59 protein-coding genes and 1 pseudogene (1 of these 60 only partly in view) are annotated in these 56,747 nt (G+C 41.2%); 32 read left to right on the forward strand and 28 right to left on the reverse strand.

The annotated features are described in order from the left end of the window. Positions 1 to 87 precede the first annotated feature (87 nt). A complete protein-coding gene (locus RMZ43_RS29450; RefSeq protein ID WP_322651075.1) occupies positions 88 to 1,413 on the reverse strand; it encodes a calcium-binding protein in 1,326 nt (441 codons plus the stop codon). Positions 1,414 to 2,015: 602 nt separating this feature from the next. Between RMZ43_RS29450 and RMZ43_RS29455 the strand changes: the two genes are divergently transcribed. The 6 genes from RMZ43_RS29455 (at position 2,016) to RMZ43_RS29480 (ending at position 9,255) form a co-directional block, all read left to right on the forward strand. Then, complete coding sequence (locus RMZ43_RS29455) at positions 2,016 to 3,602, forward strand: B12-binding domain-containing radical SAM protein (RefSeq protein ID WP_322652767.1); 1,587 nt, start codon at positions 2,016 to 2,018, stop codon at positions 3,600 to 3,602. A 32-nt stretch (positions 3,603 to 3,634) separates the two neighbouring features. After that, positions 3,635 to 3,895, forward strand: a complete 261-nt coding sequence (locus RMZ43_RS29460) for a hypothetical protein (protein WP_322652768.1) — start codon at positions 3,635 to 3,637, stop codon at positions 3,893 to 3,895. A 26-nt stretch (positions 3,896 to 3,921) separates the two neighbouring features. Beyond that, positions 3,922 to 4,965 (forward strand): DUF2891 domain-containing protein, encoded by a 1,044-nt coding sequence (locus tag RMZ43_RS29465; protein ID WP_322652769.1) that lies wholly within the window; start codon positions 3,922 to 3,924, stop codon positions 4,963 to 4,965. A gap of 401 nt (positions 4,966 to 5,366) precedes the next feature. Then, positions 5,367 to 6,410, forward strand: a complete 1,044-nt coding sequence (gap, locus tag RMZ43_RS29470; RefSeq protein WP_322651071.1) for a type I glyceraldehyde-3-phosphate dehydrogenase — start codon at positions 5,367 to 5,369, stop codon at positions 6,408 to 6,410. Positions 6,411 to 6,670: 260 nt separating this feature from the next. Further along, on the forward strand, positions 6,671 to 8,101 hold the full coding sequence (gene pyk / locus RMZ43_RS29475) for a pyruvate kinase (protein ID WP_322651070.1): 1,431 nt from the start codon (positions 6,671 to 6,673) through the stop codon (positions 8,099 to 8,101). A gap of 149 nt (positions 8,102 to 8,250) precedes the next feature. Then, positions 8,251 to 9,255: a transaldolase gene (locus RMZ43_RS29480; protein ID WP_322651069.1), complete on the forward strand. Its 1,005-nt coding sequence runs from the start codon at positions 8,251 to 8,253 to the stop codon at positions 9,253 to 9,255. 273 nt (positions 9,256 to 9,528) lie between these two features. On the opposite strand, the gene RMZ43_RS29485 is transcribed toward RMZ43_RS29480, so the two are convergent. The 3 genes from RMZ43_RS29485 to RMZ43_RS29495 all read right to left on the reverse strand — a co-directional run bounded on the left by RMZ43_RS29485 (position 9,529) and on the right by RMZ43_RS29495 (position 11,508). Further along, complete coding sequence (locus tag RMZ43_RS29485; protein WP_322651068.1) at positions 9,529 to 10,350, reverse strand: class I SAM-dependent methyltransferase; 822 nt, start codon at positions 10,348 to 10,350, stop codon at positions 9,529 to 9,531. 46 nt (positions 10,351 to 10,396) lie between these two features. Then, the gene (locus tag RMZ43_RS29490) at positions 10,397 to 11,035 is read right to left on the reverse strand and encodes an NmrA family NAD(P)-binding protein (RefSeq protein ID WP_322651067.1); all 639 of its coding nucleotides are present in this window, start codon (positions 11,033 to 11,035) and stop codon (positions 10,397 to 10,399) included. Positions 11,036 to 11,274: 239 nt separating this feature from the next. Further along, the gene (locus RMZ43_RS29495; protein WP_322651066.1) at positions 11,275 to 11,508 is read right to left on the reverse strand and encodes an EF-hand domain-containing protein; all 234 of its coding nucleotides are present in this window, start codon (positions 11,506 to 11,508) and stop codon (positions 11,275 to 11,277) included. Between the two features lie 463 nt (positions 11,509 to 11,971). On the opposite strand from RMZ43_RS29495, the gene RMZ43_RS29500 reads away from it, so the two are divergent. Then, positions 11,972 to 12,319: an ArsR/SmtB family transcription factor gene (locus tag RMZ43_RS29500; RefSeq protein ID WP_322651065.1), complete on the forward strand. Its 348-nt coding sequence runs from the start codon at positions 11,972 to 11,974 to the stop codon at positions 12,317 to 12,319. After that, entirely contained in the window at positions 12,306 to 12,803 is a 498-nt protein-coding gene (locus RMZ43_RS29505; RefSeq protein WP_322651064.1) for an SRPBCC domain-containing protein, read from the forward strand. Before RMZ43_RS29500 ends, RMZ43_RS29505 begins: the two co-directional genes overlap by 14 nt. A gap of 300 nt (positions 12,804 to 13,103) precedes the next feature. Here RMZ43_RS29505 and acnB read toward each other — a convergent pair whose 3' ends face one another. Beyond that, complete coding sequence (gene acnB / locus RMZ43_RS29510; protein WP_322652770.1) at positions 13,104 to 15,734, reverse strand: bifunctional aconitate hydratase 2/2-methylisocitrate dehydratase; 2,631 nt, start codon at positions 15,732 to 15,734, stop codon at positions 13,104 to 13,106. Between the two features lie 453 nt (positions 15,735 to 16,187). On the opposite strand from acnB, the gene RMZ43_RS29515 reads away from it, so the two are divergent. After that, positions 16,188 to 16,898 (forward strand): Uma2 family endonuclease, encoded by a 711-nt coding sequence (locus RMZ43_RS29515; RefSeq protein WP_322652771.1) that lies wholly within the window; start codon positions 16,188 to 16,190, stop codon positions 16,896 to 16,898. 109 nt (positions 16,899 to 17,007) lie between these two features. Here the strand turns inward: RMZ43_RS29515 and RMZ43_RS29520 are convergent. The 3 genes and pseudogenes from RMZ43_RS29520 to RMZ43_RS29530 all read right to left on the reverse strand — a co-directional run. Continuing rightward, positions 17,008 to 17,244, reverse strand: a pseudogene (locus tag RMZ43_RS29520) (DUF4351 domain-containing protein); the annotation flags it as partial. Between the two features lie 12 nt (positions 17,245 to 17,256). Then, entirely contained in the window at positions 17,257 to 18,153 is an 897-nt protein-coding gene (locus tag RMZ43_RS29525) for a DUF4351 domain-containing protein (RefSeq protein ID WP_322652772.1), read from the reverse strand. 226 nt (positions 18,154 to 18,379) lie between these two features. Further along, a complete protein-coding gene (locus tag RMZ43_RS29530) occupies positions 18,380 to 18,778 on the reverse strand; it encodes a hypothetical protein (protein WP_322652773.1) in 399 nt (132 codons plus the stop codon). A 681-nt stretch (positions 18,779 to 19,459) separates the two neighbouring features. Here RMZ43_RS29530 and RMZ43_RS29535 point away from each other — a divergent pair. The 4 genes from RMZ43_RS29535 to RMZ43_RS29550 all read left to right on the forward strand — a co-directional run bounded on the left by RMZ43_RS29535 (position 19,460) and on the right by RMZ43_RS29550 (position 20,861). After that, positions 19,460 to 19,798: a type II toxin-antitoxin system RelE/ParE family toxin gene (locus RMZ43_RS29535; RefSeq protein WP_322652774.1), complete on the forward strand. Its 339-nt coding sequence runs from the start codon at positions 19,460 to 19,462 to the stop codon at positions 19,796 to 19,798. After that, a complete protein-coding gene (locus RMZ43_RS29540; protein ID WP_322652814.1) occupies positions 19,791 to 20,084 on the forward strand; it encodes a DNA-binding protein in 294 nt (97 codons plus the stop codon). The genes RMZ43_RS29535 and RMZ43_RS29540 overlap by 8 nt, the downstream gene beginning before the upstream one ends. Before the next feature lie 142 nt (positions 20,085 to 20,226). Next, positions 20,227 to 20,520: a DUF433 domain-containing protein gene (locus RMZ43_RS29545; RefSeq protein ID WP_322652775.1), complete on the forward strand. Its 294-nt coding sequence runs from the start codon at positions 20,227 to 20,229 to the stop codon at positions 20,518 to 20,520. Beyond that, a complete protein-coding gene (locus RMZ43_RS29550) occupies positions 20,517 to 20,861 on the forward strand; it encodes a DUF5615 family PIN-like protein (RefSeq protein WP_322652776.1) in 345 nt (114 codons plus the stop codon). Before RMZ43_RS29545 ends, RMZ43_RS29550 begins: the two co-directional genes overlap by 4 nt. Before the next feature lie 99 nt (positions 20,862 to 20,960). Here RMZ43_RS29550 and RMZ43_RS29555 read toward each other — a convergent pair whose 3' ends face one another. Together RMZ43_RS29555 and RMZ43_RS29560 are read right to left on the reverse strand one after the other, a co-directional pair. Beyond that, on the reverse strand, positions 20,961 to 22,004 hold the full coding sequence (locus RMZ43_RS29555) for a GUN4 domain-containing protein (protein ID WP_322652777.1): 1,044 nt from the start codon (positions 22,002 to 22,004) through the stop codon (positions 20,961 to 20,963). Positions 22,005 to 22,007: 3 nt separating this feature from the next. Further along, on the reverse strand, positions 22,008 to 22,499 hold the full coding sequence (locus RMZ43_RS29560) for a hypothetical protein (RefSeq protein ID WP_322652815.1): 492 nt from the start codon (positions 22,497 to 22,499) through the stop codon (positions 22,008 to 22,010). A gap of 196 nt (positions 22,500 to 22,695) precedes the next feature. Here RMZ43_RS29560 and RMZ43_RS29565 point away from each other — a divergent pair, with 196 nt between their 5' ends. The 6 genes from RMZ43_RS29565 to RMZ43_RS29590 all read left to right on the forward strand — a co-directional run bounded on the left by RMZ43_RS29565 (position 22,696) and on the right by RMZ43_RS29590 (position 30,227). Beyond that, positions 22,696 to 23,013, forward strand: coding sequence for a 2Fe-2S iron-sulfur cluster-binding protein (locus RMZ43_RS29565; protein WP_322652778.1), 318 nt, complete (start codon positions 22,696 to 22,698; stop codon positions 23,011 to 23,013). 152 nt (positions 23,014 to 23,165) lie between these two features. Next, entirely contained in the window at positions 23,166 to 23,345 is a 180-nt protein-coding gene (locus tag RMZ43_RS29570; protein ID WP_292738060.1) for a hypothetical protein, read from the forward strand. A gap of 90 nt (positions 23,346 to 23,435) precedes the next feature. Continuing rightward, a complete protein-coding gene (locus RMZ43_RS29575; RefSeq protein ID WP_322652779.1) occupies positions 23,436 to 25,070 on the forward strand; it encodes a glycosyltransferase family 39 protein in 1,635 nt (544 codons plus the stop codon). Between the two features lie 21 nt (positions 25,071 to 25,091). Further along, the gene (locus RMZ43_RS29580) at positions 25,092 to 26,156 is read left to right on the forward strand and encodes a DUF3326 domain-containing protein (protein WP_322651054.1); all 1,065 of its coding nucleotides are present in this window, start codon (positions 25,092 to 25,094) and stop codon (positions 26,154 to 26,156) included. 81 nt (positions 26,157 to 26,237) lie between these two features. Further along, a complete protein-coding gene (locus RMZ43_RS29585) occupies positions 26,238 to 26,840 on the forward strand; it encodes a CPBP family intramembrane glutamic endopeptidase (protein WP_322651053.1) in 603 nt (200 codons plus the stop codon). Between the two features lie 804 nt (positions 26,841 to 27,644). Next, a complete protein-coding gene (locus RMZ43_RS29590; protein WP_322652780.1) occupies positions 27,645 to 30,227 on the forward strand; it encodes a GAF domain-containing protein in 2,583 nt (860 codons plus the stop codon). A 134-nt stretch (positions 30,228 to 30,361) separates the two neighbouring features. Here RMZ43_RS29590 and purN read toward each other — a convergent pair whose 3' ends face one another. Continuing rightward, positions 30,362 to 31,033, reverse strand: coding sequence for a phosphoribosylglycinamide formyltransferase (gene purN, locus RMZ43_RS29595; protein WP_322652781.1), 672 nt, complete (start codon positions 31,031 to 31,033; stop codon positions 30,362 to 30,364). A gap of 170 nt (positions 31,034 to 31,203) precedes the next feature. Here purN and RMZ43_RS29600 point away from each other — a divergent pair, with 170 nt between their 5' ends. Next, complete coding sequence (locus RMZ43_RS29600) at positions 31,204 to 33,492, forward strand: caspase, EACC1-associated type (protein WP_322652782.1); 2,289 nt, start codon at positions 31,204 to 31,206, stop codon at positions 33,490 to 33,492. 180 nt (positions 33,493 to 33,672) lie between these two features. Here the strand turns inward: RMZ43_RS29600 and RMZ43_RS29605 are convergent, their stop codons facing one another. The 4 genes from RMZ43_RS29605 to RMZ43_RS29620 all read right to left on the reverse strand — a co-directional run bounded on the left by RMZ43_RS29605 (position 33,673) and on the right by RMZ43_RS29620 (position 35,429). After that, positions 33,673 to 33,861, reverse strand: coding sequence for a hypothetical protein (locus RMZ43_RS29605; RefSeq protein WP_322652783.1), 189 nt, complete (start codon positions 33,859 to 33,861; stop codon positions 33,673 to 33,675). A gap of 71 nt (positions 33,862 to 33,932) precedes the next feature. Continuing rightward, positions 33,933 to 34,262, reverse strand: coding sequence for a helix-turn-helix domain-containing protein (locus tag RMZ43_RS29610; protein ID WP_322651048.1), 330 nt, complete (start codon positions 34,260 to 34,262; stop codon positions 33,933 to 33,935). Between the two features lie 173 nt (positions 34,263 to 34,435). Further along, positions 34,436 to 34,762, reverse strand: a complete 327-nt coding sequence (locus RMZ43_RS29615) for a type II toxin-antitoxin system RelE/ParE family toxin (RefSeq protein WP_322652784.1) — start codon at positions 34,760 to 34,762, stop codon at positions 34,436 to 34,438. A 352-nt stretch (positions 34,763 to 35,114) separates the two neighbouring features. After that, entirely contained in the window at positions 35,115 to 35,429 is a 315-nt protein-coding gene (locus RMZ43_RS29620; RefSeq protein ID WP_322652785.1) for a hypothetical protein, read from the reverse strand. A gap of 169 nt (positions 35,430 to 35,598) precedes the next feature. Here RMZ43_RS29620 and RMZ43_RS29625 point away from each other — a divergent pair, with 169 nt between their 5' ends. After that, positions 35,599 to 36,480 carry a carbohydrate ABC transporter permease gene (locus RMZ43_RS29625; protein ID WP_322652786.1) on the forward strand — a complete coding sequence of 294 codons (882 nt, stop codon included), beginning with the start codon at positions 35,599 to 35,601 and terminating at the stop codon, positions 36,478 to 36,480. A 133-nt stretch (positions 36,481 to 36,613) separates the two neighbouring features. On the opposite strand, the gene RMZ43_RS29630 is transcribed toward RMZ43_RS29625, so the two are convergent. Continuing rightward, a complete protein-coding gene (locus RMZ43_RS29630) occupies positions 36,614 to 37,183 on the reverse strand; it encodes a thermonuclease family protein (protein WP_322652787.1) in 570 nt (189 codons plus the stop codon). Between the two features lie 193 nt (positions 37,184 to 37,376). On the opposite strand from RMZ43_RS29630, the gene RMZ43_RS29635 reads away from it, so the two are divergent. Further along, a complete protein-coding gene (locus tag RMZ43_RS29635) occupies positions 37,377 to 38,123 on the forward strand; it encodes a ferritin-like domain-containing protein (RefSeq protein WP_322652788.1) in 747 nt (248 codons plus the stop codon). A gap of 86 nt (positions 38,124 to 38,209) precedes the next feature. Then, entirely contained in the window at positions 38,210 to 38,557 is a 348-nt protein-coding gene (locus tag RMZ43_RS29640; RefSeq protein ID WP_322652789.1) for a winged helix-turn-helix transcriptional regulator, read from the forward strand. Between the two features lie 219 nt (positions 38,558 to 38,776). Here the strand turns inward: RMZ43_RS29640 and RMZ43_RS29645 are convergent, their stop codons facing one another. The 5 genes from RMZ43_RS29645 to RMZ43_RS29665 all read right to left on the reverse strand — a co-directional run bounded on the left by RMZ43_RS29645 (position 38,777) and on the right by RMZ43_RS29665 (position 42,889). Continuing rightward, a complete protein-coding gene (locus RMZ43_RS29645; RefSeq protein ID WP_322652790.1) occupies positions 38,777 to 39,169 on the reverse strand; it encodes a salt stress protein, Slr1339 family in 393 nt (130 codons plus the stop codon). 27 nt (positions 39,170 to 39,196) lie between these two features. Then, complete coding sequence (locus RMZ43_RS29650) at positions 39,197 to 39,802, reverse strand: vWA domain-containing protein (protein ID WP_322652030.1); 606 nt, start codon at positions 39,800 to 39,802, stop codon at positions 39,197 to 39,199. 198 nt (positions 39,803 to 40,000) lie between these two features. Then, positions 40,001 to 40,606, reverse strand: coding sequence for a vWA domain-containing protein (locus RMZ43_RS29655; protein ID WP_322652791.1), 606 nt, complete (start codon positions 40,604 to 40,606; stop codon positions 40,001 to 40,003). A 504-nt stretch (positions 40,607 to 41,110) separates the two neighbouring features. Further along, complete coding sequence (gene obgE / locus RMZ43_RS29660) at positions 41,111 to 42,139, reverse strand: GTPase ObgE (protein ID WP_322652792.1); 1,029 nt, start codon at positions 42,137 to 42,139, stop codon at positions 41,111 to 41,113. A gap of 75 nt (positions 42,140 to 42,214) precedes the next feature. Next, positions 42,215 to 42,889: a Mo-dependent nitrogenase C-terminal domain-containing protein gene (locus tag RMZ43_RS29665; RefSeq protein WP_322652027.1), complete on the reverse strand. Its 675-nt coding sequence runs from the start codon at positions 42,887 to 42,889 to the stop codon at positions 42,215 to 42,217. Between the two features lie 511 nt (positions 42,890 to 43,400). Here RMZ43_RS29665 and RMZ43_RS29670 point away from each other — a divergent pair. The 4 genes from RMZ43_RS29670 (at position 43,401) to RMZ43_RS29685 (ending at position 47,323) form a co-directional block, all read left to right on the forward strand. Continuing rightward, positions 43,401 to 44,501 (forward strand): glutamate--cysteine ligase, encoded by a 1,101-nt coding sequence (locus RMZ43_RS29670; RefSeq protein ID WP_322652793.1) that lies wholly within the window; start codon positions 43,401 to 43,403, stop codon positions 44,499 to 44,501. A 618-nt stretch (positions 44,502 to 45,119) separates the two neighbouring features. Next, positions 45,120 to 45,470, forward strand: coding sequence for a hypothetical protein (locus RMZ43_RS29675; RefSeq protein WP_322652025.1), 351 nt, complete (start codon positions 45,120 to 45,122; stop codon positions 45,468 to 45,470). 386 nt (positions 45,471 to 45,856) lie between these two features. Continuing rightward, positions 45,857 to 46,396 carry a Dps family protein gene (locus RMZ43_RS29680; protein WP_322652024.1) on the forward strand — a complete coding sequence of 180 codons (540 nt, stop codon included), beginning with the start codon at positions 45,857 to 45,859 and terminating at the stop codon, positions 46,394 to 46,396. A gap of 159 nt (positions 46,397 to 46,555) precedes the next feature. After that, a complete protein-coding gene (locus tag RMZ43_RS29685; protein ID WP_322652023.1) occupies positions 46,556 to 47,323 on the forward strand; it encodes a ChaB family protein in 768 nt (255 codons plus the stop codon). A gap of 289 nt (positions 47,324 to 47,612) precedes the next feature. On the opposite strand, the gene RMZ43_RS29690 is transcribed toward RMZ43_RS29685, so the two are convergent. Together RMZ43_RS29690 and RMZ43_RS29695 are read right to left on the reverse strand one after the other, a co-directional pair. Further along, positions 47,613 to 48,008, reverse strand: coding sequence for a TIGR02588 family protein (locus RMZ43_RS29690; RefSeq protein WP_322652794.1), 396 nt, complete (start codon positions 48,006 to 48,008; stop codon positions 47,613 to 47,615). Further along, positions 48,005 to 48,892: a TIGR02587 family membrane protein gene (locus tag RMZ43_RS29695; RefSeq protein ID WP_322652021.1), complete on the reverse strand. Its 888-nt coding sequence runs from the start codon at positions 48,890 to 48,892 to the stop codon at positions 48,005 to 48,007. The genes RMZ43_RS29690 and RMZ43_RS29695 overlap by 4 nt, the downstream gene beginning before the upstream one ends. 293 nt (positions 48,893 to 49,185) lie before the next feature. Here RMZ43_RS29695 and RMZ43_RS29700 point away from each other — a divergent pair, with 293 nt between their 5' ends. After that, positions 49,186 to 49,368 (forward strand): CsbD family protein, encoded by a 183-nt coding sequence (locus RMZ43_RS29700; RefSeq protein ID WP_322652020.1) that lies wholly within the window; start codon positions 49,186 to 49,188, stop codon positions 49,366 to 49,368. Positions 49,369 to 49,538: 170 nt separating this feature from the next. Further along, the gene (locus RMZ43_RS29705) at positions 49,539 to 50,090 is read left to right on the forward strand and encodes a Uma2 family endonuclease (RefSeq protein ID WP_322652019.1); all 552 of its coding nucleotides are present in this window, start codon (positions 49,539 to 49,541) and stop codon (positions 50,088 to 50,090) included. A 285-nt stretch (positions 50,091 to 50,375) separates the two neighbouring features. On the opposite strand, the gene RMZ43_RS29710 is transcribed toward RMZ43_RS29705, so the two are convergent. Both RMZ43_RS29710 and RMZ43_RS29715 read right to left on the reverse strand, forming a co-directional pair. Further along, entirely contained in the window at positions 50,376 to 50,657 is a 282-nt protein-coding gene (locus tag RMZ43_RS29710) for a hypothetical protein (RefSeq protein WP_322652795.1), read from the reverse strand. A 24-nt stretch (positions 50,658 to 50,681) separates the two neighbouring features. Then, the gene (locus tag RMZ43_RS29715) at positions 50,682 to 50,834 is read right to left on the reverse strand and encodes a hypothetical protein (protein ID WP_322652796.1); all 153 of its coding nucleotides are present in this window, start codon (positions 50,832 to 50,834) and stop codon (positions 50,682 to 50,684) included. Positions 50,835 to 51,189: 355 nt separating this feature from the next. Between RMZ43_RS29715 and RMZ43_RS29720 the strand changes: the two genes are divergently transcribed. Further along, complete coding sequence (locus RMZ43_RS29720; protein WP_322652797.1) at positions 51,190 to 51,573, forward strand: hypothetical protein; 384 nt, start codon at positions 51,190 to 51,192, stop codon at positions 51,571 to 51,573. A 131-nt stretch (positions 51,574 to 51,704) separates the two neighbouring features. On the opposite strand, the gene mutL is transcribed toward RMZ43_RS29720, so the two are convergent. Then, the gene (gene mutL / locus RMZ43_RS29725) at positions 51,705 to 53,453 is read right to left on the reverse strand and encodes a DNA mismatch repair endonuclease MutL (RefSeq protein ID WP_322652798.1); all 1,749 of its coding nucleotides are present in this window, start codon (positions 53,451 to 53,453) and stop codon (positions 51,705 to 51,707) included. A gap of 255 nt (positions 53,454 to 53,708) precedes the next feature. Here mutL and RMZ43_RS29730 point away from each other — a divergent pair, with 255 nt between their 5' ends. Further along, positions 53,709 to 54,044, forward strand: a complete 336-nt coding sequence (locus RMZ43_RS29730) for a rhodanese-like domain-containing protein (protein WP_322652799.1) — start codon at positions 53,709 to 53,711, stop codon at positions 54,042 to 54,044. Positions 54,045 to 54,421: 377 nt separating this feature from the next. Here RMZ43_RS29730 and RMZ43_RS29735 read toward each other — a convergent pair whose 3' ends face one another. Then, entirely contained in the window at positions 54,422 to 55,471 is a 1,050-nt protein-coding gene (locus RMZ43_RS29735; protein ID WP_322652800.1) for an adenosine deaminase, read from the reverse strand. A gap of 350 nt (positions 55,472 to 55,821) precedes the next feature. Here RMZ43_RS29735 and RMZ43_RS29740 point away from each other — a divergent pair, with 350 nt between their 5' ends. After that, the gene (locus tag RMZ43_RS29740) at positions 55,822 to 56,031 is read left to right on the forward strand and encodes a hypothetical protein (protein ID WP_190890347.1); all 210 of its coding nucleotides are present in this window, start codon (positions 55,822 to 55,824) and stop codon (positions 56,029 to 56,031) included. A 319-nt stretch (positions 56,032 to 56,350) separates the two neighbouring features. Here RMZ43_RS29740 and RMZ43_RS29745 read toward each other — a convergent pair whose 3' ends face one another. After that, positions 56,351 to 56,747, reverse strand: the end of a protein-coding gene (locus RMZ43_RS29745) for a trypsin-like serine peptidase (protein WP_322652801.1). 530 nt of this gene lie beyond the right edge of the window; only the last 397 of its 927 coding nucleotides appear in the window; its start codon lies beyond the right edge, outside the window — the gene reads right to left on this strand; the stop codon is at positions 56,351 to 56,353.

A 56,747-nucleotide genomic window follows, 5' to 3' on the forward strand; every position in this document is an offset into this window, starting at 1 on the left:
ACGTTACTGTGTCTCCCTAGCCAACAGAAAAAGTAGTCTCCTTCAATCTGCTTTCTAATGTCAGTACCTCTTAAATTGATAAAGTTCTTATTTTGTAAAACCAACTCCTAGCGTATAGGAAAAATCAGGTTCAGAGTTTGTACCAAAGAAAGCTCCATTATTTTGAGGCAAGAAAGAATCTTTACTCACTGAAACTGAGTATACACCTGCACTCACTAAACCAGTGATTGATGACGAATTTTGACTAGTCACTAAAGTCCCATAGTTAAACAGTCCGATATTTGCCTTTCCCGATGTCGCTATGTCGATAGTGACGGTTCCTGAAGTTGGTAAATAAAATGTAAAAAAGTCAACATCGGGATTGCGACTCGATTCAACTGTTGCTAACTGGCCTGAAATATTAATTTTTGAGCCTGATGAGAAAGAACCTAAATTTTCAGCGTTTCCTAGTGTGTTGTTTGTAGCTTGTTCAGCATTTTCCCGCTCATAGAAAAGAAAGTCATCGCTACTAAGTCTGAGATTGTTTTTTCCCTGCACAATACCTATAAGTTCATTTACCTGTCCCGGTTGCTGTGAGAATATTCGTGTGTTGCTTCCAGCAACTTGCAGACGGTAGTCTTGTGGAGTTCCTTTGAGTTGAATTTTATCTTGGCTAGAGTCAAAGTCAGTAATAGTAGCAAAATCCGCAAAACCAGTATTCGTAGAGTTGTTATCGTCGTAGAAAATATTTGCAGCGTCCCCTAAGACAAATGTATCTGCGCCAGTCCCGCCAGTTAAACTATCAGTTTCCCCTACTCCAGGTGGAAGTAGACTACCAGGATAAACACCGATGAGAATATCGTTTCCAGCCCCCCCATTGAGTACGTCATTGCCGGGCCCGCCTTGTAGGCTATCATCGCCGTCCTCACCATTGAGGATATCATCGGCTAAATTACCATCTAGTGTGTCATCGCCCGCTCTTCCATTCAGCGTATTGTTAAAACCATTACCGTTGATAAAGTTGTTAAGACTGTTACCTGTACCGTTGATGGCGTTACTTGAGAATTGCAGTATTAAGTTCTCCAGATTTGCGCCCAGTGTGTAGGTGACAGAAGACCGAACGCTATCTGTGCCTGAATTAATCGCTTCCCGAATAGTGTCACTAACACTGTCAATAATGTAAGTATCGTCGCCTGTTCCCCCATCCAAGATGTCGATACCAGTGCCGCCATTAAGTATGTCATTGCCACTGCCACCAATTAGACTGTCGTTTAGCGTCCCACCGGCGAGAGAATCGTCACCAGCTAAACCATTCAAGGTATCGTTACCGGACAGACTAGTGACATTACCACCATTAGCCCAACCAACTATAGTGTCATTTCCCGAAGTCCCATTTATCTTGTCAGGACTTGTAGTGCCGAAAGTAAAAGCCATATTATCTCTCCTGAATTTCTCACCAATACGTAAGTTGAGCCTCAGTCCAAGAACTATTGAGCACTTAGATACAGATTATTTGCTATTTGCGTAATCTAAGTTAGAAAACATTAATTATTTTGTTAGAAACTTCTCAAGAAAAAATATCCAACTAGTTATTGTAGGCTGACCCAAAAAGCTTGCCTCTGTTTGCGGACAAGTTAAGATGCCTACTCTAAAAAATTAGATAATTTATTCTCTGAAAATCTCTTAAATAAATGGTAAGTAATTAGGTCACGCCGCTTCTATACGAGACGGTGTGTGCTTGCTTAAGAAAGTGGATACGCTCATAAGTCAAAATTTACACGTTACAATCCGCATAAATAGATTTAAGAGCTTGTCATAAGGATACCGTATTTTCCTCTATTTTTTGAATCTATCGGTAAATAAATTTTTAATTAAATATCTATCATGAATGCGCTTAAAAAACATTGCTTTGTCTCAATCAGTCATAGTAGAGGTTACTGCTACTAAATACAAAGGCTGCTCTAATGTGTCGTCAGAGTAACTAAGTTGTATGTAAAATCAACTAGCAGCTAAGATAAGGTTTACAAGCGTCAAATATGAATGTTTTACTTCTATACCCCCGTTTTCCAAAAAGTTTTTGGTCTTTTGAAAAAACACTGGCTTTATTAGACCGTAAAGCAATGCTACCGCCTTTAGGCTTGGTAACTGTAGCTGCGATATTACCTCAAGAATGGGAGTATAAGTTAGTAGATCGAAATGTTCGCGCTTGTACGGAAGCAGAGTGGGCTTGGGCAGATTTGGTTATTATGTCGGCAATGATTGTGCAAAAAGAGGATTTACTCTTTCAGATATTAGAAGCAAAACGTAGAGGTAAACGGGTAGCCGTGGGTGGCCCTTTCCCGACAGCGCTACCAGATGAAATGACATCCGCCGGAGCAGATTACTTGATATTGGACGAAGGGGAAATTACCCTACCCTTATTTGTAGCAGCGATCGCACGGGGCGATCGCACAGGTATATTTCGCTCTGGTGGTGAAAAACCAGATGTTACCAACACTCCAACTCCTCGCTTTGACTTGCTAGAATTTGAAGCCTACGCGGAAATGTCGGTGCAATTTTCGCGTGGATGTCCCTTCCAGTGTGAATTTTGCGACATTATTGTGCTATATGGGCGCAAACCCCGCACCAAAAACCCAGAGCAACTCTTATCAGAACTAGATTATCTCTACAAACTGGGTTGGCGACGCAGTATTTTTATGGTGGATGACAACTTTATTGGTAATAAGCGGAATGTCAAATTATTTTTGAAGTCCCTTCTGCCCTGGATGGTAGAACATAATTATCCCTTTTCCTTTGCCACAGAGGCTTCAGTTGATTTAGCCCAAGATCAAGAACTGATGGATTTGATGGTAGCGTGTAATTTTGGTGCTGTTTTTCTGGGAATTGAAACCCCAGACGAAGAAAGTCTTACTTTCACTCAGAAATACCAAAATACCAGAGACTCACTCAGTGAGGCGGTAAATAGAATTACCCGCTCAGGGTTGCGAGTTATGGCAGGCTTTATCATTGGGTTTGATGGCGAGAAGGCGGGAGCAGGCGCGCGAATTGTCAAGTTTGTTGAGCAAACAGCAATTCCCACGGCCTTATTTAGTATGTTGCAAGCCCTTCCAGACACAGCGCTTTGGCATAGATTAGAAAAGGAAGGACGACTCCGCAATAAATCAGCCAATATCAATCAAACTACGTTGATGAACTTTGTCCCAACTCGACCGTTAGAAGACATCGCTCGTGAATATGTGCAAGCATTCTGTGATTTGTATGAGCCAGAGCGGTTTTTGGAGCGTACATACAAACACTTCCGGCTTTTGGGCGAAGCAACCTACCCCAAAAAAGGCAAAGCTGCTAAGAAACCATTGAACTGGAAAGTCCTCCGAGCGTTTCTAATCATTTGCTGGCGGCAGGGTGTACGTCGTCAGACGCGCTGGCAATTCTGGCGTAACTTGTGGAACATGTATCAGCATAATCCGGGCGGGGTGAGTAGTTACTTAGCTGTTTGTGCCCAAATTGAGCATTTCTTGGAGTATCGCCAAATTGTCCGGGATGAAATTGAGGCTCAAGTGGCTGAATTTCTGGAAGCAGAAGCTAGGGTAAAACCCAAAGCACAAGTGATGGTTAATTCGTAGCGAATTAAATTTGGCATTGCAAGGCATTGCCAATGCATCCCGATGCAATCTTAATGCGTTCGCCTGCAATGCCAATGCATCTCGATACAATCTTAATGCGTTCGCCTGCAATGCCAATGCATCTCGATACAATGTTAATGCGTTCGTCTGCAATGCCAATGTATCCCGATGCAATGTTAATGCGTCGCCCTGCAATGCCAATGTATCCGTCTGCATTAGAAACGCTACGTTTTTACCAAGCTATCCGCGCCGAGAAAGCCCCTAAATTTATTTATGGGGTTCAAAATTATTAACTTTTGACTTCCCCAAAGGGGCTACTATGCCACCCAATAAATTGGAGATAAATGAAACGACTGCGGCACAATTTGCTCAATTAGTGCTGGATTGTATCGGGCGGGAATATCCCCATAGTGGTCTGTATTGGGCTGATAGCGACGAGGATATAAAACCACCGCGTGAATTGACTCCTGCTTTTTATGGCTGTTTAGATTGGCATTCAGCCGTACATGGTCACTGGTTGCTGGTACGTCTGATGCATCACTTTCCTGAAGCCTCCTTTAATGCAGCGTCAAAGCAAGCACTTGAGCAAAGCTTAACACCTGAGAAGATTCAAGGAGAGATTGCTCATTTCCAACGAGTGCCCTTTTTTGAATTTCCTTACGGTGTGGCATGGCTTCTGCAACTGGCTGCCGAACTTCACGAGTGGAATCATCCTCAAGCGAAACAATGGCGGGTTGTATTGGAACCGCTAGAAAAGTTAATTTCAGGTAATTTACAGCGCTGGATTAACGGACTGAAACTCCCAAATCGCACAGGGATGCATGGCCAAACAGCTTTTGCACTTGGTTTGATGCTAGATTGGGCAAGGATTACCGAAAATACTGAGTTTATTCAGTTAATAGAGAACAAGGCACGGCAATTTTATCTTAGCGATCACAACTACTCGTTACAATTCGAGCCGCTTGGTTACGATTTTCTGTCTCCTGGCCTTGCTGAAGCAGACCTAATGCGGCGAGTCCTGCCAACAACAGCTTTCGCTGACTGGCTGACCGATTTTCTTCCCCAAATACCGATTGAGAATTCAGCAAATTGGTTACAATCACCCGGTGTAGATAATCCTAAAGATTATATGCAAGCCCATTTCTACGGTCTTAATCTCAGTCGTGCTTGGATGCTTGAGGGTATCATATCTGGATTGGCAAATAGCGATCGCCGCATCGAAACACTTCGCTCTACTGCCCTTCACCATCGTCAGCATGGATTAGTAGATATTGTAAGTGAACATTATGCAGCTAGTCACTGGGTAGGTACTTTTGCTGTTTACCTCCTAACGAATCGTGGGTTACAAAGGCAAATTGTTTAAACATTTAGCGCAAAAATCATGATTTTGTCAATGAAACTCGTGATTTTGTCAATGAAACTCATGATTTTGTCAATGAAAATCGTGATTTTGTCAATGAAACTCATGATTTTGTCAATGAACCTCTTGCAAAAATCCTTGAATCACCCCCAATACCGTTCGGATAAGCTCTTGAGGCAGGGGAGGCAAGGGGACAAGGTGACTTGTGAGAACTTGCAACAAGTCTTTCCCTTGTCCCCAAGTCCTCTTCCCAATCCCCAATGCCCCAATCATTAAAATATGCCAAGCAAATATGCCTTAGCTGACTGAGACTGTCACGATCATAGAGTAAAGAGTAAAAGGCAATCTATTTTGACTTTTAACTTTCTCCTTTTGTTCAACTTTCCACAAGGGTAGGTTTAATCTTGACTAAATTGAAGGTTGGTATCAATGGCTTCGGTCGAATCGGGCGACTTGTGCTTCGCGCTGGCATCGATAACCCCAACATTGAATTTATAGGTATTAACGATCTAGTACCACCAGATAACCTCGCTTACCTATTAAAGTACGACTCAACCCACGGCAGATTAAAGCATAAGGTTGAAGCCAAGGAAGATGGTATCCTCATCGACGGGCACTTCATTCCTTGCGTGTCGGTGAGGAACCCAGCAGAGTTACCTTGGGGAAAATTAGGTGCAGATTATGTGGTGGAAGCTACCGGACTCTTCACTGACCACGAAGGAGCCGCAAACCACCTGAAGGCAGGTGCAAAGCGAGTGGTAATTTCCGCTCCTACCAAAGATCCAGATCGAGTTACTACCCTGTTAATGGGTGTCAATCATCACCTGTTTGACCCCAGCAAGGATATCATTGTCTCAAATGCTAGCTGCACTACAAACTGTCTAGCTCCCATAGCTAAGGTCATCAATGACAACTTTGGGTTGACTGAAGGGTTAATGACTACAGTTCATGCCATGACCGCTACTCAACCAACTGTAGACGGCCCCAGTAAGAAAGACTGGCGGGGTGGTCGAGGTGCAAGCCAGAATATTATTCCCTCCTCCACAGGCGCAGCTAAAGCTGTAGCGTTAGTTTTACCAGAATTGAAGGGTAAGTTGACTGGTATGGCATTACGAGTTCCGACTCCTGATGTCTCTGTAGTTGATTTAACTTTCAAAACTGCCAAAGCCACCAGTTACAAAGAAATCTGTGCTGCCATGAAGGAGGCTGCCACAGGTTCGTTTGCAGGTATCCTGGGTTACACAGATGAAGAAGTAGTTTCCACAGATTTTCAAGGCGATACCCATTCTAGTATCTTCGACGCAGGTGCTGGGATTGAGTTGAACTCAAACTTCTTTAAGGTAATTGCCTGGTATGACAACGAGTGGGGCTACTCGAATCGCGTAATTGACCTGATGTTGTCTATGTCACAAAAGGAAAAACTTGCACCGACAGCTGCTGTGGTTTGATTGGTCATTAGTCATTAGTCATTAGTCATTAGTCATTAGTCGTTAGCTTTTGACTGCTGACTCTTGACTAGGGACTTTTGGGATTTGGGTCAAATGGTAAATACCGCGAAAACAAAACGCCATTTAGTATCTTTATTTAGCAAACCAGTGATATGAAGCACATGTGAATTTGGATGCGAAGTCTCTTAATTACGAATTACGAATTACGAATTGGTATAAACCATCCAAATTTGCAGGTTACTCCTCAACCCCTAATCCCTATGCGTCGAACCAAAATCATTTGTACTGTTGGCCCAGCTACATCTGCACCCGAAAAGCTGCAAGCCTTAGTAAAAGCTGGAATGAATGTGGCACGGCTGAATTTTTCCCACGGCGCTTATGAATTCCACGCCCAAACTGCTCACTATCTCAGACAAATTAGTAATGAGCAGCAAAAGCCGATCGCAATTATGCAAGACCTGTGTGGGCCGAAGATTCGTTTGGGAACTTTGCCACCAGAAGGATTAAATTTAGAGGCTGGTACTGAAGTCACCTTTGTTTTGCAAGAAAAAGGTGAAAGTATCGACGAACTACCTTTACCATTGCCGACTTTGTTCGCAATGGTGCGACCAGGTGAACCGATTTTAATTAATGATGGTCGCGTCAAGTTAATTGTTACTGATCGCGATGCCGATCGCATTCGGGCACAAGTGAAAATTGGCGGGTTAATTTCCACACACAAAGGAGTAAACCTACCACAAACTCCTTTACCTGTTAGTTCCATCACCGAAAAAGACTTGCTGGATTTGCGCTTTGGGATTCAGTTGGGTGTAGACTGGGTAGCGGTGTCTTTTGTGCGATCGCCACAAGACTTAGAACCCGCCAAACGAATGATTGAAGCTGCTGGTGCTTCCATTCGCTTAATTGCCAAAATCGAAAGAGCAGAAGCAGTAGAGAATTTTGACTCCATTCTGAATGTTGCCGACGCGATTATGATTGCCCGTGGCGATTTAGGGGTAGAAGTGCCAATTCACGAAGTACCCTTAATTCAAAAAGATATTATTCGTCGTTGCAATCGGGCTGGCAAGCCGGTGATTACAGCCACCCAAATGCTAGAGTCGATGATTAGCGCCCCTGATCCCACCCGCGCCGAAGCCACCGATGTAGCCAACTCCATCTTAGATGGTACAGATGCAGTAATGCTTTCTGGTGAAACAGCTGTCGGGCAATATCCCATCGCCGCCGTCGAGATGATGCACAATATCGCTGTGCGGACAGAACAGGCTTTAGATGAGGGTAGCAAACATGCCTGGTGTCATGAAGCAGGCAGTCTCAGCGTTACTGAATCTGTAGCAGAATCCGTGTGTCGCATCGCTTATGAAACAGGCTCACGGGCAATTCTCTGTAACACTTCATCAGGAAGTACGGCGAGAATGGTGTCTAAATATCGCCCTACTTCTCCCATTATTGCCCTTACCTCTGACATCACCGCTTATCGCCAACTAGCCCTTTCTTGGGGTGTAGAAGCTTTGCTGATTCCACCAGTCCACAATGCTGAAGAGATGTTTACCAATGTAGTGAACACAGTTGTAGACATGGGTTTAGCCAATAAGGGCGATAAAGTAGTAATTACCTCTGGTGTTCCAATTGGTAAATCAGGAACAACTAGTTTAATTAAAGTGCATTCCATTGGACAGCCAATTTCTGCATAAGGCACTTAGAATAGGGCTGTGGCTGAAGATAGTAAGCAAAATTGGGCAATGATTAAGAAAAATTGCCAGAATCAGAATTGAAGGAAGAGTAAAAAGTGTAAAAAACTGGGGAATAAGTAAATCCTGTAACATTCATCACGGAGTATTTTATGTCTAAGAATTTACTGGAACAATTGCGACAAGTGACTGTTGTGGTCGCAGATACAGGGGATATCCAGGCAATTGAAAAGTTCAAACCCCAAGACGCTACCACCAATCCTTCGCTGATTACTGCTGCGGCGCAGATGCCAGAATATCAGGGAATTGTCGATCAAACTTTACTGCAAGCGAAGAAAGATGCTGGAGCCGGAGCCACCCAAGCACAGATAGTTTCTCTAGCTTTTGACCGTTTGGCAGTTGCCTTTGGATTAAAGATTTTGCAAATTATTCCCGGTCGCGTATCTACGGAAGTGGATGCTCGTTTGTCCTACGATACCGAAGCTACCGTCACTAAGGCACGGGAATTAATTGCTCAGTATAAAGCAGCTGGAATTGGCCGCGATCGCGTTTTAATTAAAATCGCTAGCACTTGGGAAGGTATTCGCGCTGCGGAAATTCTCGAAAAAGAAGGTATTCACTGTAACCTTACCTTGTTGTTTGGTCTTCACCAAGCGATCGCCTGTGCAGAAGCCGGCATTACTCTAATTTCTCCCTTCGTCGGTCGGATTCTCGACTGGTACAAAAAAGATACCGGACGTGATAGCTACCCAGCAGCCGAAGACCCAGGAGTTTTGTCCGTCACCAAAATCTACAACTACTACAAGAAATTCGGCTATAAAACCGAAGTTATGGGAGCTAGCTTCCGTAACATTGGTGAAATTACTGAACTTGCCGGTAGTGATTTGCTGACCATTTCGCCATCACTTTTAGCTGAATTGCAAGCAACCATTGGAGACTTGCCACGCAAACTCGACCCCGCTAAGGCAGCAAACTTGGAAATCGAAAAGATATCCATTGACAAAGCTACTTATGACAAGATGCACGCCGCAGACCGCATGGCAACCGACAAACTAGATGAGGGTATCAAAGGTTTCACTAAGGCACTAGAAGACCTTGAGAAACTTTTAGCAGACCGACTAGTTCGCCTTGAAGGAGAGGTAGTAGCAGCTCATTAGAACATAACAATAATTAGTGGTTAGTGGTTGGTGGTTCAACCACTAACCATTAGTTAGTTGCATAAATTTATTTGCCCTAAAACTCTTGTGGCAGGTCTAATGAGCGTATCTTTCCCCCTGCTCCCCTGCCCCCTGCTCCCCTGCTCCCCTGCTCCCCTGCTCCCCTGCTCCCCTACTCCCCTGCTCCCCTGCCCCCCTGCCCCCTCTGGCTTCACTTCTAAAACCCATCATTTTTTGGCTCAATTATTCCTATGTTCATCTCAGAATAAAAATTTACGTGGTTTCACGGCAAGAAGCGAAATTATTTGGCTTAATACCTTGTGTTATTTGGTTGAGCCAGCCCACCGACTTTGTTTGCACCTGCTCAAATCCGGCAGTTTTCATCCATACATCTAAATTACCAGCAGCATACAATTTTGAATAAGGTTCTTGAAAAATTTTGATCAACCATTGGAGATGAGAGAGCCTTTTTTGATTCCCATCCAGAAGAATTAATTGTCCTCCTGGTTTAACTAAACGGAAGCATTCTTGTAAAATTAATTGAGCAATTTGAGGTGGTGTTTCGTGTAATAAAAAAGAGGCAGTTACTAAATCAATTGTAGCTGTCTCAAAACCAGTGTCCTCAGATAAACCATGTAGCCAGCGAATATTCAATTGTTGCTGCTGTGCTTTATAGTTAGCTAAAACTAACATATAAGGGGACAAATCTAAGCCAGTGACAACCGCGCCACGAAAAGCTTGTTTTAATAGTAACGTTGTAGAACCAGTACCACAGCCTAAATCAAGAACAGTTTGTGGCTGACCCAAAATATTAGAAATTAGTTGTTGACGAGTCCAGGCTTCATGAGGTGGAGAAGCCAAAGCTGTTACAAAATCGTAAGTGATAGCAGCCACAGGATTTAAGTAACCGCCTGAAATACCATGAAAGTTTTGGCTGCTGTAATAAAGTGGGTAGTTGAAATCTGTTTTATGGAAGCAAGCACTTGACTGTGACCAATCAATAGTCTCATAAAATCTGAGTTTATCCTTGCCAATTAATAAGCTTAACAGTGATTTTAAGAAAACCTTCTTAATATGATTTGGAATTAATGACATAGCAACAAACAAAGAAATTCCAGCCAATTAGATATACTAGATTAACTTATAACCAGAACTGTCGATAGTCCTCGATATACTGCTGTATGGTCAGAGGTGAACGATTGAGTAATTGCTCTGTCTCAGGTGTGATGTTGCCGGAAAATCCTAAACGGGCGCTAGTGTAGATTGCTACCATTATAAAAATAAAGTCTATTGGCAACTTTTTGGAGCGCATTTGTCGAACAAAGTTTATCACAGAGGGATTATAGCGTACCCGTTTACCTAAAACTGATGTGAAGATGTCTGCAACTTCGTAATAGGTTAAGGCTTCTGCACCCGTAAGGGGATATGCTCTCCCCTCATGCCCATCTTCAATTAAAGTACGAACTGCAACGGCAGCAATATCCCGCACATCAATGAAACTTGTTTTACCATTACCAGCCGGAAGAAGCAATTCACCACGAATTTTGATGTCTTCTTTGTGTATGGTATTAAGATTTTGCATAAAAAAGCTGGGGCGTAAAAAGGTAGCTTTAATACCTAATTGATTGATATAGCGTTCAATTTGGGAGTGTGGCAGAAAACGGTTGTGTTCGGCTCCAAGTATTGAAAGAAACACGATATGCTCAACGCCTGTGAGTTTTGCAGCGTTTAGGGTTGGGACAATTTGAAGAGGAATATTAGCAAGGGCAGGCGGACGCACTAAAAAAAGTTTATTAAGGGACTTCCAACTAAAAAAATATACAATCGCTTTGGTGAGCAGGGGAAGCAGGGGAAGCAGGGGAGGAAGAATCTAACAATCATCTTCGCTCAGAAAATTGAATAATTTAATTTCTGGAAACGAACACACAATTGTAATTGTCTTTTTCGTGCAAATCCCTCAAAGCGTGGGCGCTTTGAGGGATTTTGGGTATTAATATTTGGTATTGGGTTTTTTGACTGTTAGGTTAAATTATTTGCTTTTTCAACTGCTGACTTTAACTCTTCAAAGGTAATACTACCGTCTTCGTCTGAATCATAATTTACTATTAATTCCTGGGGAGTACTGATATTTGTTTCTGATGAAATGACTGTACTTAAGCCAGGACTTAAAAAAAGATCATTAAGGGAGATTTTGCCGTCTTGATCGGTATCTAATTTATTAAAAAGAGATTGAAGCTCTTGCTCGGTTGCCATAAGTTTCTATCTGAAGAACCATTTTCAACTTAATATCTCATTATTTCAGAGATTAATCTCTCAAAATTAAATAAACTTGTTTCAATTGACGTAGAAACGGCTATCGCTAGGGCTTAGATTGAGTGTACTCTGTGGGTTATGGAGTTTACAGTCTAACGATGAAAATAAATCGACATGGACGCGCCTTCTTTCTAACGTAGTTAGACAGGGCAAACGCATCTAAAAGTATAAGAATCTTTTAATAGCAAGGGTTTTGGCGTTTTTTAATTTAGCCTATTTTTTCGTCAAGATCCTTATCCAGTAGGGGTTTCAGAAATGCCGTGCGATCGCCCTGAATCTGGAGGACTGCAAACTGAGATTCGTTCCATTGCTACTTGCACGCGGATTTCTCTTAAGTGGGGGCTTGACATTCTTCAAGAGTGCATTTAACCTAGTAGTTAATTAACCATTAGGTTAAATAAATATGTCTAACGAACAACTGAGCTTTACCTTTGCTGCCCTAGCCGATCCTACACGGCGTGCAATTCTGGCTCACCTTGCCAAGGGTGAGGCATCGGTGAGTGAGTTAGCAAAGCCTTTTAAGATGAGTCTTCCTGCAATCTCCAAACATATAAAGGTACTAGAGCGTGCCGGACTGATTGTGCGGGGTCGCGAAGCTCAATGGCGACCATGCCAGATTCAAGCACAGCCGCTCAGGGAGGCGGCGGATTGGATTGAGCAATATCGTCAATTGTGGGAACAGAGGCTTGAGAGGCTTGATGATTACCTGCACGAATTACAAACTCAGGAGAAACAAAATGAGCAACATTGAGGATGACACTGATGCTCAATCTCAACGTGAGATCGCGATCGTCCGCATCTTGAAAGCGCCGCGCGAAGTTGTGTTCCAGGCATGGACTGATCCAAAACACATAGCGCAGTGGTGGGGGCCCAAAGGTTTCACAACCCGTGTGATTGAGATGGATGTGCGTCCAGGCGGGAAATGGCGCTACGTGATGACTGGCCCAGACGGCAAGGAGTACCCGGCCAAAGGTGTTTTTCGTGAAATCGTACCCTTTGAGAGGATTGTTACCACTGATGAATTTGATGAAGGCTTTGAAAAAGTCGTAAATGCTGATTTACCAAAGGGAATGGTTGTAACAGCCATTTTCGAGGATTTAGATAGCAATACCAAACTCACGCTCCAAATTATGCATGAGTCTATTGAGGATCGGCGTAAGCATGAACAAATGGGTGTGATCGAAGGGTGGAACTCCACTTTTGACTGCCTAGATGAGTTTTTGGCGAAAGCTTGAGTCTCTCTTACTAGTAGTCTGTCAAGGAAACTTTGCGTTGTGGTCAGCAGAGGAGCGGAGGGGCAGAGGGGCAGGGGGGAAAGACTTACTGCAATTGTTCTCCCCTGCTCCCTTGCTTACCTCCACGTAGCAATTTTGGGTTGGTACACTACTAGGGATGAGGTTTGTATGTTTATCTTCATCAAGCCGAGAAAAAGTTGATGCCTTTGAAAGGCGATCGCCACATGTAGAGACGCGATTGATCGCGTCCTCAAAATATTTAATGTCAAGGTGAGCTAAAAAAGCCCACCTCAATTTAGATTAGACCAACAAAGCCTGCTCCTCTTTAGAAATCATTCTTCCTTCATCCTCAAAACCGACGATTTGATCAAAGTTCAAATACCGATATAAATCATCTGCAAAAGGATGAATTCGACTCGCCACAATATCTAAGTATTCCTGCACTGTCGGCAGCCGTCCCAGCAGCGCACAAACTGCGGCTAATTCTGCTGAACCAAGATACACTCGCGCATCTTTACCCATGCGATTATTAAAGTTGCGGGTAGAGGTAGAAAACACTGTTGTGCCATCAGCAACTCGCGCCTGATTACCCATGCACAAACTGCATCCTGGCATTTCTGTTCTAGCACCCGCAGCCCCAAAAACGCTGTATACACCTTCTTCTTTTAATTGGTGTTCATCCATGCGGGTTGGTGGTGCTATCCACAAGCGAGTTTTCACTTCACCTGCACCTTCCAAAACTTTCGCTGTTGCCCGATAATGACCGATATTTGTCATGCAAGAACCGACGAACACCTCTTGCACTGGATCGTTAGCAACTTCCGATAATAATTTAACATTATCGGGGTCATTGGGAGCAGCAACAATTGGTTCTTTGATTTCGTTTAAATCAATTTCAATTATTTCGGCATACTCTGCATCGGCATCGCCTTCTAATAACACGGGATTTGCTAACCATTCTTCCATTTTTGCCACACGGCGCAGCATGGTACGTGCATCTTGATAGCCCCGTGCTATCATATTTTTCAACAACGCAACGTTAGAACGCAGATATTCCGAAATTGTCTCTACACTCAGCTTAATTGTGCATCCGGCACAAGAACGTTCGGCACTAGCATCGGTGAGTTCAAAGGCTTGTTCAACTTTTAAATCTGGCAAACCTTCTATTTCCAAAATTCGCCCGGAGAAGACGTTTTTCTTGTTCTGCTTCTCTACTGTCAGCAAACCTTTTTGAATTGCTACGTAGGGAATGGCATTCACGACATCGCGCAGGGTGATACCTGGTTGCAATTCACCTTTAAATCTTACTAATACTGATTCTGGCATATCTAAAGGCATGACACCCAAGGCGGCTGCAAAAGCTACTAATCCAGAACCGGCGGGGAAGGAAATACCCAAGGGGAAGCGGGTGTGAGAGTCGCCGCCAGTTCCCACGGTGTCGGGTAGTAGCATCCGGTTTAACCAAGAGTGGATAATACCATCACCGGGACGCAGAGCGACACCGCCACGAGAAGCAAAGAAATCGGGGAGTTCGTGATGGGTTTGGATGTCTACTGGTTTGGGATAAGCTGCTGTGTGACAGAAACTTTGGATCACTAAGTCTGCACTGAAACCAAGACAGGCGAGTTCTTTTAATTCGTCGCGGGTCATGGGGCCTGTGGTATCTTGAGAACCAACGGTGGTGATGATGGGTTCGCAGGATGTGCCGGGACGCACACCAGGTAATCCGCAAGCTTTACCTACCATTTTCTGTGCCAAGCTGTAGCCTTTGCCTGTATCAAAGGCTTGCTGAGGACGGGTAAAGACTGTGCTGTGTTCTAAACCTAGTGCAAGACGGGTTTTATCGGTGAGGGTACGTCCAATAAGTAGGGGGATGCGTCCACCTGCGCGGACTTCATCAAGGATGGTGTCAGGTTTAAGGGCAAAGGTGGAAATAACTTCGCCTGTTTCGTTGGTGATTTCGCCTTTGTAGGGATGGATGGTAATTACCATGCCGGTTTCAAGTTTGGTAACATCGCACTGAATAGGCAAAGCACCGGCATCTTCTGCTGTGTTAAAGAAGATTGGCGCGATCGCACCACCTAAAACATAACCCCCTGCGCGTTTGTTTGGCACAAAAGGTATATCATTTCCCAAATGCCACAATACTGAGTTGATGGCAGATTTCCGCGAGGAACCTGTACCAACTACATCCCCCACGTAAGCTACAGGATGCCCTTTTTTCTTTAGTTCGGCAATGGTTTGTAAACTTCCTGGTTGCCGTGACTCTAACATCACTAAGGCGTGTAAGGGAATATCTGGGCGAGTTGTGGCGCTTTGGGCGGGGGATAAGTCGTCAGTATTGGTTTCGCCAGGAACTTTAAAAACGGTGACAGTAATCGCTTCTGGGACTGTGGGGCGACTGGTAAACCATTCAGCTTCTGCCCAAGAGTCAACCACCCGCTTGGCGAAAGGATTGGTTTTAGACAACTCTAAAACATCGTGGTAAGCGTCATACACCAAAAGGATTTTGCTTAAGGCGTTGGCGGCGTAAGCGGCGATGGGTTCTTTTCCTTGTCCACCCATTACTAGAGGTGTTTCGGAAGAGTCGGAGACGGATACGGTGGGCCATTGCAGCAAATCGATTAAAGCTTGCACATTGTAACCACCTACCATTGTGCCCAGTAATTGCACCGCTTCTATGCGCGAAACCAAGGGACTGGTGATTTCCTTTTTGGCAATCGCAGTGAGAAATCCAGCTTTGACATAAGCTGCTGGATCAACACCAGGAGAAACGCGATCGCGCAATAAATGTAATAATATCTCCTCTTGACCCTTTGGCGGATTTTTCAGTAATTCACATAATTCTGAGGTTTGCTTCGCATCCAATGGTAAAGGGGGAATACCGAGTGCTGCTCTTTCGGCAACGTGTTTACGATATTGTTCTAGCATTTTTATGTTCTCCATTGGGATGTTCTATCTTTAATTATGAAATTTTTCGGCAATCCTTGGCTATAAAAGTTTAGCTTACTTTTATGATGAAAGCCTTACTGGTAATCGGTTATTCGCAACTTTTTTTATACTGAAAGTTTGAAAAGTATGAGACGAATAGAATTCGCTACTACACAAACAAAGTTCACCTCCGTGGACTAAGAGTAAATCAAGGATTTTTAACCCAGATCGGTGGGTTTTGTCTGTATAACGGCGACTTTTAGCCGCTAGGTCTATTAGATTCTAGTTAAATTAAAAGTTTTATTATATCTGTAATATCATATTCAGCTAATCACTTTTAATACAGAGCGATCGCACATAATTATAAATCAGCAAGATTATGATAGTAATTATATCTGTGCATCCATCCGCAGCCCTTCATCTGAATATGTCACCCTTAGCCTCAAGAAAGTCATGTCAGTTGTCCAAGGATTAGAACCAGGAAAAGATGTAATATTTCCGGCAGGAGATATCTACAGTGACGAACCACCATTGGAAAGCGATTTACATCTACGCCAAATTATTCTGTTATTACAATGCTTAGAATTGTGGTGGCAAAATCGCAATGACTTTTATGCGGCGGGAAATTTGACAATTTACTACAGCCAACGTCAGCTTAAATCTGAAGAATTTCGTGGCCCAGACTTTTTTGTGGTGCTAGGATGCGAAAAAAAACCGCGCAAAAGTTGGGTGGTTTGGCAAGAAGATGGTAAATATCCGAATATCATTGTCGAGTTGCTTTCGCCTTCTACAAAAGTCACAGACAAAGGCTTAAAAAAACAAATCTACCAAGATACCTTTCGCACACCAGAGTATTTTTGGTTTGACCAAGATAACTTAGAATTTGTAGGGTTTCATTTAGTAGACGGGAATTACCAACTAATAGAAGCGAACCCCCAAGGTTGGTTATGGAGTCAGCAGTTAGATTTATACATAGGCGTGCAGGACAATCAATTACGTTATTTTACAGCCCAAGGGCAGTTAGTGCCGACACCGCAAGAATTAGCAGAACAAGAAAAGCATCGTGCGGACGAAGAAAGACAGCGTGCTGAACAGGAGAAGCAACGCGCTGAACGCCTAGTCGCTAAGTTGCGAGAATTAAATATTGACCCTGATAATCTATAAGGATAATTTGCAATACTCGCTAAAGGCGAGAAGCAAGCGGCAATTCTTGGAGACGCTAAAAGCGAACGCCCCGCTACGCTAACGCAATTAAAGCTTACGAGTCTTGATTTTATTGTTGGTTCAACCAAGTTTCTAAATCAGCAACATCAGAGAAGTCTAGTAATGCCTCTCCTAAATTCTCTAATTGTTCAATCGATAATCCTTTAATTCGTTCCATTAATGACGTATCAATCTCACCAATACGGCGATTGAGTTGACGTATAACTAGACGTTGCTCTCCTGACTGTACAGCTTATTCTCTGTCTCTTTGATAAAGTGGCTCTAATCGCATAATTAACTCTTTATCAATCGAAATGAATTAGATTAATTCTTGATTTAACCAAGTTTCTAAATCAGCAACATTAGAAAAATCTAGCAATGCTTCTCCTAAATTCTCTAATTGTTCAATCGATAAACCTTGAACTCGCTCGATTAATGATGCATCAATCTCACCAATACGGCGATTGAGTTGACGTATAACTAAACGTTGTTCTCCTTGTTTATTTCCTTCTTGTACAGCTTGTTCTCTGTTTCTTTGATAAAGTGGTTCTAATCGCATAATTAACTCCCTATCATCTGCTTCTAATTCTTGGTTTACTATCAAGTTTTCACGCAAGTTGTAAACTAATTCGAGAGTTGCTTTTTGGTATGGATGATCTAATGGTAACGCTTGCAACTCGATAATCGCTTGTGACTGCACATTTCCCCTACCTAAAAGCCTTAACCATAATGTCTCTGGTGTTTGTGGTAGTTGGTGTATTGCTACAATTGCTGTTCGCAAAGCATCTGGGAGAAAATGTACTCCCGATAACCAACCTGCTTTTTGTATAGTTCCAAAGCTAGACAATCTAGTTTCAGATATGGTAGGTGTAAAAACCCACAATTTGGGAATTTCTAAATCCTGAAGTTTGGTTTTGTTGGCTTTAGCTTCTCGTCGCAGGAGAGCCTTGATTTCTAATAATTTTAAAATACAGTCGCAGATTTCATCGGTAGAAGCTGGATTGCGGTAGAGTTCTATAATTGCACGCTGTTCGGCAAATCTTCCAAGCATTCCCAGTATTTGTATATTAGAGCTTTGCTGTTTAGTAGGAGTGAATAAAACATCTATTTCTTTAATTTCTCCTGATACTTTTTCTGATGCCTTGACTTCACCGTAGTCTTTTAATAATTCTTCTAGATAGTCTTTGGCGAATTTATCATGGATAAAACGGGTCATTCAATTTGAAGATTTCGGAAGTTCTGGGTTAATGCAAAGTCTTATTATATAGCAGTCTTGAATCATTTGTGATGAAATAGATCCCCGACTTCTTTGAGGAGTCAGGGATCTGCTGGACACCTTTAATTTTCACAGATACTATTCTAAAAAAGTTAAAAGCAGATTCTATAAGCCTTTTGACTTTTGACTTTTGACTTTTGACTTACCCAAAGGGGCTGATTTACCGTTAGGGCGTGGCGGTTATTGCATTTTCATCTGATGTATCTATGTTAAATTTTAAGCGTGTCAATCTGCTTTTACGGACACGTTCGCTGTCTCTAACGCCGCCTGCAAGTTCATATTCATTGCTGTTTTTGCCGTACTTGAAACCAACCCCCATCAGCATTTTGTCTGAAACCTGACTTAAGTTTTTTTCCATCTCATCCAGCTTTTTTCTAGAAGAGTCAATCATAGCGATCGCAGCGTTATAATCATCAAGCATATTGTGGAAATTGTCTATTAAATGAGTCAGATTTTGCAAGTTGTGAGTATCATCAAAATTGATTTTTGGATCGATTGCTTTCAGCCCAGCAACTCTAAACTCAGCTTTTTCTAAAATCCGAGAACTACGTTTTATTCTAGTCATAATTTTACGCTTTTAATAGCTTTACACGGCTATTGTGTCTCAATTAACCTGATTTATGGTTAAGCAAAAAGCGCATTTTTTTTAGAAAAGGTTTTTATTTATGTCCGTGATTTCTCGGAATTTAATCATCAAAGGTTGATTTTCAGTCAAGCATTGCTCATTGGTGTCCAAATAAACAAAGGTAGCTTAACTGTTAGCTGACTCACCCGCCTGGAAATAAACTTCCAGGCTAATAGCTAAAGTCTACTCAAGTAGACTAAAGATTTTTCGGGTTATTTAGTCATCTTTAGATGACTTGAGCTATTAGCAAGGAACTTCAGTTCCTTGCGGGACATGGTTTTTACGTTAAGTTGACACCTATGAGCATTGCTATGCTTCTACAAATGGTCTGTATTCTATGTCAACAGCGATCGCTCTAACCTTAAGCCTTAATGTTGTAATCTTAAGCCTTAATGTTCTAACTCTAAGCCTTAATGTTGTAACCTTAAGCCTTAATGTTATAACCTAAAGCCTTAATGTTGTAACCTTAAGGCTTTATGTTCTAGCTCTAAGCCTTAATGCTGTAACCTTAAGAGTCAACCTTATAACATTGATGACCAAAGTTTGTTGGTGAGTGCAATCATCGCTACATAGTGTATATTGTTGATTTACAGCGATCGCAGAGTTGGAAAAAATTTCACGATGGAAGTTTCACCAAAGGAGATCAGAAGTTATTTAAGCGTTAATGGTATAAATCCTTTCTCTGAGTGGTTTGACTCTTTGCGCGATATAAGAGCAAAAGCTAAAATTAGAGCTAGGCTTGACCGAGTAGAAGCAGGTAATTTAGGTGATTGCAAATCAGTTGGTGATGGAGTTTTTGAACTGAGAATAGACTACGGTTCTGGCTATCGCATATACTTTGGACAGCAAGGCTCAACAGTTATTATTCTTTTGTGTGGTGGTGATAAAAGCACTCAAGATAAAGATATTGCTAAAGCCAAGGAATATTGGGAAGATTACAGGAGTAGAGATGATGCCTAGAAGTACAAGTTATCATGAAAAACTGATTCAAGACTTAAAAAATCCACTAGAAGCAGCAGCTTATATCGAAGTTGTTTTAGAAGAAGGCGACCCGAAAATGTTGAGTAAGGCGCTGAAAAATGTTATAGAAGCGTATGGTGGGGTTGACCTACTTTCTGCACAAGTCAAAGAACTCTACGATAAACTTGACCAGATGCTATCAGATAAAGGCGAAATTGAGTTTTACAGTCTAAATTCTTTGTTGGATGCTTTAGGGCTACATTTGGCAGTAACAGTAAAGCAATAATTCAAGTTTTTTTATTATTGAATAATAGCGATCGCTCTTCAGGTTGACAATTATAAAATGCGTAGGTGTAACTCGCCGTATGCATCGCATTCAATCCAGTCTATGATAGATTAACAGAGATACTGCCAAAAATCTCAATAGTATGACAACTACTACAAACTCTCGCTATGTTACCCGACAGCCTGATATTTTATCAGGTGAACCGATTATTAAGGAAACTAGAACGCCTGTGAGAGCAATTGTTGAAAATTGGCGTTTAGGTATTAGACCAGAAGAAATCCCGATACATTTGCCTCATTTAACTTTAGCCCAAGTCTTTGATGCTTTGAGTTTTTACTTAGATAATCAAGCAGAAATCAATGAATATATCGAGCGGAATCATGTCCCTGATGAACTAGTCCATCCAGCTATTAAAGCTAGATTAAATCAAAAATGACGATTTTTGCTCAAGTTTATATTGATGAAGATGTAGATGTTATTGTGGCTACTTTACTCTTAGCAAGAGGTTTTGATGCAACAACAGCCAGAGAACAGCAAATGTTAGGAGAACCAGATCAAAAACAATTAGCTTTTGCTGCATCTATTGGGCATCGTATATTAACACATAATCGACTTGATTTTGAGGAATTACACACAAGTTATGTAGTTAATAGTCAATTTCATGCAAGAGTTTTGATTGCTAAACGTAGAAATGCCTATGAAATTGCCGAAAGAGTTGCTATTCTTCTTGATACTTTGACAGCAGACGAAATTGCTCATCAATTATTGTATATTTAGCGCAACCACAGTGCCAGGTATCGAAATTATGAAATGTTGATTCTACGGTGCATTGGGGGTTTTTAATAAATCTTTATAAATATCTGAAAGCCTTAAATGTTACAGTTTACAAGTATCGATGCGAGAGAAGAGACGCGCCCCAGCCTCCCAACCACCACCAAAAAAGTTGGAGAAAGCATCGAATCCCAAATCCAAAATTAAACCGGGGAGGTGTGCCTTAGGAAACGCTGTATCAAAATTTACGTCTTCGTACTTTATCCAATTACTTTTCACTCTCCATCCTACGCGATCGCCAAATCTTTCCCAGGCTGCTTCATGATAATTGCCGTCAGCTTTACCGCCAACGCTCAAGTAAATTTCCTTCTGGACGCTGAATCCAAAGTGTCCATTGCTGTATTTTACCCATAAGCCGTCAATTGTGCGTAAGTCAGTGCAAGGAAATTCTAAGAGTTCGTCTGAGGTAAATAAGCCTTCCTTACTTTTAGGTATAGCCTGAATCATCACCCGATAAGTTTCTTTGTCGGCTTCTTTCCAGTTTTTTGCTACTAGTAAGTCGCGTAGTTTGGTATAGTCAATGCCTTTTTCTGATTTAAGTACGTTAAGACTCCAAATCCCTCCACCCACAACTGACGTTACTAAGCCTAAAATTCCCCAACCCACCCATTTTAAAAATTGTCTTCTGCCTGAAGGTTTTTGAGGCAGTTGAGATAAATTGATGGGTTGTGTTTTTGGCTTTTGTCCAGTAATACCCCAAATCAACTGTTCCATTGGATCGGGATTTTGTAGCCGAAAATCTACCCAATGAAAGCCTTTTAAGAATCTCGGAACTGTATTTATAAGTTTATCAGGGCATCCAGGAAGAATAACTAAGCCTATGCGAAGCTTATGATTCTTCGCAAACTCAACAAGAAACTCTTTCATTTCGATATCTGCCCACGGCCCTACACCAGAGGAACCGATAAATACAGCTACAGCTTTGACTTGAGGAATAATTTCTTCAAGTTGGTCTTGCCAATGTCGAAATGGCTCAAAGTCATACTTATCTAACCAAGCATCTATTCCTTCTTGTAATAACAGCGCTCTAATTTTTTCTACCTCTGCTTTTTCTTTGCTATTGTGGCAAAGGAAAACATCCTTTGGCATTTATCACTCCTCCACGCCTGCAATTTTTGCCAATGCCTTGGCGTAATCTTCCAACCCACCGCGCAAAACTTCCAACTCACTTCGCAACTTGGGTTCCTCCGACCAACTCTGCTCATGTTCCTTGGGACTCACCCCCACAGGTCGTCTAGCTTCCCACGCTTGCAACAACGGATGCCATTTAGCCAAAAACGGCCTTAACCCATTATTTAACACAGCGATCGCAATTCCCCCCACTGAATCACGAGCAGCACCCACATCTGGCCCGGCGGCTTTGAGAACTTCGCGGGTAGTACCAAATAAACTATAAAGAGAATTCATCGCTTCTCGTACCAAACCCTGGTCAACCTCCAAAGGTTGTACAGCAATGCGCGTCACCAATTCCACATACAGCGACCAAGCCGCTTTCTTTTGTGTGGTGTCAACTTTCCAAGACATCGAACCAATGCCAAAAGGCAGACTTACAGATACAGTCTCTAAAGAAACGCGATCGCGCATATTATTTATAATAAGCAAATTTAACTAATTTATTTGTGTATTGTATAGTAAATAATGTTACTCATCTATAACTTATTCAGAATTACTTGCTATAATTCTCACTATTTAACCTAAATTTTTATAGTAACATCTGGATATTTTTAACTAATTCAGATAAACTAATACATTTGTCCGTTGCATCACGCTTCTTTTGTATATGCCCAAAACTTACACCGTAGAAATTGATCACCAAGGCAAAATTCATACCTTGCAAGTTCCTGAAAATGAAACGATATTATCAGTTGCCGATGCTGCTGGTTTGGAACTGCCGAGTTCTTGTAATGCAGGTGTTTGCACAACTTGCGCCGGACAAATAAGCCAGGGAACTGTAGATCAAACTGATGGTATGGGCGTTAGTCCAGATTTGCAAAAGCAAGGTTACGTATTGCTTTGTATTGCCAAACCCCTTTCTGATTTGAAAATTCAGACGGAAAAAGAAGATATACTTTATCAGCTACAATTTGGTAAAGATTAATTAATCAGCGAACAGTTATCAGTATATCGGATAATTATATCATGACTGAATAACTGTTCACTAAGATTATCAAATCTAATAAGTTACACAAGCATCTCATTGCAAGTAATATCAGCTATTCTAGAAATTACAAATCAACAGGATTTACCAAAATGACGACTCATTTTATTACCGCAGAAATTGATTTACAAGAAACTCCCGCAGAGTTATTAGAAGTAATTGAAACAGAGTTAAAGAAACAAGGTGAACCTCTGCGTTGGGCAGTTACTTCTGTAGATACTGACGAACAAAAAGCTACAGTTGAAGCTGTGGTGACTAAAGTCGGTAGTTAAGAGTCATTCAATTTTAGATTTTGGATTTTGGATTTTAGATTGAAGGAACAATCTAAAATTCAAAATTGCCACAGTTAAAAGTTTAATTGATTGACCATAAAAGAGGAGGTTTCCTTGCGTTTTTTCCTCTATATTGTGCTGGTGTTGGGCATATTTTTCCGTTTTACTCACCTTGACCATAAAGTATACTGGTATGATGAAGCCATAACATCTCTGCGAGCTTCAGGTTATACTCAAGAAGAAGTTGCTCAACACTTTTTTGAAAAGTCAATAGTTAGTGTAACAGAACTTCAGAAATATCAGCGTCCTGATGGAACAAGAAGCGTTATTGATGTAGCCAAAAGCCTAGCCAAGGAAGATCCGCAGCATCCGCCTTTATACTACAGTTTGGCAAATTTTTGGTTTCAGAGTATTGGTAGTTCAGTAGCCTTAGCTAGGTTGTTACCTGCACTTCTTAGTCTGTTAGTATTCCCATGCACTTATTGGCTGTGTCAAGAGCTATTTGTTGAAACAGGTGTTTTCATTTCAAACTTGCCTACATGGTTAACGATAGCGCTAATTGCTGTCTCGCCATTTCATGTACTTTACTCTCAAGAATCAAGACAATACAGTCTATGGACTGTAACTACTTTACTTTCAACCGCAGCTTTACTATCAGCAATACGACTAAAAACTAGAATTAGCTGGGGTATTTATGCACTTACTGTAATACTAAATCTTTATACATTTCTCCTGGGTGGATTGGTGGCGATCGCTCATGGTCTTTATGTCATGATTATCTATGGGTTCCGCCATCGAAATATTCTTAAAAGTTACCTTGTCGCATCTCTGCTAGGTTTTATCATTTTTCTTCCTTGGGCTTGGGTTGTCATTATTAATCAATCTCAAGCGAAGAATGGTCTGAATTGGGCGGTGATTTACACTCTTAAAAACTCAGAACTAAGGGATATTTGGATTCAGCACCTTGGTCGGCTCTTTTTTTATCTTAATCAAGAACCTTGGGATTTTTGTGTGCATCAAGTGTTGTTACTCTTAATCCTATATGCTTTTTATTGCCTCTGTCGTCAAACACCCATATCAGTTTGGTTATTGATTATCCTTCTGGCTGGCGTTAGCACACTGCCTTTAATAATACCAGATTTGATTTTCGGAGGAATGCGTTCCACACAAGCACGATACATAATTCCTAGTTTATTAGGAGTGCAACTAGCTATTGCCTACTTACTAGGAATAAATTTAGTTAATCCTTCGTTAAAATCTTGGCATCAAAAATTTTGGCAATTATTCTTAGTTACCCTAGTTTCGGGAAGTATCTTGTCCTGTGGTGTCAGTGCTAAAGCAACAGTTTGGTATAACAAAGAGCATAATGGGGAAAATATTGCTATTGCAAAAATTGTTAATCAGACAACTAATCCTCTTTTAATTAGCGATGCAGTAATAGGTCATATTTTATCTTTAAGCTATTCACTTAACCCAAATGTACAAGTTCTCCTTCGACCTTCCAAGACATTTAAAGTTTATCTGCGACCAGCAGAAGAATTAGAACGCTTTAGTGATGTTTTTTTATACCGCTATAATCCTAATAAAGTCTGGCTTAAGGAATTAGCAAAACAGCAAAATTATAAATTTGAACCTCTTGTAGCTGGATTTGCTGAATTCGCAAAAGACCGACCTGTGCTTTGGAGAGTTACTCCTATCTTCAGAAAATTAAAGCAGCAAAGCTAGTACCGCTATGCAAAAGTCAATATGCAACGTCCATACACCGCTATATTAATCGTACCAACTGGGGTTGGGGCTGCTATTGGCGGTTATGCAGGAGATGCTTTACCTGTTGCCAAAGTTATAGCACAGGTTTGCGATCGCCTAATTACTCACCCCAATGTCTTGAATGGCGCAAGTTTATACTGGAATCTTCCAAATGCTTTCTATGTTGAAGGTTACGGGCTTGACAAATTCGCTTCTGGATGTTGGGGTTTGCGTCCAGTTCGCAGCAACAAGGTAGGTTTGCTTTTAGACCAAGCTATTGAGCCAGAGTTACGGCTACGGCATATACAAGCAGCAGATGCAGTCAGAGCTACTCTGGGATTAACTTTAACAGATTATGTAATTACAGATGCACCATTAAATGTAGAATTGCGGACTACAGCATCAGGAGCGAGTTGGGGAACAATTGGCAACCCAGATAGTTTATTACGAGCAGCTGAGATTTTAATAAAAAAAGCAGGGGCAGAAGCGATCGCAGTTGTAGCCCGTTTCCCTGATGATATGGATGAGGAAGCAGTACAAAAATATCGCCAGGGTGAAGGCGTTGATTCTTTAGCGGGTGCAGAAGCCGTAATTAGCCATTTGCTAGTGCGAACCTTTGAAATTCCTTGCGCCCATTCTCCCGCCCTTTTAAGCGAACCTCCGCAACCTGATTTATCTCCCCGTTCCGCCGCCGAAGAATTGGGCTATACCTTTTTGCCGTGCGTCCTTGTAGGATTAAGCCGTGCCCCACAATTTATAATAGAGAGAGGAGCGATCGGATTGCAGCAAGAAGATATTTGGGTAGATGAAGTAGATGTTGCGATCGTACCTGCAAATGCTTGTGGTAGCAGTGCCTTACTAAGTTTAAGCCAAAGACGATGCCAAATAATTACAGTAGAAGAAAATAAAACTCTAATAAAAGTTCCTCCTCAACCGTTGGGGATCAAATTTATACAGGTAAACTCATATTTAGAAGCAGTGGGTGTATTAGTCGCACACAAAGCAGGTATTAATCCCTCCGCTCTCCGTCCCAACTTATTACCTTTGGAGTCAATTAGTCATTAGTCATTTGTCATTAGTTTATTCCCGCCTGCCTCCCTTGCCTCCCCTGCCCAATGCCCAATGCCCCTTAAAAATTAAAAACCCGTGATTGAACAACAAAAGCAAAAGCCAGAAATTCCATACCTGACGCGCATCCAAATACTTGGGGCGATGGGAGCGACTGCAATCATTTTGTTGATAGTCGCCAAACTCTCGTTATACCTTGGCAACTTTTCCATATTTTCTTGGGACTTGAACCAAAGAGAGTTGCTGTTGGGTGTAGGGTTAGGATTGGTCATCACCGCATTAAGTGGCATAGCTTATCGCGTTTGGATTGCTTATCGTAAAAGTGCAGATTATTATCTAGAAATGGTACTAAGACCCTTAACCTTACCAGACTTAATTTGGCTGGGGTTACTACCAGGGTTGAGTGAAGAATTATTATTTAGAGGTGTAATGCTGCCAGCTTTAGGCTTAGATCATCTAGCTGTCATTGTATCTAGTCTTTGCTTTGGCATCTTGCATTTTAGTGGTTCCCAACAATGGCCTTATGTGATTTGGGCAACAATTGTCGGGATGATATTTGCATATAGTGCCCTGCTTACTGGCAACTTATTAGTGCCGATTGTCGCTCACATTATTACCAATTGGATTTCTAGCTATTTCTGGAAAATGTCGCAATTACGGCAATTAAAAAATAAATATTGAGCTTCTAGAAATTACTGCCAAGGCGTAGCCCAAGCCAAGCATTGATAACTACGAAAGAAGTTGTGTTAATTACAGCTTGAGCATTTATAATCGCAGAAGAAGCTGTATTAACTACAGGTTGAGCATTTATAAACAATGCTTAAGTTGTATTAACTCAATTTTCAATTTTACTTATAGCATTATGAGCAATTGTAACTACAGCTTCAATCTTTTATAAGTTATAATTAAGTTATATTAAATATAAATTCAGATTTGATTATATATTATAATTTTTTTGTTAAGCGTGTTTGTGTGTTCGCAGGTACACAGGTTTTTAGTCAAGTAGACTACAATAAATACACTTAAACCCTAACTTCTTTCTGCACATTCTGCCGCTACGCAAATCTAACTAAGGTGAGTAGTAAATTTCTCTCCTATCAAGCGGCTTAAAGGCTTATTATCGCGTTGTTTCTTCTCTTTTTGAGGGGTGAGGCTAACTTATGATAGGTCTGTATAGTTCTTGTTGAAAAAGAAAGATTTTTTGGCTGTTTTGTCAGAAAACTACACACCTAATATAAAAAATGAGACATTAAACAAACCGATATCTACGATGGGCTACGACTACGCCATTTTATTGTTAACAAGCCCGTTAACTAGACCTGATTTTTTGAGGTCAAAAGCAACAAAAGCTTTATGGCGCATGACGTAAAAGCTTAGTGCCGCAAAATACCCCTGAAAGACAATCCTTGTTTAATAAGTTTTGTGTAGAATTTGGTGAAGAGGTTATTTACTTGATTCTCAATTGCAGCAATCCAGGTTTCATTTATGAATCAGTCTTTTTCTCAAAACCAAGCAAGACGAAATCGTGAACAAAGGCTGCGGCAACAGAAATGGAGTTTAAAAACTAAAGCAATTATTTGGGCACTAAGTATTAGTGTCCTTCCTGTGGTTGCAATTGGAACAGCTACTTACAACTACGGCATTAATTTAATTACTAAACAAATTCCGCAAGTAAGACTTGAGAGTGCGGCAAGTTCAACAGAAACTGAACTAGCTCTACAGAGACAATTGTCGCTCTTGTTAACTGGTATGGGAGTAACAGCAATTTTAACAGGTGCGATCGCTGTTTTTGTGACTAATCGAGCTATGAGTCGGGTCAGTAAAGCTGCGGCAATTTCTAATAGTATCAAAAACAAGCTACGCCCAGATAGTGAGTTTACTCAATATTTCATCGCTAACGAAGATGAATTAGTGATGTTAGAGAGAAACATAAACTTATTTACAGAGCTACTTTCAGTTTTGGCAAAGGAAAAAGAAACCGAAGCTGATTACTCCCAACTATTAATGAAAGTTACGCGATGGGTTCGAGAATCGTTCAATGAAGAAGATGTTCTCAAAATTACCACAGAAGAAATTCGTAAAGCTTTAAGCATTGACCGCGTAACCATTTTTTGCTTTAACTCCAACTCTAATGGAACCTTTATCGCTGAGTCAGTAGCACCTGGTTTACCTAGAATATTAGGGGTTACAGTCTCTGAGCCTGGATTTGAGGTAGGATATATAGAAAAATACCGGAATGGTTCCATCCGTGCTATTGATAATATCTATCAAGCCGATCTCAGTAATAGTGATATTGAGTTGCTAGAGCAATTTGCTGTCAAATCTAATTTAGTAGCACCTATTCTTAAAGGCAAACAGCTATTCGGTTTATTGATTGCACATCAGTGTTCTAGAATTCGCTTTTGGCAGCAGTCTGAGATTGATTTGTTCACTCAGATAGCTATACAAGTAGGATTCGCTCTTGACTACACCAAACTTCTAGAACAGGTTGATACGAAGGCGGATACAGCTCAGATATTTATCGACATTACCCGCAGCATTCGCCAATCGCTTAACGAAGAGGATGTCATCAAAACCACCGTGGAGGAGGTTCGTAAAGCACTGAGTACTGACCGAGTGCTAGTTTATAGCTTTAGCGCTGATTGGTCGGGAACAGTGATTGCAGAATCAGTGGTTCCAGGTTATCCCAAAGTTTTGCGGTCTGAAATCCAAGACCCATGTTTTGCTCAAGATTATGTAGAAAAGTATCAGTCTGGTCGCGTTCAAGCCACGAATAACATTTATGAAGCCGGTTTGCTTGATTGTCACATTAACCTGCTCGAATCCTTTGGTGTGAAAGCAAATTTGGTCGCACCCATTCTCAAAGATGAACAGCTGTTTGGCTTATTAATTGCACATCAATGCTCTAGACCCCGTGATTGGCAACAGTCTGAGATTGATTTATGTGCCCAAATAGCTATGGAAGTGGGATTTGCTCTCGACCACGCCAGACTCCTGCAACGAATCGAGGCTGAGAATGTGCAAAGTCAATTGTTGGCAGATACTATTGGCAGCATTCGCCAATCGCTCAATGAAGAGGATGTCCTGAAAACCACTGTAGAAGAAGTTCGGAAAGTATTAAGTGCTGACCGAGTGATGGTTTATAGCTTTAATGCTAATTACTCTGGAACTGTGATTGCCGAATCAGTTGTTCTCACCTATCCAAAAGTTCTGCGATCTGAAATCCAAGATTTATATTTTGGTCAAGGCTATGTAGAAGATTATCAGTCTGGTCGCGTTTTAGCAATAAATAACATTTACGAAGCTGGTTTGGCTGATTATCAAATTAACCTACTCGAATCCTTTTCTGTCAAAGCAAATTTGGTAGCCCCCATTCTTAAAGATGAACAGCTATTTGGTTTATTAATTGCACATCAGTGTTCCAAACCTCGTGATTGGCAACAATCTGAGATTGATTTATTTGGTCAAATAGCGATGCAAGTGGGATTTGCTCTCGACCATGCAAGACTCTTGCAACGAATCGAAGCTGAAAGTAGGCGAAGTCAGTTACTGGTGGATATTACCCGCAGCATTCGCCAATCGCTTAACGAAGAGGATGTCATCAAAACCACTGTGGAAGAAGTTCGCAAAGCACTGAGTGTTGACCGAGTATTAGTTTATAGCTTTTACGCTAATTGGTTCGGAATTATAATTGCTGAATCAGTAGTTCCAGGTTATCCCAAAGTTTTGCGGTCTAAAATTTACGACCCTTGTTTTACAGAAAACTATGTAGAAAAGTATCAGTCTGGTCGTGTTGTAGCCACAAACAACATTTACGAGTCCGGTTTGGCTGATTGTCATATTAACCTGCTCGAATCCTTTGGTGTGAAAGCAAATTTAGTAGCACCCATTATCAAAGATGACCAGCTATTCGGCTTGTTAATTGCACATCAGTGTTCTGGCCCGCGTGAGTGGCAACAGCCTGAGATTGATTTATTTACCCAGATAGCGATGCAAGTAGGATTTACTCTCGATCATGCTAGGCTCTTACAAGCGTATCAAGCTACTGAAGCGAACTCTGGTGTATAGCTTTGTAGAAGAAGCAAGGGGCAGGGAGCAGGGAGCAGGGAGAAAGTCAAAAGCTTGATGCAGGTTCTTTTCTTTTCCCCTTTTCCCCCTGCCCCCTGCCCCTTGTCCTCTTTCTCCCTGCCCCTTATCCTCTTTTAACCCAACTGTATTGGGCTGAGTGTAGTTTTTGACGAAGAAGCTGCTAGAGCGATCGCTAATGGTAAAATTCGATGTTCCTGAATTTGTATCCTGGCGTGGAGTGTTTCTGCTGTATCATCTGGCAATACTGGTACTGCGGCTTGCATTAAGATTGGGCCACTATCTACTTCTAAACAAGCTATATGCACTGTACAACCAGTGATTTTTACCCCAGATGCTAAGGCTTGTTCTACAGCATGGATTCCTTTGAAACTAGGTAACAAACTAGGATGGATATTAATAATTTTATTAGGAAAGGCATCTATGAAAACTGATGTTAACAATCGCATCCAACCTGCTAAAATTACCCATTCCACATCATAGTGCTGCAATGTCTGCACAATTTTCTGATCAAACTCTTCTCGATTTTGATAGTTGCGGTGATTCAATAAAACAGCTTCTACACCTCGATTAGCTGCTTTTACGGCTGCTTTCGCCGAGGGGTTATTGTAAATTAAAACTTGAATTTGGGCATTTAGCTGTCCATCTTGGATAGCTTGGGCAACTATATCAAAATTGCTGCCATTCCCAGAAGCCATAATTCCCAGTTTTAAAGGGGCGACTTGTCGGCATATATCGCTAATGCTAGGAGAAACCAAGCTAAGGGTAGAATCAGGGCGGAGGGTCATAACAGCTAAGAGAAAAAATTATAGATGCCAAAAATATATACTAAGTCGTGGGTAAAGATTTAGCTCATAACTCGTCCAATTGATATATGTGATATTTTAATACTTGGTATGAAGGAAACAACACAAAGATTAAAGCCGCACAGGATTCGATCGCAGCATAGGTAAGTTAAATGGCGAAGGTAGCGTTGCTGATTGGAGTCAGTGAATATGAACCAGGGCTGAATCCCTTACCCAGTGCAGTTAGAGATGTAGAAGCAGTATACGAGGTACTGTTGCATCCTGAGATGGGCGGATTTGCTGCATCAGATATTACTCTGCTGAAAAATCCTGAGCGACAAGTTGTAGAAATGGCGATCGAAATGCTGTTTTCCAGTCGGCACAGGGATGATTTGCTGCTACTGTACTTTTCAGGACACGGCATCAAAGACGATCGCGGTAGGCTGTATCTGGCGACTCGCAACACCAGTAAAACGCCGCAAGGCGAATTGATTCGCTCAACATCGGTGTCTGCTAGTTTTATTCACGATCGCATGAGCGAAAGCCGTTCGCGTCGGCAGGTGGTAATCCTAGATAGCTGCTTTAGTGGCGCGTTTGCTGAGGGAATGTCTGCTAAAGATGACGGCACGATTGACATTCGGGAGCAGTTAGGCGGTGAAGGACGAGCCGTATTAACTTCTTCTAGTTCAACGCAATATTCCTTTGAGGAACAGGGGCAAGATTTATCGATTTACACTCGTTTTTTGGTTGAAGGTATCAAATCGGGAGAAGCCGATCGCGATCAAGATGAATTTATCTCCATCGATGAACTCCATGAATACGCCAGTCAGAAGGTGCGAGAACTTCAACCTGCAATGAAGCCGGAAATTTATGCAATTCGAGAAGGCTTTAAAATTCGACTGGCAAAGGTGGCTCCGGGCGATCCCAGACAGCGATACCGTAAAGAGGTAGCGCGATTTATTCATCGAGGTGAAATTTCCCTTGTTGGTCGTCGCACATTGGATTATCAGAGGACTCGCTTGGGGTTAGAGGTAACTGAGGCGAAAGCGATCGAAGATCAGGTGTTGGAACCGTACCGCAAGCAGTTTGGCGAAAAACTCCAGCAGTATCAGCAGGTGTTTACTGAACTACTGAAGCGAGATGAGACAATTACAGATAGCGATCGCCAGGATCTGCAAAATCTCCAGCAAATTTTGGGGTTGCGAAATGAGGACACGATGCCGATTGAGGCACTAGTAACTGCACGGTTTAAGACGCATCAGCAAAACCTGCAAATATATCAGCAAGAATTTACAACGGCACTGCGACAGGAGTTTCCTTTGAGTGCAGCAAGCCGCGATCGCTTACGGCAAACCCAGCAGCAATTAGAGCTTACAAATGCTGATATTTCCGCGATAGAATCTCAGATTACGGCTGAGGTAGAAGCATATCACCAAAAACTTCAGGACTACCAACGGCTGTTTTTTACTGCGACGCAGCAGGAATATCCTCTCAGCGAAGCAACCCGCAATGATTTACGCCAACAGCAGCAGCGCTTGGCGCTGACGGATGTAGATGTTGCACCAATTGAAGCGCAAATCACAACCCAAATTGAAAGCTATCATCAAAAACTCCAGCAGTACGAGCAGGCGTTTGTGAAGGCGACGCAGCGCCAGCATTATCCAGATGAAGTGACGCAAAAGCAGTTGCAGCAAACCTGGCAGACGTTGGGGTTGAGTGAAGGGGATGTGGGAGCGATCGAGAGGCGAATTAATGCGGAGATTGCAACGCATCAAGCAAACTTTCGGCAATACGAGCAGGAATTTAGAGAAGCTGTTGGGCAGCAATATCCATTGAGTGATGCTCAAAAAAGTACATTGAAGCAACTTCAGCAAGCTCTGAGTCTCATTGATGATGATGTTTCCTCAATTCAAAATAGCATTACATCTACAATTGAAGACTATCTGCAAAAGTGTGAGCAATATAGGCAAGTATTTACAGAGGCAATTGAGTTTGAATATCCTCTCAGCGAAGCAATTCGTGAGGAATTACGTCACTTTCAACAAATTCTTGAGCTTTCGGATGATGAAATAGTTCAAATGGAGACACAAGAAGTTGAACAGAAAACTCAAGTGTTTAAGTCGGCTAACACTGTTAAATCTGAAGTTCCTCAAACCCCGGATATGACTATAAGTATATCTAAGACAGCAGAAAAACCAAAATCTTCTGCCACCAATGATGTCCAGCCTCCAAGTACTAGTTTTATTCCCTCTACCTCTCAAGATGCAAAATGGATTACAGAATTGATTTCATGTGTATTTTGGTTAGTTTTAATTTATAATGTGGGACACTCTCGCGATTGGCTAATTCAGCGTGCAGTCGATTTATGGAATCACATTCATGGGGAGACACCTGCAAATACTTATCCTGAAAATAATTCTAATCACAGTCAGATCCAGCTAGCCAAACCATTCAAACACTAATCAACGTTGGTAAACTTAAAGTTCGCACATCCAGCCTTAAAACCCTCTTCAACAGCTTAAATCAACGATTGGGTAAAGGAGAATTAGAAGTGATCGCTTTAGAGACTGCTTTTTATAAAGTAAATCTAAGAGCTTACCCAAGCGATCGCTTCAGAAGTTCAGCTATTTTACAGCATCGATTTACTGACTATCGATGAGCTTCCATATATGCTCGCAGTAAAGTATTGATCTGCGTTTGATAACCCCGTCCTTAGCAAACAGTTCTGGTGTAATTTCCGGGCAATCTGATAAATCAATATCTTCATCGCTCATAGCATCAAGCCTTTGCCAATCAGTCTGAGAGTTGCTCGAAATAGATTCGTTGCTCATATTTGGTTGCCTTTCTTGCAGAAATAATGCGCGTTAAATCATTACTATCTGTATGCCTTTTAGGTTAATAATTATTCACAAACTACAGTCGTGCAAGCAATTGAACGGCTTTCTGGTTTAGGCTTAATTGTAATTTCTACATCATTACCTAAAATGTTTATAAATCTGATCAATCTATCTATTGAAAAATCTTTTAGTTTCCCTCTAGTTAAAGCAGATATTTTTGGTTGATCTATTCCAAGAACTTCGGCTGCTTGGACTTGATTTAATTGGCGATTAGCAATAATTTCACTAATTTTGCGTGCAAGTTCTGCTTTAATTAAGCGCTCTTCAGGATTAGACAGTCCTAGATCAGCAAAGACATTTCCGTTACTAATATAAACATCATTTTCTTTGCTCATTTTTTACTCCATTGTTTTTGCTATTTCTTGTAAATAATCTTCCTGAGCAACCTTGAGTCTCTTCTTAACTAAATCTATATAGGAATCGTATTTGATTTTTGAAATTATCTCCGTGGGCGGGGAGTAGGGAGTAGGGAATAGGGAATTAGGCTTTTAATTTTTACCGAGCTTTTTCAGAAATCAAACATTAGTCCTATATCTTGTTTTGGTGTAGCAATACCGTGTTTTGATTTCTTTTGAAATGAATGTAATAGGTAAACAAATCCTGCAAATTTAACAGTGTAAATTGCTCTGTATGTATCCTCTTCAAAATCATCTACAATTTCTAAAACCCCAGTGCCTGTAAATCCATACAAAGGTTTTGCGTTAGGATGCTTTTCACCATGTTGTGCTAAATCCAGAGCATAACCCATTACATCTTGCACATCTTCAGGGAAATTTTTTAAATCATCAAGAGCGCTTGCAATCCATTTGAGGGGTTTTTCTTGTTTTTTACTCATCTATTGCTAATTATGCTAATAATAGCATATTAAGTCAACAAGTAAGATAATGGTATCAAAATAAGTCCATCACCAATTACGTTACTTAAAGTATAAGCGATGCCTACGGCTGTAAACTACGCACCTGCTGGGCTTTGATGCAAAACTTAGTTTAAAGACTCCAAGTAGAGATAATTATGAACCAAGAGCAAACCCCAAGCGATCGCCTCAGAAGTTTAGCTATTCCACAGCATACAGATAAGTAGGGCGGCGTAAATAATTATTGTTGGCATAAGGCAGGGGGCAAGGAGCAGGGGGCAGGGGTAGAAAGAGTTTCAGCCTTATTTACTTATCTTTACACAGTGTGGTTTTTTCACGTCGTTCTACTTACCTCGAAGTCATGTTGAGGTACTTCAAAGTCGTATTGAGGTACTTCAAAATCGTGTTGAGGTACTTCAAAGTCATGTTGAGGTACTTCAAAGTCATGTTGAGGTACTTCAAAGTCGTATTGAGGTACTTCAAAGTCGTATTGAGGTACTTCAAAGTCGTATTGAGGTACTCCAAAGTCGTATTGAGGTACTTCAAAGTCGTATTGAGGTACTCCAAAGTCGTATTGAGGTACTTCAAAGTCGTATTGAGGTACTTCAAACTTTGTCGCACCGCGATCAAGTACAGATGTACGACACATTTTTATTTTTTAGGCAAAACCTACGCAGTATTGCATCAAAATTGCTGTCATTCGCACAAGCCATAATTTTCAAGGCGACTTGTTGGCATACATCGCTAATACAAGGAGAAACCAAGCTAAGGGTAAAATCAGGGCGGAGGATCACAACAGCTAAGAGGAAAAATTATAGATGCCAAAAATATATAGTAAGTCGTGGTTGGATAATGATACAGTAGCCGCCTGGATTTTTCTTACACCAGCACTAATTTTACTGGGCGTTTTTATCATTTGGCCGATCGCTTATTTGTTCTACCTCAGTTTCACAGCTGGTAGTTTCACTTTAAAAGGTATTTATTGGATAGGCTTAAAAAACTATTCGCGCTTGCTACTCAACCCCGACTTCTGGCAAGTTTTGGATAACACCTTTTATTTTACTGTTGCCACTATCATTCCCAGTTTAGTTATCTCTTTGGGATTGGCAGTGTTATTAAACCGTTCCATTCCTTTCCGGGGCATCTTGCGAAGTGCCTATTTTCTGCCTTCAATTATCTCACTTGTGGCAGCCGGGTTGGGATTTCGCTGGCTGTTTCAAACATCAGGGCCAGTAAACGGACTTTTTGATTTTTTCGGTATTCCAAACATAGCCTGGCTAGGAGACACATTTTGGGCAATGCCGATAATTATTTTAATGAGTATTTGGAAACAACTCGGTTTCAATATGGTAGTTTTTTTAGCAGGATTGCAAGCAATTCCTCCCAGCCGTTATGAAGCAGCAGATTTAGATGGAGCAAATGCTTGGCAACAATTTTGGTATATTACTCTCCCTGGATTGCGCTCGACTGTGATATTTGCAGTCATCACTACCGCGATTTTTACATTACGGAGTTTTGAGCAAGTTTTTGTGATGACTGGCGGGGGCCCACTGAATTCGACTAATTTGCTGGTTTACTACATTTATCAAGAGGCTTTTGCTCAATTTGATTTTGGTTATGCAGCCGCCGCCGCGACGGTGTTACTAGCAGTGACGATGGTACTAATTTATTTGCAACTGCAAACTTGGGGAGAGGAGTAGGGGGCAAGGAGTAGGGGAGGCAGAGGAGCAGGGGAGCAGGGGAGGTAGGGGAGGATTTTGGAAGTTGCTGAATAACCGTGTAAATATGCAATGGTAAAAGTTTAGTGCATTTAGTTAGTAACAGCTAGAGTTTTTACTTTTTTTTATATAGGCTGCGATATTCCCAAGGATTAATAAATTTAGTATCGCTCCAAATGCCAAGGCGTTGTTCCTTGGCTTTAGCTTCGGCTTGTTGAACTAAGTCTTTGCTAGGACACTTGTTTAAATAGGGACGATACACTTTTGCTAAACCTTCTTGCAATAATACCTGTTGCACAAAAGTGCCATTTTTTAAACGAACTTCGGCAATTTTACGTCCATAGCGATCGCTATCAGTAATATTCAAAGTTACGCGTTCGCCTCCTTGCTGCACCAGTTCTTGTACCCTTTCTTGAGCTTTCACACCCCAATCAAATTGGTTGCGATCGCTACTGCGTTTACTTTGCTTTTCTTTGTTAGTATGAGCTATTTCTGGCGCATCTACACACGCAAAACGCACAGTAAGATTTTTGCCATCAGCATCTTTTACTACTAAAGTATCGCCATCACTAACTCGCTCAACTGGTTCTCCAGAATTACTAATAAAGCGATCGCAGCCTATCAAACCCAAAATTAGGATAGTTGCACAAAGCCAAAATCGCACTGGTTTAGTTAATCTCTCCATCCAAAGTTACCTGCATTACCGCATTACCTATGTGGGATGATACTAGCAAAATGCAAGGATATGTTTGTTAACCTTCGACATACTGCCACAGGCAATTGAAAATTCCAAATGGTAAGAGCCTCTGGCGGCACACTATAGAAAATGCGGATTAGTATAAGAATTGTAACCTTCAAATTGTCGGCGGGAATTTCTGATGAACTTCTTGACTCACGTTCTGCATTTAGCTGGTTCAGGTGCTTTTGCCTATTACTCTGCTGCTCAAATTCGTGATTCTAAAACCCGCCCTAACATCCTTGCGGGGTTTCAGTTGGCGGAATCTGGCTCTGTGCCGTTTTTATCTGCACTTAGCGATCGCGCCGCAGCCGAAGGTGATACATGGCTAGCCGAAAAACTAGCAAAACATGCATCAGATGAAACTAGGCATGGTAAAATTTTTGCCCACGCCTTACAACAGTTGAATAAACAAGTTATAGATTTCAAGGCTCAACCCCAAACTACAACCACAAAAAAATCACAACAGCGTAGTCCCTTTTTCGCAGCATTCTTTGAAGGCTACACCCAAGAACAGCTAAAACCGGCTGTTATTGACTGGGATGTGTTTATGGCTAGCACATACATTCTGGAGTTAGATGCTAGTAAAGACTTTGCGCGAATGGCGAAAGCATTACCTGATAGCGAGTCAACCGCTCGTAATTTGAAATTAGGAATGTTAAGTATTGCCCAAGATGAAACTGGACATGCTGCTTATCTTTACGAAGCGATGATGCGACGGATGTCTGCGACTGAAGTGCAAAAACTCGTAGATATGTGGCGAACCCGCAAGGTAAACGCCTTGTTGGCAATGGTAGGCGGTATTCTCCAGCGTAATGGTGAAACGCGCTCGCTAGTCCAAGATAGTGCGCCCTCGGAAATCGATTCTGAATTGGTAGCTACGTCATAATTAAAAATTGAATTAGGAACATTCAACACTTAGCTTGAAAGGCAGGAGGTTTGTCTCTTGCCTTCTTCAAATTCACAAAACTAACTATGAAAGCTGAAGCAGAAAATAATCGCAGGCTGACTTGTGAAGTAGAAACCACCCTAAAGGTGATTGGCGGACGCTGGAAAGTTTTGATTATTAGAGAATTAATGACTGGCGTCAAACGATTTGGTGAGTTGCAACGGGCTTTACCTGGAGTTACGCAAAAGATGCTGACTCAGCAACTTAGAGAAATGGAAGAAGACGGTATTATTCATCGAGAAGTTTATCCCCAAATTCCGCCCAAGGTGGAATATTCTCTGACGCCTTTAGGAGAAACTTTACAACCAATTCTCTATGCTATGCATGAATGGGCTGTGCAACAGTTAGCTCGAAAAAATCACCATCAATATTGAGCATGGTTAATAAATAATAATTGCTAATACCATTTCAATTAATGATTGCAACCCATCCTTGGGTAAAGACGCGACGCCAGTCGCTACAACGGGGGGAACCCCCGCAACGCGCTGGCTCATGAATCGCGTCTCTACAGGTGGTCTATTTGTCGTATTCTTTTTTAAAATTGGTATAACTTATAATTTTAGCTAGCAGATTTCTCCGAATTACGAATTATTTTATTCGTTGTTTCTCAAATATTCAATCGCTGCCTCTAATTTTGAGGAATAACTTTCAGCAAACCTTTCAAACCAAAGTCCTTCTGACGAAAGTGGATCTACTTTGGCTAACCATTCTTTTGCTTCCACTTTCAAAGCTTCTAGTTGTTTGGCTTTGAGTTGTTCTTGTCGAATTCGTTCTTGTTCTAGTTCTTGCTGTCTTTTTAACTCAATAGCAGCATCCTCTTCCGCAAAATCAGCCTGAACTTCTGCCAAAAGATTATCTATGAAAGATGCCGACTTTGGCGATGATGGAATAAACGATTTGGCTGTGGCTGATTTTGACTGCTGTTGTGGTTGTACTTCTTTGTATTCAGTTTGGAGTTCAGCTAATAGCTTATCAATGGAATCCATTTTTGTAATTCCTAATAAATAATATAGCTAGTCATTAATGGCATTGAGTAGGACTTCCGATAGACTCAAATCTTCCATATCTTCCATAGTAATGGTGTCACAGATATCAAACTTAGCACCAGCACTTTGGAGTTCATCGTCTAAGACTTTGAGAAAACGGGTGGCTTGTGGATCTGTGCCGACTTGAATAAAGGAAATAGCTAATTCTTCATCTCGATCAATGCGGCGAGAAGCTTCAATAATTACCTTCATTACTGCTTTGCGATCGTCCGGTTCACCATCAGTAACTACTAAAATTGTTTCACCATTTGGCTTGGTTTGACCGGCTGCTTTGCGTTGAAGGTAATCATCAGTTGCATGTTTTAACACACCTGCTAAGTCAGTTGTACCAGAGGGGTCATTTTCTTGGAAAATCTGCGCTACCTTGCCGGATGTCACATTTTCGTATCGTTTAAATTTACCAGAAAATACATAAATAGTAATGCCGTCTGGGTCAAATTGCTCACATTTACTAGCTAAAGCTAAAGTAGATTCCTGCGCTGCAACCCATCTAGTTCTACCACCCTTTTGATCTTTGGTTGCCATGCTGCCACTTTTGTCGATAATCAAGGTATAATCACGATTTTCTAGCATTATTCAATTCTCCAATTAAGAGTCAATTAATTTTGGATTAACCGTTAACCTAAAAATAGGGTGTTGGAAATAAATTTTAGATTTTAATTTTCATAGTTGAAACTAGTTGTGAAACCAGATTTAAGTTTTAAATCTTTTAATCCAAATTTTAAAATTCAAAATCTAAAATTGGTTACTGGACTATGCACGAGCAACACATTAGTCAGTTATTGCGTTCGTCAATACATCTACAAGGCTCATATCTTCTAAGTCGTCTAAAGTAACCGTGTCACAAATATCAAATTTAGCACCAACACTTTGCAACTGATCGTCCAAAGCTTTGAGGAACTTAGTTGCTTGGGCATCTGAACCCACTTGAATGATTGAAATTCCTAATTCTTCATCACGTTCCATCTGGCGAGTCGCATGAATGATCACTTCAAATACAGCTTTGCGATCGTCTGGTTCACCATCGGTAATGACTAAAATTGTCTCTCCGTTTGGCTTACTTTTACCGGCTGCTTTGCGTTGAAAGTAATTATTGAGGGCATCTTGAAGTACACCTGCTAAGTTTGTCGTCCCAGAAGGGTCATTTTCGAGAAATATTTGTGCGACTTTAGCTGAAGTGACATCATTGTAACGTTTAAATCTACCGGAAAACACGTACACCGTAATGCCATCGGGGTCAAACTGTTCAGCCTTTCTTGCCAAAGCCAGAGTAGACTCTTGGGCGATGTCCCATCTACTTCTACCACCCACTTGATCGGGTGTGGACATACTACCGCTTTTGTCAATAATTAATGTGTAGTCGCGATCGCTCATCATAATATTCCTCTGATTGTTACCCTGTGGTTCTAGTCTAGTCTACGAATTTGACGATACCGTAAGCATTTTAAGGTTTCGTATCAATCCTGCTACTCATTTGCTACTCAAAAACGCTATGCTTTACCTGGTTTTTAGCGATCGCGCTACTCAAATGCTACTCATTTGGCTGTCAGGATTGATGTTTAGAGACTATCTTGCAATAAATTACATGCATCTCTATGGAATGTCTAATTGAAATAATCTCTTTCTTGCTTGGTAAAAAAACATAATTTCGGAAAACTTACTTGGTTAAGCGTATCCTTTTAATAAAGTTTAAAAATATAACTTATAGTGGCGTGGCATGACTGCTGTAAATGCGTTGGTGTAGCCTGCCGCAGGCATCGCCTAGTTCCCAATCCCCTGAAAAAACCAAAAGTTAGTAATTAATTTGGTTTGCTCAGGGTATAACCCATCTCATCTCTACAAAAAAGTCTTCCTTTGAGGATGAGACTGGTAATTATTTTGTCAGCTAAATACCTCCACTTCTTGAGGAACCTTCATTTGGTCGAGAATTCCCCAAATTTCTTGTAACATCGGCTCTAACCCGGTGCGGGTAACTGCTGAAATCACAAAAACGGGCGCGTAGGAGAGATGATTAAGTTGGGTGGCTAACGCTTCCAAATCGACAGTTTCCCGATCAACTGCATCAATTTTGTTCAGCGCCAAAATTTGCGGGCGTTCTGCTAAACCTCGTCCATAAGCTTTTAATTCTTCATTAATTGTGTTGTAGTCTCTAACCACATCATCACTAGTAGCATCAATCAAGTGAAGTAGTACTCGCGTGCGCTCAATATGACGTAAGAAATCGTGTCCCAGCCCTGCACCATGAGATGCTCCCTCAATTAGTCCGGGAATGTCGGCGAAAACAGTACCATCGCCAGTAGGTTTACGTACTACACCTAAATTTGGGATCAGGGTAGTAAAAGGGTAGTCTGCGATTTTTGGACGTGCAGCTGATAAAGATGAAATTAGAGTAGATTTACCAGCATTTGGTAAGCCAATAATCCCAACTTCTGCCAAAAGCTTCAACTCTAGGCGCAACTGCTTTATTTCCCCTGGTAATCCTGGGAGGGCATATTCTGGGGCGCGGTTACGGTTACTCAAGAAATGCTGATTTCCCAGCCCACCTTTACCACCTTGAGCAATCAGTAAAGTCTGCTTCGGTTCAATTAAATCACCCAACAATTCACCAGTTTCAGCATCATAAATGGTTGTACCGCAAGGAACTTCGATGATCAAATCCTTTCCTGCTGCTCCAGTACAGTTATTCGGCCCACCACGAGTCCCTTTTTCTGCCTGAAAGCGATGGTTATATCTGAAGTCCAGCAAGGTTTGTAGGTTTTCGTCGGCAACAAAAAATACTGAACCGCCTCTTCCCCCATTACCACCAGAAGGGCCACCAGTCGGCACGTATTTTTCTCGCCGGAAGGCGACAATACCATCGCCGCCCTTACCAGCTTCAACTTCAATTTTTGCTTGGTCAATAAATTGCATATTTAACTAATAGTGAGAAGTGAGGAGTTAGGAATTTAGGAGTTACAAATTATAACTCCTCACTCTCTACTTTAACTAAATATATGGTGAAACATCTTCACCACATTTATCTGCCAGGTAAGAGAGGGCGCGGAAACGTAAGCCCACTAGTTGCTCATACAAGGGGTTGATTTTACACATCGGCGGTATGTGGACAATCTTTCGTCCAAATAAGGTGACATCCCGCTCAAAGGGACACTGAGAGGGAATCATTTTACACAAAAAGCGGGCTACTCTTGGGTCTTGGATATCTAGCCGATCCAGCCAGTCGCGCAGGGGGTGTAGTGCATCAATTTGACGCTTTGTAAGCCCACTGCTGGCAATAGTGGGGGTAAGCAGTGGGTGTTCTAGGGTGTAGCGAAGGGCTTCTAGTAAGTTCTCTGGCTGTTCTAAGGCTTGGCAGAACTGATGTAAAACCTGATCTTCGCTAGGAGAATAAGTACCATCTGCGATCGCTACCATGATCGCAGTCCTTAAGAAATTTTCCGATGCTGGCGTACCTTTACCCAAGACTGCGGCTAATTCTTCTGGCGTAATTACCTCTAGTGAGTCGAATTTAATCTTAGGAGCTAATTCATTTTTGGTGATGCTGGCAATTAATTCCTGTTCTTGGGCATCAAAATTACCATCTGCCCAAGCAATGGTGAGCAGTCCACGCAACCAAGCGGCAATCTGTTCGTTGCTGTATGGGGATTGAACGGTACTTGTCATAAACTCACGTCTCAAGCTTTCCTCAGTCACTACTAAGCTACCCTACCCAGCGACTAGGAAGATAGTGGAGGCAATACACAATAATTAAGAAAGTGCGTAGGCGTAACTGCCTTCAGAAATAAACCAGAGAAGTTTTCAAATCCCAATAGTCGGTCTTGGGGTAAAATCCATCTGAGCTAATCTTGATAATTTTTCTATTTAAACTAAAAAGGAAAATTTAATCTTTAGTTATGGAGATATTAATGAATAAAAGCAAAACTCACCTCAGCATCATTGCAGAAAAACTACTAACTCCCTCTGGGCTAGAGTTTGTGAGCTTCAGGCACCATATCCAATTATAGTAGATCCTAAATCATCTGAGATGATTACAACGTACCCGCTTCAGGTTGCTGTAGGTATCGCTAACCAATTTGATTAACCTACTTCTGCAAAATCTTCTCAGATAAACTGTTATTTATGAGGAATTATCACCCACAGATGGTTACGCACCTACACAATAAAGGTATACGTGATGTTTTTATTTGGCATTGAGCATGAAGTCGCTTTTCTAAATAAAGAAGGAAAATTTGCTGATTTTTCCCATACCAAATTTGCTGATTTCAATCAAATTATTGAAAAGCTACCTACATACCCCAGCGACTATCCTCAACTACGCATAGGGGATGCGGGTATTAAGATGAAAAGATGGTACATTGAGGGATTTGAAAGATTTGCAGATTCCGATAAAGTGATAGACTGTCATGCAAAAGGTATCGAAATTAGAACGACTATACATTCTAATATTCAAGACGCTATTACTGAATTATCAGAAAGTTTTCACTTACTACGTGAAGTTGCTGCAAACTTTGGTTTCTCACCTGTTTTAGTCAGTTTTAATCCATACAATCCGGTTTTTGAACCTCATCCCCCATTAAACGATTACGAAATTAAAGAGCTACAGGCTTATCCTGACGAGCAAACTGCTAATATTCACATGGTATCGTACGGGCCAGATTTGAATATTTCAGTGGTAAATTTGTCTACTGAAGATGTGATTGATATTGGCAGAAAGTTAACTTATTATAGTCCTTATATCGTCCCTTTTAGTTATAGTTCCCCTTTTTATAACGGAACTTTATGGGATGGGCTATCGGTACGAACATTTATCAGAACCGGGAAAAGACCAGCAGCCCTAGTTTTTGTTCAAAAACAGGAACAATTGATTAATAGCATACCTTCCTTAACAAAAATCGCCCGCATTCCGGCGGAGGTGGGACGCATTGAATTTAAGGCTTGTGATAGCTGTGATGATTTTTATATATATGCAGCTTTGCTAACACTATTAAAAGGTTTGGTGTTAGATAAAGCTTTGCTGGGTAGAGCAACTGTACCCGATGCAATGTTACATCAAGTTTCTGCAAAAGAAGGGTTTGACAATGAGGATATTTTTGAGAATGCAACAAAAGTCTTGCAAGCAGCCGAAGTTGCTTTAGGAGATGACCCAGATATTCATTATTTAACGCCGTTAAAAGTAATGCTAGCGAAGCGAAAAACAAGATCCCATGAATTAATAGAAATGTTCCATCGTGTAAGTTCGATAGAAGAGGTAATAAAACAGACTTATCAAGTTTAAAATAAATTAGCAATGGTGACTCTTACAGGAATGTTTGAAAAGTTATTCAGGTTGTCTGCAAATGGTAAAAGTTGCCTCAAGCGCAGTGGCAATTTTTACAAAACCTCACTTGTAAGCGTATAAGCGAAATATCATGATGCATACATGGGCTACGCCTGTGCTGATTGCTTCACATTTTATAACAAACATTGATTATCCTTGTCTCAAAAGGTCAATTTCTACCAATTTGCTTGCAGAAACCAAACTATATTAATAAGTCGATATACCTGGAGACTGATTTTATTATAACTAAAGATATAGTAAATTTCATTCTGGAGATTGATGCAGGCATTAGCATTTTCAAAGTACAAGTAGAAACAAGGAACCTTGAAAGAAGATTGTCAATATAAAAACGTAATGATTTTGCTAAAGAATTAAGGTGATATTCTGCTTATTATCCCTTAACTAGTTCGATGCAGAAATCCTAAGACAATTTCTTCGTCAGGTTCGTTTCTAAAAAACTTTCAGATTGAAGGGTAGCTGGCTATTTTTATTATTGCTCTTTACCAAGTAAAATGTGATCTGCCACTATTTTCAGTCAAAGTTCTGCGTTGTTAAAGCTGTTATTGAGGATTTCAAATGAAAATTATTGCTTCTGTCTTAAGTCCAGTACGCTTCCTAGTTGTGGCTTTTACTTGCGCCTTACTATTGTTATCTAGTGCTTTTCCTGCTTTTGCGATCGATAGCTACCAAAGTGAACCTGAGGAAGCTACTACACAATTGCTTGACATTCAAGCAAAAACTGACGAAGCCGCTAAAGCACCACCAATAGGATTGAGAAAGACTCAAAAAGAGACCAACGAAGGACTTAATGAGGTTCAGGGAGCTGCTGATATTAACCAGCAGAAGCGTCCAGATAATTCCCAGGCTGCAACCTCAGTGGAAGAAAATATAAAGAATGCATTGGAGAAAGTTACAGGTAAGAAGTAAATTAATCGCTTTGGTAATCTTTCGGTAGTAATGGGTGATTGCGTAAATGCAGTCACCCATTACTAATTAGTATTGTTAACCTGGTGACTACAATTTAATTATAAAAATATGTTCACTCTGAGTATCTATGGCGAAACTGGGTTTGCATAGTTTTGATTAAAGATATCTTAATTAATAATTATATTTAGTGAATTTTGCTGTTGTAGGCAAAAAAATCAATAAAGTTCGCTAATTACTAGAATATTGGCTTAACACTACCTATTAAGACATAGGCATAATTATGAATTTAGTAATTAATTTAAGCTCATAATGTTACCTTTGGTTGATGTGGAATCTGTCTGAAATTTGAGAAGTTAGTAGATAAGTTTGCTTAGGGATGGAAAACAATGCGTTCGATAAACATTGGTTTGACTGAAGAACAGCGTCAAGGTGTAATTAATCTGTTAAATCAAGATTTGGCAGACGCTTATCTACTATTGGTGAAAACCAAAAAGTATCACTGGGATGTCGTTGGGCCTCAGTTCCGCTCTTTGCACCAGCTTTGGGAAGAACACTACCAAACGCTGACTCTAAATATTGATGCTTTAGCAGAGCGGATTCGTGCTTTGGGCGGTTATCCAGTTGGCACATTGGAAGGATTTCTCAAGATTGCTACCCTCAAGGAACATGCTGGTAGTGTTCCCACATCTACAGGGATGGTATCTAATCTAGTGAATGATCACGAGCAAGTTATTCGGAACTTAAGAGACCATGTAGATCAGTCTGGTGACCAGTTCCACGATCAGGGAACTGCTGACTTTCTGACTGGACTGATGGAACAGCATGAGGAAATAGCTTGGATGCTGCGTTCATTCATTGAAGGTGAAGCACTAGGCCCAGATGGTAGACAGCCAGCAGAAGGGGCTAAGACTCCCGTAGGTGTGTAGCTCACAACGTCTGAAAGAGGATGGTTCTGTGTAAAACCAGTTAGAAGGAGAAATCAATCCTCCTTCTAACTGCTGTGAAGAAATTAATCTGCCTGCATCTACCTATTCGCCATATTCATTGCAAAAACAAGATAATACAAACCAAACAGGGGGTTTTAAGTGTCAGAAGTATATAAAGCAGAACGGACTATCTCTGCTGTATTTAAGGAACAGAAGCAAATTGATGATGTCATTCGGCGCTTATTAGACAGGAGTGTGCCTAGAGATCATATTTCGGTCATGGGTAGAAATTTCCAGTCCGAAACTAGAATTGCTGGCTTTATTAGTAAAAAAGATGTGATTTTGGGTGGTTTGAGAACAGGGGCAGTTTTTGGTTCCTTGTTTGGTTCCTTTCTCAGCTTGCTCACTGGTGTAGGCGTACTATTTATTCCCTTTGTCGGCCCAATTGTGGCAGCAGGGCCTATTGGTGCAGTGCTGTTGGGGGCTGCTAGTGGAGCGATCGCAGGTAGTGCAGGTGCTGGTTTAGTATCGGTTCTAACTACTTTGGGAATGTCAGAAGATAAAGCGGCGATCTACCAAACCCGCTTACAAGCTGGCGAATTCTTAGTGATGGCAGAAGTACCAAGCGATCGCACTGGCGAATTTCAATTGTTGCTCGAAAGTGCTGGTGGCGAAGAAATTCACACAATTGAAAAAACCTTTGCTCGCCCTTGTCCTGGACAGTGCAACAGCCCAGAAGACTTGTCTCCGGAAGTTCGCGCTCATCTTTCTGATGAAGCTCAACGCACATTCATTGAACGCTACAATACTGTCTTCAATGAGAAAAATGATGAGTTCACTGCTGAACAAGCTGCTTGGGAGTCTGTTCATCAGCAATATGATGAAGATGAAAACGGCGTTTGGTCAAAAGCTAAGGTTAAAGCTTGAAGATTTCCAAAAAATAAATTATCCAATTGTATCGGGTGGGTAATCCTGCTAGATTTTTTTGAAGTTAAGGGCGGGCGAGATGCCCACCCTACAATCAGATGAATAGACTTCTTGCATAAGTCGGGAAAAGGGGAAGGTGGGGCCCCCTCTGGGGATAAGGGGCGGGGGGAAGGGGAAAAAGTTCTGTATCGTCCTTTTCCCCTTTAACCTTTACCCTTTTCCCCAAGAGTGCAAAAAGCACTTTTGCCAAGAGGTCTAATATAGATATATCTGCGGTTTTAAATCTTCATTAGGGCAGTTTATAGCTACCAACACGCAGATTTAACTGACCTTGGAGCGGGTTCTGGCTGAATATAAATGCACCTTCTTCACTTTCCCCGCTAGATAAAAAGTCGATTTGTTGCTCTCCTGTTTCTGTAACTTTGCCGTTAATTAATAACTCAGCCATAACTTGAACTGACTCGGCTGTGTCTCCTCCACTATTGACAACTTCAAAGGGAACATAAAATTGCCCATTAATTTCCCGAATTGTTTGTTTTTTGCTAACAGAAAGGATGGGAGGTTGATCCTTTTCGTTCAGCCAAGTGTAGCCCACCAAGCTTACAATGCTTACTAGGATAAGTGAGGCGACGCTGAATGTTACCCACTCTGCAATTGAACGCTTTGGTTGTTCTGTTTTAGTCATATTGCTAACCTTCCAGCTGCACCGCCAATAGTTGCAGGTAAACCCAGCATCAAGGTGTGATCTAACCACATTGTCCAAGGGTCGCTAAAAGTTAACTTTTGAAAAAACCACAGCATAAAAGCGCTCGCTAGCAGTGATACTAGGTAGGACATAATGGTTTCGCTTGATGGTCGTTGGAAAATTCCCTTTTGCTGTTTCCGCTTTTGCTGGTCTGAAAAGCCAGCCTGAAATACAATGCCATAAGAAATCAGCAAAGATGTGGCGATCATTGCCAACTGCCAAGGTGGCGAACCTGCGGCTGCAAGCATAGGAATTTCATCTGTTGGAGCAATGTTAAATGCAATTATGGTTGCACCAATCAAGGTTCCACCGACATCAGCAAAGGTAGCTTGTAATTGATCCTCTTTGTTCTTGGCTGTGCTGTTTACCCGATCGCTTCCTTGTGCCTCTGCATTCCCATTTCTAGTATCTCCTAAAAGCTGGTTGGCTAATGCTACACCGAGAGTGAAAGGCACACTTTCAAAGATGATTTTACCTAAAGATTCCTTTAAGGAAGTTTCTGGCGTCAATTCTCGCAATAGTAGCAGTACAAAGGCACAGCAAGCTAGCCCGATCGCGATCGCTTCTACGGTATCCATTGCGGCTTGAGCAGTTACCCAACTATCTCTGCGTTTCCGAAAGCCTTCTGTCTGATTCAGCAAGTAAACCACAATAAACATGAATGCGATCGCCATCATCATCAGTTGTGGTTTTACCAACGATCCAATCCACCAAACCTCCATTGTATAAAGTAAAGGTATACCAAATAAAAAACCTCCGCAAGCACCCCGAATGATGTCATTAATCTCACTCTTCCATATATTTTGTTGACGTTTTGTTGTCACTCCTTTACTTTCCTTTTGTTGAAAATTTGCTTTGACTTATACTAATTTTCTATGAAGGTGCATATAGCAGTCCTAAATCCTTCGTGAAAAGTTAGATCCCCGGCTTCTTAAAGAAGCCGGGGATCTGGACACCTATTTTCATATTTTTAAAAGTGGGTATTCTGTCGCACCCCGTATCTATCTTAAGATACATAATCTAACAAATTCTTCTTTCGGTTGATGGAAGTCAAAAATAATACACTACTGTTAGTTTGTGTAATAGCTGAATCAACTACAAGCTGGAAATAAAAACTATGAGTGCTGAAAAAAGAATAGAAGCTACTGCAAAAAATATTGAAGGGAAAATTCAAGAAGTTGTGGGTGAAATAACCGGCAATCCACAAGATAAAGCTGAAGGACAAGCAAAGCAAGCCCAAGCCCAAGCTACTCACACTGTAGAAAACATTAAAGACGAACTGAAGAAAGCTTTAGATTAATTTAGTTTTTGCAGTGTAAATATAAATATTAGACTAGCGATGATTCATTACTCGTAGTCTAACGTTAATTACTCCACTTACTTTGAGAAAGTGGAGTTTTTGTATCGGCTTCTTTTGAAATACTTTTAAGATGGGAAAATATCAAGAATCATTGGGAGGAATCAATCGTTATGACTGTTATTCTTGCTAAGTGGACGATTGACGAATATCACCGCATGATTGATGCTGGCATTTTGAGCGATCGCAAAGTTGAACTACTTAAGGGAGAAATTGTCGAAATGTCCCCAGAAGGAGAACCCCATGCTTATTGTAGTGATGAATCTGGTGAGTATCTAGCAAAGTTATTGGCTGAACGCGCCAAAATTCGTCATGCCAAGCCTATCACATTACCTAAGGACTCAGAACCAGAACCAGATATTGCCATTGTCCAACGTTTAGGACGGGAGTATCGAGAGCATCATCCCTATCCAGAAAATATTTTTTGGTTAATTGAGTATGCTAACTCCAGTTTAGAAAAAGATTTAGAGAGAAAAAGCAAAATCTACGCAGAAGCAGGTATTTTAGAGTATTGGGTTGTCAATCTCAAGAAGCTACACCTAGTGGTGTTTCGAGAAATCTTAGATGGAGAGTACGCGACAAAATTGACATTCACTGCGGGAACAATTCAACCTCTGGCGTTTCCAGATATTTCTGTTGCAGTGGAACAGATTATTAATAGTTAAGGTAATTACAATATCTTTTGATGAAAGCATATTCAATTGCTCTTCGCAAAAAAATAATATAGCGATCGCAGGCATACTTAACTACATTGATACGAAGAATGCCATATTTTTTATTTAGAGAAAAAAGCTTAACTCAACTGTATTGCACCTTAATACTCCCCTTATAAAGGGCTACGCTGTACACACAAGTCTAAAATAGTTTACTCACTGAGTTTTTGTGTTATTTTTACCCCACCCTAACCCTCCCCTTATAAAGGGGAGGAGACTAGATCGTGTTTGACAGAGTTATTGCATCAAAATCTGACAGCTTAAAATACTCATGACTTCATGTGGATTACCTGTTGGTAGTAGGGTAATCCAATCAGCAACGTTGGCATAGCCGAGAATTTGCAACAAATGAATTGTGCTAGTAACGGCTTTTGGTGAACCAATCAATAAATGTTTAATCGGTTCTCTTTTTGGTAATGGCTTTTGATCAGATAAATTCAAAAGGGGCGCGTTGTTGCCTTGGGTAGGTAAATACTGCTTTTGTTGTGATTTGGCGAACTTTTTTGATTGTGTCATCATCGTAATTGACTCCAATTGTAGGGGTTAAATGAAAGGCGATCGCCCTCGGCCAAGAGTCCGCGATCGCCTTTCTTGTTTGAATATATAGCATATTTTTATACTTGCCAACATCTTTATAAGTATTTTTACATAGAAAAACTTTTGCCAGGTTCTTATAGCGATTCTTTGGGCAGTCATTTATTGAATTCGGGCAGTCATTTATTGAATTCGGGCAGTCGTTTATTGAATTCGGGCAGTCGTTTATTGAATTCGGGCAGTCGTTTATTGAATTCGGGCAGTCATTTATTGAATTCGGGCAGTCGTTTATTGAATTCGGGCAGTCGTTTATTGAATTCGGGCAGTCGTTTATTGAATTCGGGCAACCTCCAATAATTTACATAAAGTCATCTAACATATTTGTAATAAATAAATTAATTTATACTGAATAATTCGGGTGTCAAGTAACCCTAATTCTGTCTATCTTAGTGATGTACAGTTCAGGGTGGAAGTCAGTTTTTCTCCTGGCGCATTATTAACAACAGAAAGGTGATTTATGTCACGTCCAAAACGCGGGTCTAAAGTACTTGATAAAGCGCAGCGTCGGATTGCGGCTTTGAAATCGATCAATCCCACCTTAGATTTAGGCAATGGGGTAACAATTGACTCTTTTGCAACCGTCATCAAAACAACGCAAGACAAATTGGAAGCTTATAACTCAAGCCTCTCCAGCGTAGATATGACTCAGGAAGCCTTAGAAGTTGCCGAAAAGTCGCTGATGGAACTAACAGAACACATGTTACTCAGTGTAGCTGCAAAGTATGGCAAGAATAGCGATGAGTACAAAATGGCGGGAGGCGTTCGTCGAAGCGATGTCTACGACGGGCTACGCCTACGCAAGCGTCCGGTGCGAAAGCCTAAGCAAGACGCTGTTGCTTGATAAATCTGGGTTTTACCCCACCCTAACCCTCCCCTTGTAAAGGGGAGGGAACAAGATTTCTTTTTCTCCAGATTGTCTCGCCATTGAATTTAATTCTTCGGCAAACGACATGTGTACACTTACTGAAAACATCAAATTCCGTGACTTTTTCCAATTACCCAATTACGCCGGAAAAATCGGGCTAAAGCTGATTCTTCTAAAGATAGATAAATTGGCCGTCCGTGGGGACAGGTGCGAGGGTTGCGAGTGCGTTGCCAATTATCTAAAAGTGCCTGCATTTCTTGTTGATTCATGGGTGTACCATTACGAATGGCACTGCGACAAGCGACGGCTACTTGGGCTGTTTGTAAATCGCCTCCCCAACTAAGCTCTAAAATTGCTTCTGCACAGTCGTCTCGCTGTTGCAAAGGTGCAGGTATGTTTCGCACTGCCCAAAGTTGTTCGCCAAAGGGTTCTATTTCTAAACCGATGCGTTGCAGTTGCAATACTTGCGCTGGCGACAATTGATAAAGAATAATTGACGGTTCGACCGGGACAAGTTGCCAATTATCAGACAATTGCTCATACAAAACTCGCTCATGGGCAATGTGCTGTTCCACTAACCACATACCACTAGGATGTTCCGCCACAATATAAGTGTTGCTAACTTGAGCGACAGCTTTTAAAGAGTTAGGAGAGACGCGATTAATCGCGTCCGTACAAGGGTTAGGATTTTGAGAATTGAAATTGTAGCTGCCTTTTGCTTCTGCGGCTTTGAGTAATTTACTAACTCGTGTTGTGTGAACAGCTTCTTTGAGATTGTTAGAAGAGATGCTGAGTGCTTGGTTGATTGCTTGGGTAATTTGCTCTTGCCAATAAATGATTTCGTTAAGATAAATTTCTGTTTTTGCTGGATTACGATTCCAGTTAATTTGATCGGGGGAAATGGCAAGATGTAGGAAACAAATTGGATAGCGATCGCGTGGTAATGTTCTATGAAATGCTGATAATATCGTTTGCTCTAATTCCGGTGTTTTAACCATCCGTCCGTTAATAGCTACACGTACCCAATCTGGACGATGACGATGAGTGCGATCGGGTAATCCTACTACTAAGTTTAGTGCTGAGTGGGGAGAGACGCGATTCATCGGGTCTGTAGAAGTGTCCGTAGAGACGCGATTAATCGCGTCTGTACAAGAGCTGGGAGGATTGGGTATTTCGAGTTTTATTTCTTGCAAGTCACCTTGTCGCACTTGGGGTAAAATCTGCGGTAGCAGTTGCCCAGTTGTCGAAGCTGGAGAAATGGTGAACCATTGACGGTCATTTTGCCAAATCTGCCAGGTGACGTGAGGATGACACAGGGCGATTTGGTAAATTGTGGCTTGCACGGCTTTCATTTGCTGTGCTGCTGTGGGCAATCCCTGACGACGAGATGAGCAATTACCGAAAAGATGAGAAACTGTCACCACTGTACCAGGTGCGATCGCAGTTACTTCAACTTGCACAACTTCCCCGCCATCGCCATAGCTAATTCGCCATCCTAATTTTCCACCCACAGGACGACTCAAAATTTCTAAATCTGCCAGAGTGGTTAAACTGTGTAACGCCTCACCACGAAATCCTAAACTGTTAATTTTCCATAAATCGGCACTAGAGCGAATTTTACTAGTGCTGTGGGCTGTGGCTGCTTGTTGCAAATCATCTAGGTTCATTCCACAACCATTATCTGCAACACGAATTCGCCATTGCTGCGGCCATAAAGAAACCACAATGCGCGTTGCACCTGCATCTAGGGAATTTTCTACTAATTCCCGCACCACAGATGCGAAACAGTCTATTACCTCACCAGCTGTAATGAGATATACGACTTCTGTTGGTAGAGCTTGAATAGTAGATGCCATAAATTATAGTTTATAGCTTCTGGGGACAAGGAAAGTGGAGGGGAAATCAATTATAAATTGTACCTTTACAGGGAAGCAAGATACGCGCAGCGTCTTGTAGGCAAGAAAAAGAGTAGGGGAGATGTTGCTTTAGCTTTCCGTAGACTGAGCAGATGAGAAAGCGAATTAACCAGAAATTTTTATTAATTGTAAAGAAAACTCAATTATACGGGGATTTTTGATAAATTGCTTGTGAGGTGATAAGCCAAAAAACTTATGAGTAATAATTCAGTTGCTAATGTCCATGAGTTAAAGACCCGTTTGCAATGGGGTCAACCAGGTTTTACAATTGTTGATGTGCGTGAGCGCCATACCTACAATAACGGTCGGATCAGTGGAGCCATACCCATCCCGTTAGACAATTTGGCATCTAGAGCCAAATTTGCTCTACATAAAGAACGCCATATTTATATTTATGGCGACAGTGACGAGCAATCAACCCAGGCTGCACAAATTCTCAGAAAAGAAGGGTTTGTTGAAGTAGCGGAAATCCAAGGTGGTCTTACAGCTTGGATTTCAGTCGGTGGTGCTACAGAAGGTGTTACCGCTTAAACTTAACCCAGGTATATCAATCGAAGTCTATTTATTGCATAATTGCTGGTTTTTTGTACTGCACATTAGACTTCTAACAAAAATCTGAATTAGCGAAAAGTAAACCACAGATGAACTACCGATAAATTCTCTGGGTGTATCTGTGGTTTAATCTCTAAAAAATGGGTTTTTGCAAAATATCTACTGTGCATTACAGCTTTCTCTACAGCATCAAAAAAGTCACTAACTGCAACATTAATTAGCAATTAAATCATCTTACTTTCTACTTTCTCTAGTGGTCTGTCAAATTCATTTTGACGGTTAGAGAGACGCGATAAATCGCCGTCTCTACAGGGAATTTATCCATCAATTATTTATTGACAGACTACTAGTGGTGTTTAATTACTATCCCTGGTTGCCAAAATTTTAGGTAGTTCAGGTTTCAGTAATCCATTCAACAGAGATGCGGGAGGTTGACTGTAAGGCCAAGCAAAAGCATGACGGAAAGCTGCATCCTGACAAGCTTGTAATTGTGCAAAACTGATAATGTTGTAAGTCAAGAGATTCTCATACTCAAACGGTAGACGCACATTGTGCAATCCAGCATTATCAGTACAGATAGCAATATCTACCCCAGCTTCAAAACAACGGTCAAAAACTAATTTGAGTTGACGGATATCCTGCAAAGTACCAGTTTTTAGGTAAGTTGTGGGGCAAACCTCTAAACACTGTCCGCGTTTAGCCACATCATTAAGTAACTCTGGATACAGTAGGGGAATTTGGATGCCGTGACCGATTCGCATGAGATAGGGTAACAGTTCAGGGTAACAGCCAGCAGTGGTTTCATATAGATGTCCGGTGGTGTTAACGCCCTGCGATCGCGCATAATCATATAAGCTAATCCATTCTTCTAAGCGCTCGGCATAATAGCTATCACCCCCCGCTACATCCACTGCACAGACATACTGCTTATTTTGCGCCGCCAAATCAACAATCGCCTTGTTCACCTCATAAGGTAGGCGCGTGTGCATACAGAGAATTTGGCTAGTAACAATTGGATATTCTGGCTGGTGGCTAGCAATCCCTACTACTTGTACGATTTCTGCCATTTTGTCAATTCTTTCTGATTGACTCAGATGCTCAGGTGTCCGCAAATAAGGAGTGTAGCGCAGCTCCAGATAAGCCAAATTTTCAAAGATGTAAGCACCCCGCACCAAGCGATAGATAAAGTAAGGCAAAGTCTCCACAGTTTGCACACTTTCTACCAGGGTGTGTAATTCTAGATACTCATCCAGGGTGTTGCGTGGACGGGTGTAAAAATCTTCAAATTGTGAATAGTCATCAAAGCGAGAAATCAACTCCGAAGAATGTCGCTCGAAATATCGCCATAGAACTCTTGGTACGACCGAGCCGCCTAGATGTCTATGTAATTCAGCATATAAAGCCATAGTGGTATTTTTATGTAAAAATTTCATTGATTGTAACAAAAACATAGAAGGAAAAAATCTAGACTCGAAGAAATTTAGCTTCAGAGAAATTGGAACGGAGGTTTCCCACGATCTGGATTTTTTAAAGCTTCTGCGCTAAATTAGGGATTTTATCCTTATTTTGTCAAAATTTAGCATTTAATAGTGTTTTGAGTATAAATAAACTTGACATTATCAAGATTAAATTGATAAGATTAAAAACTTTAATTTTCGTGTTATACTTAAACAAACATTGCTATTGTTGAAGAAAGTGAAATATAGCAATATATTTTTCCTTTAACGAAGCAAATTCCTGGCAAGGTTGGTATTAATTGAAAATTCAAGCGTTGGAAGTCAAGGCTGGCGATCGCATTGTTGCTTACTGCAACAACAAAATGCAAATCTGCAAGGTAAAACGCATCTTAGATCCCGGTCAAGCTAATATCACACTATCAGTATTCACATCTGAGAATTATCGCGGTTGCTCAGTTTCATCTATAGTCCGCTTTCAGAGCAACGCCTTAGTTGATTTGGTAAGTTAAAAATCAAGTAAACATTCAATCTCATAAATATCTTTAGCTATTGTCCAGCCTCAAGCTGGATATAGTTATTATTAAAGGTGCGATGGCTGGTTTGGGCTGCGCTTATGCACAGATAAATCGGTTATGGACGATTTTCCAGAAAAACGACTTCACACCATAGCAGTGCAGGCGAAAATTTTTCAACAAACTGATATTATGTTCATACGCCTCTAAGAAATGCGATAACTAGGCACAAAGTGATTAGAATTGTGCTTAGTTTCTAGTAGTTTGTCAACTTTAAATTGATGGGTAAGCAAGTTTGTACTAAGGATTTTAGTCCTTAATTCCGTTGCAACCACTCATCCAAGCGAGACATTTCTACCGCACGGTTCAACAGCAATCCATTTACCTCATTTGAGCCGGAGTGGAGGGCGAAAATATAATACTTGCCCTTTATATTACTGATAATTGCACCTCCAGAAGCACCGTGATTAGTATCACAGTTGTGGTATAGCAAGTTATCCTGATGGCGGAGGATGCTGCATCCTAAGTGAACGCCAGCAGTCATACTTTCGCCAGCAGTTAGAGTTTCATAACCTTTTTTCTTGGGGTTGGGAAAATCACCAGAATAGCCTACCAAAGCGAACTTTTTCGTATCGCCAACCAAACGTGAAGATGGTAAAGATTTCCAGCCCAAATAACCATATTTTTTACCGATAGGCTTGTTGAGCTTTAAA

The organism is Nostoc sp. CmiVER01 (assembly GCF_034531135.2).
In the GTDB taxonomy this organism is placed as follows: domain Bacteria; phylum Cyanobacteriota; class Cyanobacteriia; order Cyanobacteriales; family Nostocaceae; genus Nostoc.

Coding starts and splice junctions, on each gene's coding strand:
- RMZ43_RS29450 (WP_322651075.1), bottom strand. CDS start 1,413: ATGGCTTTTACTTTCGGCACTACAAGTCCTGACAAGATAAATGGGACT.
- RMZ43_RS29455 (WP_322652767.1), top strand. CDS start 2,016: ATGAATGTTTTACTTCTATACCCCCGTTTTCCAAAAAGTTTTTGGTCT.
- RMZ43_RS29460 (WP_322652768.1), top strand. CDS start 3,635: ATGCATCCCGATGCAATCTTAATGCGTTCGCCTGCAATGCCAATGCAT.
- RMZ43_RS29465 (WP_322652769.1), top strand. CDS start 3,922: ATGCCACCCAATAAATTGGAGATAAATGAAACGACTGCGGCACAATTT.
- pyk (WP_322651070.1), top strand. CDS start 6,671: ATGCGTCGAACCAAAATCATTTGTACTGTTGGCCCAGCTACATCTGCA.
- RMZ43_RS29480 (WP_322651069.1), top strand. CDS start 8,251: ATGTCTAAGAATTTACTGGAACAATTGCGACAAGTGACTGTTGTGGTC.
- RMZ43_RS29485 (WP_322651068.1), bottom strand. CDS start 10,350: ATGTCATTAATTCCAAATCATATTAAGAAGGTTTTCTTAAAATCACTG.
- RMZ43_RS29495 (WP_322651066.1), bottom strand. CDS start 11,508: ATGGCAACCGAGCAAGAGCTTCAATCTCTTTTTAATAAATTAGATACC.
- RMZ43_RS29500 (WP_322651065.1), top strand. CDS start 11,972: ATGTCTAACGAACAACTGAGCTTTACCTTTGCTGCCCTAGCCGATCCT.
- RMZ43_RS29505 (WP_322651064.1), top strand. CDS start 12,306: ATGAGCAACATTGAGGATGACACTGATGCTCAATCTCAACGTGAGATC.
- acnB (WP_322652770.1), bottom strand. CDS start 15,734: ATGCTAGAACAATATCGTAAACACGTTGCCGAAAGAGCAGCACTCGGT.
- RMZ43_RS29515 (WP_322652771.1), top strand. CDS start 16,188: ATGTCAGTTGTCCAAGGATTAGAACCAGGAAAAGATGTAATATTTCCG.
- RMZ43_RS29525 (WP_322652772.1), bottom strand. CDS start 18,153: ATGACCCGTTTTATCCATGATAAATTCGCCAAAGACTATCTAGAAGAA.
- RMZ43_RS29530 (WP_322652773.1), bottom strand. CDS start 18,778: ATGACTAGAATAAAACGTAGTTCTCGGATTTTAGAAAAAGCTGAGTTT.
- RMZ43_RS29535 (WP_322652774.1), top strand. CDS start 19,460: ATGGAAGTTTCACCAAAGGAGATCAGAAGTTATTTAAGCGTTAATGGT.
- RMZ43_RS29540 (WP_322652814.1), top strand. CDS start 19,791: ATGCCTAGAAGTACAAGTTATCATGAAAAACTGATTCAAGACTTAAAA.
- RMZ43_RS29545 (WP_322652775.1), top strand. CDS start 20,227: ATGACAACTACTACAAACTCTCGCTATGTTACCCGACAGCCTGATATT.
- RMZ43_RS29550 (WP_322652776.1), top strand. CDS start 20,517: ATGACGATTTTTGCTCAAGTTTATATTGATGAAGATGTAGATGTTATT.
- RMZ43_RS29555 (WP_322652777.1), bottom strand. CDS start 22,004: ATGCCAAAGGATGTTTTCCTTTGCCACAATAGCAAAGAAAAAGCAGAG.
- RMZ43_RS29560 (WP_322652815.1), bottom strand. CDS start 22,499: ATGCGCGATCGCGTTTCTTTAGAGACTGTATCTGTAAGTCTGCCTTTT.
- RMZ43_RS29565 (WP_322652778.1), top strand. CDS start 22,696: ATGCCCAAAACTTACACCGTAGAAATTGATCACCAAGGCAAAATTCAT.
- RMZ43_RS29570 (WP_292738060.1), top strand. CDS start 23,166: ATGACGACTCATTTTATTACCGCAGAAATTGATTTACAAGAAACTCCC.
- RMZ43_RS29580 (WP_322651054.1), top strand. CDS start 25,092: ATGCAACGTCCATACACCGCTATATTAATCGTACCAACTGGGGTTGGG.
- RMZ43_RS29590 (WP_322652780.1), top strand. CDS start 27,645: ATGAATCAGTCTTTTTCTCAAAACCAAGCAAGACGAAATCGTGAACAA.
- purN (WP_322652781.1), bottom strand. CDS start 31,033: ATGACCCTCCGCCCTGATTCTACCCTTAGCTTGGTTTCTCCTAGCATT.
- RMZ43_RS29600 (WP_322652782.1), top strand. CDS start 31,204: ATGGCGAAGGTAGCGTTGCTGATTGGAGTCAGTGAATATGAACCAGGG.
- RMZ43_RS29605 (WP_322652783.1), bottom strand. CDS start 33,861: ATGAGCAACGAATCTATTTCGAGCAACTCTCAGACTGATTGGCAAAGG.
- RMZ43_RS29610 (WP_322651048.1), bottom strand. CDS start 34,262: ATGAGCAAAGAAAATGATGTTTATATTAGTAACGGAAATGTCTTTGCT.
- RMZ43_RS29615 (WP_322652784.1), bottom strand. CDS start 34,762: ATGAGTAAAAAACAAGAAAAACCCCTCAAATGGATTGCAAGCGCTCTT.
- RMZ43_RS29620 (WP_322652785.1), bottom strand. CDS start 35,429: ATGTGTCGTACATCTGTACTTGATCGCGGTGCGACAAAGTTTGAAGTA.
- RMZ43_RS29625 (WP_322652786.1), top strand. CDS start 35,599: ATGCCAAAAATATATAGTAAGTCGTGGTTGGATAATGATACAGTAGCC.
- RMZ43_RS29630 (WP_322652787.1), bottom strand. CDS start 37,183: ATGGAGAGATTAACTAAACCAGTGCGATTTTGGCTTTGTGCAACTATC.
- RMZ43_RS29635 (WP_322652788.1), top strand. CDS start 37,377: ATGAACTTCTTGACTCACGTTCTGCATTTAGCTGGTTCAGGTGCTTTT.
- RMZ43_RS29640 (WP_322652789.1), top strand. CDS start 38,210: ATGAAAGCTGAAGCAGAAAATAATCGCAGGCTGACTTGTGAAGTAGAA.
- RMZ43_RS29645 (WP_322652790.1), bottom strand. CDS start 39,169: ATGGATTCCATTGATAAGCTATTAGCTGAACTCCAAACTGAATACAAA.
- RMZ43_RS29650 (WP_322652030.1), bottom strand. CDS start 39,802: ATGCTAGAAAATCGTGATTATACCTTGATTATCGACAAAAGTGGCAGC.
- RMZ43_RS29655 (WP_322652791.1), bottom strand. CDS start 40,606: ATGATGAGCGATCGCGACTACACATTAATTATTGACAAAAGCGGTAGT.
- obgE (WP_322652792.1), bottom strand. CDS start 42,139: ATGCAATTTATTGACCAAGCAAAAATTGAAGTTGAAGCTGGTAAGGGC.
- RMZ43_RS29665 (WP_322652027.1), bottom strand. CDS start 42,889: ATGACAAGTACCGTTCAATCCCCATACAGCAACGAACAGATTGCCGCT.
- RMZ43_RS29670 (WP_322652793.1), top strand. CDS start 43,401: ATGTTTTTATTTGGCATTGAGCATGAAGTCGCTTTTCTAAATAAAGAA.
- RMZ43_RS29675 (WP_322652025.1), top strand. CDS start 45,120: ATGAAAATTATTGCTTCTGTCTTAAGTCCAGTACGCTTCCTAGTTGTG.
- RMZ43_RS29680 (WP_322652024.1), top strand. CDS start 45,857: ATGCGTTCGATAAACATTGGTTTGACTGAAGAACAGCGTCAAGGTGTA.
- RMZ43_RS29690 (WP_322652794.1), bottom strand. CDS start 48,008: ATGACTAAAACAGAACAACCAAAGCGTTCAATTGCAGAGTGGGTAACA.
- RMZ43_RS29700 (WP_322652020.1), top strand. CDS start 49,186: ATGAGTGCTGAAAAAAGAATAGAAGCTACTGCAAAAAATATTGAAGGG.
- RMZ43_RS29705 (WP_322652019.1), top strand. CDS start 49,539: ATGACTGTTATTCTTGCTAAGTGGACGATTGACGAATATCACCGCATG.
- RMZ43_RS29710 (WP_322652795.1), bottom strand. CDS start 50,657: ATGATGACACAATCAAAAAAGTTCGCCAAATCACAACAAAAGCAGTAT.
- RMZ43_RS29715 (WP_322652796.1), bottom strand. CDS start 50,834: ATGACTGCCCAAAGAATCGCTATAAGAACCTGGCAAAAGTTTTTCTAT.
- RMZ43_RS29720 (WP_322652797.1), top strand. CDS start 51,190: ATGTCACGTCCAAAACGCGGGTCTAAAGTACTTGATAAAGCGCAGCGT.
- mutL (WP_322652798.1), bottom strand. CDS start 53,453: ATGGCATCTACTATTCAAGCTCTACCAACAGAAGTCGTATATCTCATT.
- RMZ43_RS29730 (WP_322652799.1), top strand. CDS start 53,709: ATGAGTAATAATTCAGTTGCTAATGTCCATGAGTTAAAGACCCGTTTG.
- RMZ43_RS29735 (WP_322652800.1), bottom strand. CDS start 55,471: ATGGCTTTATATGCTGAATTACATAGACATCTAGGCGGCTCGGTCGTA.